At 40.6% G+C, this 57,671-nt stretch carries 57 protein-coding genes and 2 tRNA genes (2 of these 59 cut by a window edge); 29 read left to right on the top strand and 30 right to left on the bottom strand.

Annotation, left to right across the window (positions count from 1 at the left end):
• On the top strand, positions 1-45 hold the 3' end of the coding sequence (locus PSH54_RS13470; RefSeq protein WP_273606334.1) for an ABC transporter ATP-binding protein. The gene continues 1,803 nt to the left of window position 1, outside the view; the window shows 45 of its 1,848 coding nt (coding positions 1,804-1,848); the start codon falls outside the window, past its left edge; its stop codon occupies positions 43-45.
• A gap of 77 nt (positions 46-122) precedes the next feature.
• Here the strand turns inward: PSH54_RS13470 and PSH54_RS13465 are convergent, their stop codons facing one another.
• A complete protein-coding gene (locus PSH54_RS13465) occupies positions 123-542 on the bottom strand; it encodes an MAPEG family protein (protein WP_273606333.1) in 420 nt (139 codons plus the stop codon).
• Between the two features lie 144 nt (positions 543-686).
• Positions 687-1,778, bottom strand: a complete 1,092-nt coding sequence (locus PSH54_RS13460; RefSeq protein WP_273606346.1) for an endonuclease/exonuclease/phosphatase family protein — start codon at positions 1,776-1,778, stop codon at positions 687-689.
• 239 nt (positions 1,779-2,017) lie between these two features.
• Between PSH54_RS13460 and PSH54_RS13455 the strand changes: the two genes are divergently transcribed.
• Positions 2,018-3,280: a valine--pyruvate transaminase gene (locus PSH54_RS13455; protein ID WP_273606331.1), complete on the top strand. Its 1,263-nt coding sequence runs from the start codon at positions 2,018-2,020 to the stop codon at positions 3,278-3,280.
• A 93-nt stretch (positions 3,281-3,373) separates the two neighbouring features.
• Here the strand turns inward: PSH54_RS13455 and PSH54_RS13450 are convergent, their stop codons facing one another.
• Positions 3,374-3,820, bottom strand: coding sequence for a hypothetical protein (locus PSH54_RS13450; protein ID WP_273606330.1), 447 nt, complete (start codon positions 3,818-3,820; stop codon positions 3,374-3,376).
• 86 nt (positions 3,821-3,906) lie between these two features.
• Between PSH54_RS13450 and PSH54_RS13445 the strand changes: the two genes are divergently transcribed.
• The gene (locus PSH54_RS13445) at positions 3,907-4,992 is read left to right on the top strand and encodes a PQQ-dependent sugar dehydrogenase (RefSeq protein ID WP_273606344.1); all 1,086 of its coding nucleotides are present in this window, start codon (positions 3,907-3,909) and stop codon (positions 4,990-4,992) included.
• 58 nt (positions 4,993-5,050) lie between these two features.
• On the opposite strand, the gene PSH54_RS13440 is transcribed toward PSH54_RS13445, so the two are convergent.
• The 9 genes from PSH54_RS13440 to lrp all read right to left on the bottom strand — a co-directional run bounded on the left by PSH54_RS13440 (position 5,051) and on the right by lrp (position 14,080).
• Complete coding sequence (locus tag PSH54_RS13440) at positions 5,051-5,479, bottom strand: retropepsin-like aspartic protease (protein WP_273606329.1); 429 nt, start codon at positions 5,477-5,479, stop codon at positions 5,051-5,053.
• Positions 5,480-5,754: 275 nt separating this feature from the next.
• A complete protein-coding gene (locus tag PSH54_RS13435; RefSeq protein WP_273606328.1) occupies positions 5,755-6,489 on the bottom strand; it encodes an Abi-alpha family protein in 735 nt (244 codons plus the stop codon).
• A 118-nt stretch (positions 6,490-6,607) separates the two neighbouring features.
• Entirely contained in the window at positions 6,608-6,934 is a 327-nt protein-coding gene (locus tag PSH54_RS13430) for a hypothetical protein (RefSeq protein ID WP_273606327.1), read from the bottom strand.
• A 334-nt stretch (positions 6,935-7,268) separates the two neighbouring features.
• Positions 7,269-8,573, bottom strand: coding sequence for a serine--tRNA ligase (serS, locus tag PSH54_RS13425; RefSeq protein ID WP_273606326.1), 1,305 nt, complete (start codon positions 8,571-8,573; stop codon positions 7,269-7,271).
• 9 nt (positions 8,574-8,582) lie between these two features.
• Entirely contained in the window at positions 8,583-8,963 is a 381-nt protein-coding gene (gene crcB, locus PSH54_RS13420; RefSeq protein ID WP_004586743.1) for a fluoride efflux transporter CrcB, read from the bottom strand.
• On the bottom strand, positions 8,956-10,299 hold the full coding sequence (locus PSH54_RS13415) for a replication-associated recombination protein A (RefSeq protein WP_273606325.1): 1,344 nt from the start codon (positions 10,297-10,299) through the stop codon (positions 8,956-8,958). Before PSH54_RS13415 ends, crcB begins: the two co-directional genes overlap by 8 nt.
• On the bottom strand, positions 10,292-10,918 hold the full coding sequence (lolA, locus tag PSH54_RS13410) for an outer membrane lipoprotein chaperone LolA (RefSeq protein ID WP_273606324.1): 627 nt from the start codon (positions 10,916-10,918) through the stop codon (positions 10,292-10,294). Before lolA ends, PSH54_RS13415 begins: the two co-directional genes overlap by 8 nt.
• A complete protein-coding gene (locus PSH54_RS13405) occupies positions 10,918-13,446 on the bottom strand; it encodes a DNA translocase FtsK (protein ID WP_273602653.1) in 2,529 nt (842 codons plus the stop codon). Before PSH54_RS13405 ends, lolA begins: the two co-directional genes overlap by 1 nt.
• Before the next feature lie 154 nt (positions 13,447-13,600).
• Positions 13,601-14,080, bottom strand: a complete 480-nt coding sequence (gene lrp, locus PSH54_RS13400; RefSeq protein ID WP_004586747.1) for a leucine-responsive transcriptional regulator Lrp — start codon at positions 14,078-14,080, stop codon at positions 13,601-13,603.
• Positions 14,081-14,222: 142 nt separating this feature from the next.
• Here lrp and ald point away from each other — a divergent pair, with 142 nt between their 5' ends.
• Entirely contained in the window at positions 14,223-15,344 is a 1,122-nt protein-coding gene (gene ald, locus PSH54_RS13395; RefSeq protein WP_004586748.1) for an alanine dehydrogenase, read from the top strand.
• Positions 15,345-15,459: 115 nt separating this feature from the next.
• On the opposite strand, the gene pssA is transcribed toward ald, so the two are convergent.
• Entirely contained in the window at positions 15,460-16,785 is a 1,326-nt protein-coding gene (gene pssA / locus PSH54_RS13390; protein ID WP_024033490.1) for a CDP-diacylglycerol--serine O-phosphatidyltransferase, read from the bottom strand.
• A 287-nt stretch (positions 16,786-17,072) separates the two neighbouring features.
• On the opposite strand from pssA, the gene trxB reads away from it, so the two are divergent.
• The 4 genes from trxB (at position 17,073) to infA (ending at position 19,839) form a co-directional block, all read left to right on the top strand.
• On the top strand, positions 17,073-18,023 hold the full coding sequence (gene trxB, locus PSH54_RS13385) for a thioredoxin-disulfide reductase (protein WP_024033489.1): 951 nt from the start codon (positions 17,073-17,075) through the stop codon (positions 18,021-18,023).
• Positions 18,024-18,116: 93 nt separating this feature from the next.
• Positions 18,117-18,833, top strand: coding sequence for a leucyl/phenylalanyl-tRNA--protein transferase (gene aat / locus PSH54_RS13380; protein ID WP_273606323.1), 717 nt, complete (start codon positions 18,117-18,119; stop codon positions 18,831-18,833).
• Positions 18,826-19,530, top strand: coding sequence for an arginyltransferase (locus tag PSH54_RS13375; RefSeq protein WP_024033487.1), 705 nt, complete (start codon positions 18,826-18,828; stop codon positions 19,528-19,530). The genes aat and PSH54_RS13375 overlap by 8 nt, the downstream gene beginning before the upstream one ends.
• A gap of 90 nt (positions 19,531-19,620) precedes the next feature.
• Entirely contained in the window at positions 19,621-19,839 is a 219-nt protein-coding gene (infA, locus tag PSH54_RS13370; RefSeq protein WP_002962494.1) for a translation initiation factor IF-1, read from the top strand.
• Between the two features lie 231 nt (positions 19,840-20,070).
• On the opposite strand, the gene clpA is transcribed toward infA, so the two are convergent.
• Both clpA and clpS read right to left on the bottom strand, forming a co-directional pair.
• Positions 20,071-22,332, bottom strand: coding sequence for an ATP-dependent Clp protease ATP-binding subunit ClpA (gene clpA, locus PSH54_RS13365; RefSeq protein WP_273606322.1), 2,262 nt, complete (start codon positions 22,330-22,332; stop codon positions 20,071-20,073).
• Between the two features lie 68 nt (positions 22,333-22,400).
• Positions 22,401-22,709: an ATP-dependent Clp protease adapter ClpS gene (clpS, locus tag PSH54_RS13360; protein WP_004586754.1), complete on the bottom strand. Its 309-nt coding sequence runs from the start codon at positions 22,707-22,709 to the stop codon at positions 22,401-22,403.
• A gap of 209 nt (positions 22,710-22,918) precedes the next feature.
• Between clpS and cspD the strand changes: the two genes are divergently transcribed.
• Positions 22,919-23,137, top strand: coding sequence for a cold shock domain-containing protein CspD (cspD, locus tag PSH54_RS13355; protein ID WP_004586755.1), 219 nt, complete (start codon positions 22,919-22,921; stop codon positions 23,135-23,137).
• A 449-nt stretch (positions 23,138-23,586) separates the two neighbouring features.
• On the top strand, positions 23,587-25,809 hold the full coding sequence (locus PSH54_RS13350) for an NADP-dependent isocitrate dehydrogenase (protein ID WP_273606321.1): 2,223 nt from the start codon (positions 23,587-23,589) through the stop codon (positions 25,807-25,809).
• A 145-nt stretch (positions 25,810-25,954) separates the two neighbouring features.
• Here the strand turns inward: PSH54_RS13350 and PSH54_RS13345 are convergent, their stop codons facing one another.
• From PSH54_RS13345 to PSH54_RS13335, 3 genes are all read right to left on the bottom strand, one after another.
• On the bottom strand, positions 25,955-27,199 hold the full coding sequence (locus PSH54_RS13345; RefSeq protein WP_096739533.1) for an amidohydrolase family protein: 1,245 nt from the start codon (positions 27,197-27,199) through the stop codon (positions 25,955-25,957).
• Between the two features lie 10 nt (positions 27,200-27,209).
• Complete coding sequence (locus tag PSH54_RS13340; RefSeq protein WP_273606320.1) at positions 27,210-28,592, bottom strand: amidohydrolase; 1,383 nt, start codon at positions 28,590-28,592, stop codon at positions 27,210-27,212.
• A 100-nt stretch (positions 28,593-28,692) separates the two neighbouring features.
• On the bottom strand, positions 28,693-29,478 hold the full coding sequence (locus PSH54_RS13335) for a hypothetical protein (RefSeq protein ID WP_248442165.1): 786 nt from the start codon (positions 29,476-29,478) through the stop codon (positions 28,693-28,695).
• A 250-nt stretch (positions 29,479-29,728) separates the two neighbouring features.
• Between PSH54_RS13335 and PSH54_RS13330 the strand changes: the two genes are divergently transcribed.
• The gene (locus tag PSH54_RS13330; protein WP_054982616.1) at positions 29,729-30,094 is read left to right on the top strand and encodes a DUF3718 domain-containing protein; all 366 of its coding nucleotides are present in this window, start codon (positions 29,729-29,731) and stop codon (positions 30,092-30,094) included.
• A 48-nt stretch (positions 30,095-30,142) separates the two neighbouring features.
• Here PSH54_RS13330 and PSH54_RS13325 read toward each other — a convergent pair whose 3' ends face one another.
• Positions 30,143-30,835 (bottom strand): DUF445 domain-containing protein, encoded by a 693-nt coding sequence (locus tag PSH54_RS13325; RefSeq protein ID WP_273606319.1) that lies wholly within the window; start codon positions 30,833-30,835, stop codon positions 30,143-30,145.
• A gap of 109 nt (positions 30,836-30,944) precedes the next feature.
• On the opposite strand from PSH54_RS13325, the gene PSH54_RS13320 reads away from it, so the two are divergent.
• The gene (locus tag PSH54_RS13320) at positions 30,945-31,808 is read left to right on the top strand and encodes a fructosamine kinase family protein (protein ID WP_273586853.1); all 864 of its coding nucleotides are present in this window, start codon (positions 30,945-30,947) and stop codon (positions 31,806-31,808) included.
• 197 nt (positions 31,809-32,005) lie between these two features.
• Positions 32,006-32,209: a CPXCG motif-containing cysteine-rich protein gene (locus tag PSH54_RS13315; protein WP_273606318.1), complete on the top strand. Its 204-nt coding sequence runs from the start codon at positions 32,006-32,008 to the stop codon at positions 32,207-32,209.
• On the opposite strand, the gene PSH54_RS13310 is transcribed toward PSH54_RS13315, so the two are convergent.
• The gene (locus PSH54_RS13310; RefSeq protein ID WP_024033478.1) at positions 32,206-32,832 is read right to left on the bottom strand and encodes a riboflavin synthase; all 627 of its coding nucleotides are present in this window, start codon (positions 32,830-32,832) and stop codon (positions 32,206-32,208) included. The two genes, PSH54_RS13315 and PSH54_RS13310, sit on opposite strands and share 4 nt — an antisense overlap.
• A 128-nt stretch (positions 32,833-32,960) precedes the next feature.
• On the opposite strand from PSH54_RS13310, the gene PSH54_RS13305 reads away from it, so the two are divergent.
• The 10 genes from PSH54_RS13305 (at position 32,961) to PSH54_RS13260 (ending at position 44,367) form a co-directional block, all read left to right on the top strand.
• Positions 32,961-34,310, top strand: a complete 1,350-nt coding sequence (locus PSH54_RS13305; RefSeq protein ID WP_273606317.1) for an MATE family efflux transporter — start codon at positions 32,961-32,963, stop codon at positions 34,308-34,310.
• Positions 34,303-35,349: a DUF3080 family protein gene (locus PSH54_RS13300; protein WP_273606316.1), complete on the top strand. Its 1,047-nt coding sequence runs from the start codon at positions 34,303-34,305 to the stop codon at positions 35,347-35,349. Before PSH54_RS13305 ends, PSH54_RS13300 begins: the two co-directional genes overlap by 8 nt.
• A 113-nt stretch (positions 35,350-35,462) precedes the next feature.
• A tRNA-Val gene (locus PSH54_RS13295) sits at positions 35,463-35,539 on the top strand.
• 45 nt (positions 35,540-35,584) lie between these two features.
• A tRNA-Val gene (locus tag PSH54_RS13290) sits at positions 35,585-35,661 on the top strand.
• 414 nt (positions 35,662-36,075) lie between these two features.
• Entirely contained in the window at positions 36,076-37,722 is a 1,647-nt protein-coding gene (locus PSH54_RS13285) for a sensor domain-containing diguanylate cyclase (RefSeq protein WP_273606315.1), read from the top strand.
• Positions 37,723-37,970: 248 nt separating this feature from the next.
• On the top strand, positions 37,971-38,627 hold the full coding sequence (locus PSH54_RS13280) for a carbonic anhydrase (protein WP_055255729.1): 657 nt from the start codon (positions 37,971-37,973) through the stop codon (positions 38,625-38,627).
• A 422-nt stretch (positions 38,628-39,049) separates the two neighbouring features.
• A complete protein-coding gene (nirB, locus tag PSH54_RS13275; protein ID WP_273606314.1) occupies positions 39,050-41,626 on the top strand; it encodes a nitrite reductase large subunit NirB in 2,577 nt (858 codons plus the stop codon).
• Positions 41,613-41,966, top strand: coding sequence for a nitrite reductase small subunit NirD (gene nirD / locus PSH54_RS13270; RefSeq protein WP_024033472.1), 354 nt, complete (start codon positions 41,613-41,615; stop codon positions 41,964-41,966). The genes nirB and nirD overlap by 14 nt, the downstream gene beginning before the upstream one ends.
• 11 nt (positions 41,967-41,977) lie before the next feature.
• The gene (gene cobA, locus PSH54_RS13265; protein WP_273606313.1) at positions 41,978-42,844 is read left to right on the top strand and encodes a uroporphyrinogen-III C-methyltransferase; all 867 of its coding nucleotides are present in this window, start codon (positions 41,978-41,980) and stop codon (positions 42,842-42,844) included.
• Positions 42,845-43,113: 269 nt separating this feature from the next.
• A complete protein-coding gene (locus tag PSH54_RS13260) occupies positions 43,114-44,367 on the top strand; it encodes a nitrate regulatory protein (RefSeq protein WP_029771678.1) in 1,254 nt (417 codons plus the stop codon).
• Between the two features lie 32 nt (positions 44,368-44,399).
• Here the strand turns inward: PSH54_RS13260 and lepB are convergent, their stop codons facing one another.
• The 4 genes from lepB to aceK form a co-directional block, all read right to left on the bottom strand.
• Complete coding sequence (lepB, locus tag PSH54_RS13255) at positions 44,400-45,050, bottom strand: signal peptidase I (RefSeq protein WP_004586775.1); 651 nt, start codon at positions 45,048-45,050, stop codon at positions 44,400-44,402.
• Between the two features lie 138 nt (positions 45,051-45,188).
• The gene (locus tag PSH54_RS13250; RefSeq protein ID WP_273606312.1) at positions 45,189-45,443 is read right to left on the bottom strand and encodes a DUF2999 family protein; all 255 of its coding nucleotides are present in this window, start codon (positions 45,441-45,443) and stop codon (positions 45,189-45,191) included.
• 103 nt (positions 45,444-45,546) lie between these two features.
• Positions 45,547-46,509, bottom strand: a complete 963-nt coding sequence (locus tag PSH54_RS13245; RefSeq protein WP_273586848.1) for a zinc-binding dehydrogenase — start codon at positions 46,507-46,509, stop codon at positions 45,547-45,549.
• Between the two features lie 365 nt (positions 46,510-46,874).
• Positions 46,875-48,650 (bottom strand): bifunctional isocitrate dehydrogenase kinase/phosphatase, encoded by a 1,776-nt coding sequence (gene aceK, locus PSH54_RS13240; protein ID WP_273606311.1) that lies wholly within the window; start codon positions 48,648-48,650, stop codon positions 46,875-46,877.
• A gap of 117 nt (positions 48,651-48,767) precedes the next feature.
• Here aceK and PSH54_RS13235 point away from each other — a divergent pair, with 117 nt between their 5' ends.
• The 3 genes from PSH54_RS13235 (at position 48,768) to PSH54_RS13225 (ending at position 51,210) form a co-directional block, all read left to right on the top strand.
• Entirely contained in the window at positions 48,768-49,715 is a 948-nt protein-coding gene (locus PSH54_RS13235) for a LysR family transcriptional regulator (protein WP_055255714.1), read from the top strand.
• Between the two features lie 82 nt (positions 49,716-49,797).
• A complete protein-coding gene (locus PSH54_RS13230) occupies positions 49,798-50,247 on the top strand; it encodes a GNAT family N-acetyltransferase (RefSeq protein ID WP_248461624.1) in 450 nt (149 codons plus the stop codon).
• Positions 50,248-50,778: 531 nt separating this feature from the next.
• Positions 50,779-51,210 carry a hypothetical protein gene (locus PSH54_RS13225; protein ID WP_004586781.1) on the top strand — a complete coding sequence of 144 codons (432 nt, stop codon included), beginning with the start codon at positions 50,779-50,781 and terminating at the stop codon, positions 51,208-51,210.
• A gap of 12 nt (positions 51,211-51,222) precedes the next feature.
• Here PSH54_RS13225 and icd read toward each other — a convergent pair whose 3' ends face one another.
• Positions 51,223-52,473 carry an NADP-dependent isocitrate dehydrogenase gene (gene icd, locus PSH54_RS13220; protein ID WP_273606309.1) on the bottom strand — a complete coding sequence of 417 codons (1,251 nt, stop codon included), beginning with the start codon at positions 52,471-52,473 and terminating at the stop codon, positions 51,223-51,225.
• A gap of 167 nt (positions 52,474-52,640) precedes the next feature.
• Here icd and PSH54_RS13215 point away from each other — a divergent pair, with 167 nt between their 5' ends.
• The gene (locus PSH54_RS13215) at positions 52,641-53,444 is read left to right on the top strand and encodes a M61 family metallopeptidase (RefSeq protein ID WP_273606308.1); all 804 of its coding nucleotides are present in this window, start codon (positions 52,641-52,643) and stop codon (positions 53,442-53,444) included.
• Here the strand turns inward: PSH54_RS13215 and PSH54_RS13210 are convergent.
• Positions 53,441-53,986 (bottom strand): dienelactone hydrolase family protein, encoded by a 546-nt coding sequence (locus PSH54_RS13210; RefSeq protein ID WP_273606307.1) that lies wholly within the window; start codon positions 53,984-53,986, stop codon positions 53,441-53,443. The genes PSH54_RS13215 and PSH54_RS13210 overlap by 4 nt on opposite strands.
• Before the next feature lie 370 nt (positions 53,987-54,356).
• Here PSH54_RS13210 and PSH54_RS13205 point away from each other — a divergent pair, with 370 nt between their 5' ends.
• Positions 54,357-54,524 (top strand): hypothetical protein, encoded by a 168-nt coding sequence (locus PSH54_RS13205; RefSeq protein ID WP_024033460.1) that lies wholly within the window; start codon positions 54,357-54,359, stop codon positions 54,522-54,524.
• A gap of 131 nt (positions 54,525-54,655) precedes the next feature.
• Complete coding sequence (locus PSH54_RS13200) at positions 54,656-55,516, top strand: transporter substrate-binding domain-containing protein (protein WP_273606306.1); 861 nt, start codon at positions 54,656-54,658, stop codon at positions 55,514-55,516.
• Positions 55,517-55,545: 29 nt separating this feature from the next.
• Here PSH54_RS13200 and PSH54_RS13195 read toward each other — a convergent pair whose 3' ends face one another.
• The 4 genes from PSH54_RS13195 to PSH54_RS13180 form a co-directional block, all read right to left on the bottom strand.
• A complete protein-coding gene (locus PSH54_RS13195; protein ID WP_273606305.1) occupies positions 55,546-56,121 on the bottom strand; it encodes a YceI family protein in 576 nt (191 codons plus the stop codon).
• A gap of 1 nt (position 56,122) precedes the next feature.
• Positions 56,123-56,671 (bottom strand): cytochrome b, encoded by a 549-nt coding sequence (locus PSH54_RS13190; protein WP_273606304.1) that lies wholly within the window; start codon positions 56,669-56,671, stop codon positions 56,123-56,125.
• Positions 56,672-56,789: 118 nt separating this feature from the next.
• On the bottom strand, positions 56,790-57,629 hold the full coding sequence (locus PSH54_RS13185; RefSeq protein ID WP_273606303.1) for a segregation and condensation protein A: 840 nt from the start codon (positions 57,627-57,629) through the stop codon (positions 56,790-56,792).
• Positions 57,630-57,634: 5 nt separating this feature from the next.
• Positions 57,635-57,671: the end of an L-threonylcarbamoyladenylate synthase gene (locus PSH54_RS13180; protein WP_004586789.1), read on the bottom strand. Its footprint extends 584 nt past the window's final position; the window shows 37 of its 621 coding nt (coding positions 585-621); its start codon lies off the right edge, out of view; the stop codon is at positions 57,635-57,637.

Genomic DNA, 57,671 nt, shown 5'->3' with positions numbered 1-57,671 from the left:
GGCCTTTGGGCGCATCAAACCGGTGGGTTTATTGGTGTCAGCTAAAAACTAAAAAGCGAAAGGGCTAATTACAGCCCTTTCGCTTTTATACTATCGGCTTAATAGCCTTTAACCGCATGATATTAAGCCATTAATCTCAAGCCAATTAAAATTAGCATGACAATATTTGCTATAAAACTGATTAAAAAGAAGTACGTGCGTGGGCTTGGGTTTTTCTCTGTGGCTATAACGTAATACAGCGCCATATGAATTAATCGCGCTATTACATACACCCAAACGCACATGGCAAATATAGGGCTTTGGTAATTTATAACAAATGCAAACAACACAGTACCAATAAACAACGCGCTGTTTTCTAGTGAGTTATGAAAAGTACGGTGGGCTCTAAATATAAAACTGTCGTGCGATAAATCATCGCTAATTTTACCCGGTACAGCATTAGGTTGTTTAGCTTTGCTAAAGGTAGCTACCGACCACTGTACCACTAACATTATTAAATAAACGTAAAACGCCATATAGGCAGAAAGCGCAACTTCAGTCATTTTTATGTCCTTAAAATTGTTTTAACTCAGTAGTTACAGCAAGTTTTAAGCCTAAAATAAGTTCATTATAATTAATGACTTGCAATTTATAAGTTCAATAATAATGTAAAAGCTGCAAACCTATTTATAAATGTTACCCACGAATTAACTCCTTAACGTTAGGGTAATTGATACCACTGCGTGATCGGTTGTTAAATCGTCTCGTTCGTATTCTGGGTTTATTAAATGCCTGTCGTATGTATGATAATCACTCACTTCATAAAAGCTATCATCGTAACTTGGGTCAAATTCACACGAGAGTAAAATATAATCAAGTACCGTACTACTCGTTCCATAGTAATGGGTAGGGCTGCGATTTAATAATGGCGCAGAGGGGCCATTACTTTGTTGAACATCTGCATTCCCAGCGTTTTGCTGGGTGTTGTGCGCCGTAAATTGGCTCATTTTTAGTGTTTTAAATAATTGCCATGCGTCAATTAAACAATATTTAGCAAGGTACGTTTTAACATCAAACGCTGGGGCAAATCGCAATGTATTCGTTAGTAAATGGCTCAATACGCCATCGGCAAGGTCGTTATTAAAATCGCCCATTAACACCATAGGCTGTTGTGTAGCTTCGCGTCGGGCAATCATTTCTATCATTAGTAAAGTGGCTTCACTTCCGCGCTGAATGGTTGAGCCCCACGAGCCGGCCACATTTGCTTTGAGAGTGTCTATTATGTTTTTTTCGCTTGAGAGCGGCTCGATTTTGGGTGAGCTAGTAGTACTTTCATCACTTTCAATCATGGCTCGTTTTGACTTAAAATGCACTACATAACAGTCGGTATTACCTACATGGGGTAATTTAATGGTTGCTCTTAACACCTTACGGCTAAACGTAAAATTACTATTAAGGCCAAGCATTTCAACAAGCTCGGTATTGTGCTTAACCGCAGCAACATCAACAATCTCAAATTTAGACGCTATAGCCACGACCGGGCGTTTAAAAATAAAATCATCAATCACCTCTGGCGTATCAACCACAGCAAAATATGTATAGCCTTGCTGCGCCATTAACACCTTTAGCGATTCAATACTAAACACTTCTTGAAAACCTACTACATCAGGCGTGTACTCATTTAAATAATCCACAATCCAACGCTGTTTGCGTGCCCATTGCTCTGCGGTATAAATTTTTTCAAAATCGTAATACGCATTAGGCGGCTCAAGGTAGTTAAATAAATTAAACGTGGCTATTTTAAATTGCGTGTTTTTTACTACAGGCTCGTTTAAATCAGCGGCAGGTTCAGCCTCAAGCGTAGTGTGATGTAAAGTCGATTCAAAATTACTGATAACAATAGCCTAGCGAATAAAAGTGCATTAATTATACCCTAAAGGGTTTAAAGTTCTAAACCGTGAATTATTCTCAACATGCAAATAAAGCCCTTTATTTACGCTATACTGCCCTCCTCGTTATTAGCGCACACATAGGTATTATGAACTACTCAAATTTTGGTACTAAATTTACACAACCCAACGGAATAACGCAGCTTATGGAAGATTTAGGCAGCGCTAACGCAAGCAATAATCCAAATATTGTTATGCTAGGTGGCGGTAACCCTGCACACGTACCACAGGTTAATACTGTATTTTTAGATGAATTACAAAAGCTAGTAGCCAATAATAAAGTATCGCAAGTATTTGGTTTGTACGACGGGCCAACTGGCAATGACGAATTTAGAGCGGCTCTTGCTAAACACCTCAATAGCGAGTTTGACTGGGGCTTAACACCACAAAACATAGCACTGGGTAACGGCAGCCAAGCTAACTTTTTTGTATTGTTTAATATGCTTGCGGGCAAAATGAGCGATGGCACTAATAAGCGTATATTGTTTCCGCTTGCGCCTGAATACGTAGGTTACGCCGACCAAGGTTTATCTGATGATATGTTTGTGGCAATAAAACCCGACATCGAAATTTTAAATACCCCCAGTGGCTCTAAGCAGTTTAAATATGTCATTGATTTTGACGCGGTAGAAAACGTATTAGCCAACGATACCAGTATTAGTGCACTGTGCGTATCGCGCCCTACCAACCCAACTGGTAATGTCATTACCGATGAGGAAGTACGCCACCTAGATGCCCTAGCACACAAGTACAATATTCCCCTAATTATTGATAACGCCTACGGCGACCCTTTCCCAGGTTGTATTTACACCGATGCAAACCTTACGTGGAACTCAAACATTATATTGTGTATGTCGCTTTCAAAACTGGGCTTGCCTGGCCTGCGCACTGGTATTGTGGTTGCCAATAACGAAATAATTAAAGCCATTGGCCGTGTTAACGGCTCTATGGTGTTATCGCCTAACGCTATTGGCCCAAGCTTAGTAACCCGCTTAATTAACGAAGGCGAATTACTGCCTTTGTGTAAAAATACGGTATTGCCTTTTTATAAAAATAAAGCAGAGATAGCCATAAACCTGTTTGATGAAATTTTTGCAGACTTGCCTGTTTATTTACATAAACTAGAAGGCGCGTTTTTTATGTGGCTATGGTTTAAAGACTCAAAAATAACCAGCGAAATGCTTTATCAAAAACTCAAAGAGCAAGATGTATATATAATTCCTGGGCATAACTTTTTTATTGGCATTGAAGATAGCTGGGAGCACAAACACCAGTGCGTACGCATTAACTACGCTAACGATGAAGCTACTCTCAGAAAAGGCCTAGAGGCTATTAAGTCGCTTATTATGTAGCGCTTATTATATAGAGCTTTAATTAACGTTTTACATCGTATTTTAACGTGGTGGTTAACGCTTAGCGTTAGCCACTGAGTTTTTTTATTTAACCTACTGTTTAGGGGCTAACGCCTTGGTTAATAAGGCAAACAGCAAGCCACCTAAAGCACCTGCTAGTAACTGCAAATAAAATCCCCATCCACGAGCGCCCGCTATAATATGAATATTCATAATCGACTCAATCGCCACTAAGACCACGGCAAAAGCAGTGATACCCGATGCTACAAATAACGCCATGCTGTATTTTTTAAACTTTTTAACAAGTAACACAACAGCAAAAAAAGCGATAGCCAAAGCAATGGCAATAATAGCGCCATAGGTAGATAATAGCCCTAACCAATCATCTAGCGTTAAATTAATACGGTCGCTTAAGCTGACCACTACACCCACATCAACTAATTGATTGACAACGTATTGGCTATGAAACAAGCTAGCAAGCGTAAAGGTAAATAACCAAGAAACTAAAAATATAGGGAGTAAACGTGTTAAAAATGGCATGGTTATCTCAACTTAAAGTAAAGCTTTTTTCTTAGAGTAGCAAAGGCTTGCAATGTAAACAACGACTCTCTCAATTAGCGCTATGGCTGTTTGTAGGGCTTTTTTCGTCTACCGCCAGTGCAGCTACATTACCTAAAGAGCAGTACAGTATCCACACAGTTGCTACAAAATTAAATGCGCCGTGGAGCATGGTTAAACTGCCAAATGATACATGGCTAATTACAGAGCGCGACGGCCACGTTGTTATTGTAAAAAACAATCAGCAAACTAGAGTAAATTTAAACCTTGAAGGTTTATACGTTGCAGGCCAAGGCGGCTTACTCGATATAGTGCTCTCGCCTAATTTTAACACCAGCAAAGAAGTTATATTTACCTACGCACAAGGCACAGCTGAGGCTAATCGCCTAGTAATTGCAAAAGCTACCTTTAATGGCACCGGCTTTTCAACGCCTGTTATTATTTACACAGTAGCGACTGATAAAAATACCCCACAACACTACGCTGGCCGCGCCCTCTTTTTACCCGACAACACTCTACTGTTTTCAACTGGTGATGGCTTTGATTTTAGAGAGCAAGCACAAGTAATAACCAGCCAACTTGGCAAATTATTACGTATAAACCTAGATGGCACTATTCCAAAAGATAACCCATTTATTAATCACAAAAACCCCAATGCACACGCTGTTTACTCGCTCGGTCACCGAAACCCACAGGGCTTAGTGTATGATTACGATACCGATCAAATTATTAGCCACGAGCACGGCCCCGCAGGTGGCGACGAGCTAAATTACTTAACGCCAGCTACCAACTACGGCTGGCCGGTGATCACCTATGGTGACGATTACTCGCAAGCGCGCATATCTCCTTTTAGAGATTACCCCGGCATGCAAAAACCAAGCGTAGATTGGACGCCATCAATCGCCCCATCAGGTATGGCATATTACGGCTCTAAACACGCCGCATTCCCTTCACTTCAAAAGCATGTGCTCATTACCACCCTCGTTGATAAAAAGCTCTACAGCGTTAATCTGGCTAATGGCGAATTCACCCAGTCACACATATTTCCAGAAGCAACAGGAAGATTAAGGGATGTGTATGTAACCACTGAGGGTAATGTAGCAGTATTAATGGATGGGAAAGATGCTGAGCTGATGTTGGTAAAGCCAAAGTAGTTTACAAAGAGGATTAGAGGCGCTTTGCTATAATAGCGGCTTAAGGGAGCCGCTTTAATCACTCACAATCAGACAATGGTTCACTAATTGTCAGTGTATTAGTACCAAAATCTAATATAGCTTGGTATTTTCTAAAAAATGGAGAGCCTAATAATCCATGTATTGTATCGCCACCACCAGCGGCCTGTACATGGTCTAGGTTGAGTGATACAAACTGTGTACTTTCATACAATTGGCCTGCCAATTCAAATTTTAAAACGTTTATTAAGCCCATTTCGTGTTCGGCTGTACCTAAACCTGCGGCATTTTCTTCACTTACTTCTTCTTGTATTCCAAGCATTTTAATACATGTTCTATCCAAAACAGATGCACCCGCCGCTGTATCTAAAATTAAACGTACTGTATACCCGTTTATTTTAGCCTGAATAATTTGATGGCCTGTTTCTGTTACTTCAAATTGCAAGCTTGTGGTTTTAGCTAATTCCATAATGTTCCTTATTTAGGTTAATTGAAACACACTCTACTACAGTTACCTTCTAACACAACCTTATAAATATTAAGTCGCTAGCTTGCACTTACACCCTTTTGTAGTTAAAACATGGCTGATATTTCTGAAGCTAAAAATACAAAAACTAATTTTCTTAAAGCCAATTAATTCACAAAGAGGGCTACAGCCGCTTCGCTTTTAGAGAAATATAATAGCTTAAATAAAGGTGTTTTGAGCAAATTGCGACTTGATGTCTGAAGTCAAGAGTTGCCCCTTTATTTTTTGTTAGAGCTTTTTTCTTTAGCTTCATAGAATTCAATCGGAGACCCTACATAGCCTTGAGAACGAGCATACAATTGAAGACATAAAGCGTGTGGAGTTACATCAGCTTTAAGATTATCTACATTAAACCCAGAGTTAATTAACTCGAGCCCTCGAAGATGGTCTAATTCTCTATCCAATTGATGAATGTCGTCGATTCCTGATATTTCAAGTAATTGGTCTGCTTCTAGGTAGAAAAACTCACTTGTAATGAACCCAGCTTTCCCCATATAAGTATTCGCATTCTGACAAATGTGAGCAACAATTCGTGCCTGACTAGATGTTAGCTGTGAAAGTAGGTTTATTAAAATGATATTACTTTCATCTTTTCCTTCTGGCGTGCATGATGAGGCGAGTAACCCCGCCCATAAATTTTGCATAAAATCATCTTCGGCCCAAGAACCGTTTTCAAGTGTTGAATAAATTATGCGTGGGTGAGCGGATACAACTAATCCTTGAACTTGTTCCTCGAGAAGGGCTTGTGCTTTACTCGCAATCTCGACAGCATTTTTTGCTCTCCATGAACTAACCTTATCCTTTAGAAGTAAGCCAAACTCCTCAGCTGCGGGCAGACAGATTCTACTTAAAAATGCTGATGCACCATCAACAGTACCCTTAGTAACAGTATTTACTGAATTTGCTATAGGTTTTACCCCAAGAATATCTAAACTTTTATTTTCGTCACTCATTTATAAAAACTCTCCCTGTTGCTCTACGCTCGCTTAACCGGAGCAAAATAGCAGGCTAAATTTAGCGAAGTAGGAGCGCAAGCCTGCTGTTTTGCGTCCTTTTTGGTTCAAGCGTTTGTTATGTTTTAGGCATAGCCAGCCAAAATGTAAGTAATGAACCAACCACTGCACCAATAATACCCGAGAGAATTGGAACAATATACGTTGCAATAAAAGGCTTCTTAATTGATTCATGGTGTTGAATTCTTTGATTCAAACGATTGGCAGCTTCTTGAAAATGCTTAGGCATAACATGTTGAGGATTGTTACTTAAACAAGCATCGTGGTAACTTACTATGTATTGATTTATTTTTAAACATTGTTCGTACGTTAAAGAGTTATTTGTTTCGCTCAATACTTGTTTCCAATCAGAAAACTTATCAAAGTCCATGCTATCGTAATTCAAATCTGGCTCCTTTTTAAAAATAAAACATAACAACTTAGTATCCGACATTTATCGTTTTATAAATCAACAAATATCCAAATATTTAATCTAATGTAACCAGCGAATAAGCACCTGTAAACAATTAGTTAGATCTCACGTAAGTTTACTGGATGTTGAAAAGCATCAAAATGGTGGAGATGAGTAATATTGGACAAATAAATTACAAAACATAGTCTTTTCCCTTCGCTTTTAAACTGTAAGCTGCAAGTTTTAACTCAAAACAAAAAAGCCGCTGTTCGTTAAAACAGCGGCTTTTCTACTTAAAGCTGATAGCTAAAAACTGACAGCTCGTTTTTTAAGCTTTCCCAATCACTTCAAGTCCACCCATGTATGGGTGTAATACTTCTGGTACTATTACTGAACCATCGGCTTGTTGGTAGTTTTCTAGTATGGCTACGAGGGTACGGCCAACGGCTAAGCCTGAACCATTTAGTGTATGTAGTAACTCTGGCTTTTTAGCACCTTCACGGCGAAAACGTGCTTGCATACGGCGCGCTTGGAAATCGACCATATTTGAACAAGACGAAATTTCGCGGTAGGTATCTTGGGCCGGTAACCATACTTCTAAGTCGTATGTTTTAGCTGCGCCAAAGCCCATGTCGCCCATACATAAAATTACTTTACGGTATGGTAGTTCTAGTGCTTGTAAAATTTGCTCTGCGTGGCCTGTTAGCTCTTCAAGCGCTTGCATTGAATCTTCTGGTTTTACTAGTTGAACTAGTTCAACTTTATCAAACTGATGCTGGCGAATTAAGCCGCGTGTATCACGACCGTAGCTGCCCGCTTCACTTCTAAAACACGGCGTGTGCGCAGTTAAGCGAATCGGTAAATCGCTTTCTTCGTAAATCTCATCGCGTGCGCTATTAGTAAGCGGTACTTCTGCTGTTGGGATTAAGCTAAAGCCAGCTTGTTGTTCACCGTCGTCGTTTACTAGGCCTAATGTATGGAATAAATCGCCTGCAAACTTAGGTAATTGGCTTGTACCGTAAAGGCTTGCGCTATTTACTAAGTACGGTACATACATTTCTGTATAGCCGTTTTTATCTGTGTGGGTATCTAGCATGTATTGCGTAAGTGCACGGTGCATACGCGCTACTTGGCCGCGCATTACTGTAAAACGTGCGCCACTAATTTTAACGCCCATTTCAAAGTCTAGGCCGTTTAGGTCTTGGCCAACGTCTACGTGATCTTTTACTTCAAAGTCGTACTTTTTAGGCGTGCCCCAGGTAAGTATTTCAACGTTGTCGTCTTCATCAGCGCCTTCTGGTACTGATTCGTCTGGCAAGTTTGGTATTGCTAAAGCAATGTCGTTAATGGCGTTGAGTACTTCATCTTGCGCTTTTTTAGTTGCGTCTAATTCGCTTCCTAAATTTGCCACTGCGTCTAGTAGTGGTTGTGCGTCTTCGCCTTTTGCTTTTGCTTGGCCAATGGCTTTAGCACTGGCGTTACGTTGACTTTGAAGCTCTTGCGTTTTTACTTGTAATGTTTTGCGTTGTTCTTCAAGTTCTGTCACTTTTGCAACATCAAGCTCGTAGCCACGAGCCGCTAAGCGTGCTGCAGTTTGCTCAACGTCTTGTCGTAAATATTTAGAATCTAACATGTTAGTTTTTTAACCTTTTTGCATTACCAGCTGAAGGCCCAGCCAAGCCATAAAAATACAGATCATCACATTTAAGATGATATTGAGGGCCATTTTAATAAAGTGACCTTGTTGTAATAACAACAACGAGTCCATTGAGAATGTTGAAAAGGTGGTTAACGCACCTAAAAAGCCAATACCAATAAGGGTTTTAGCGGGGCTTGTGGCGATAATTTCTTTCTCTATCAAACCGTACAAAATGCCCATTAACAATGAACCCAGAATATTAACCGTCAACGTGCCAAAAGGGAATCCCCTACCAAGGAGTTTTAGCATGGTTTCGCTAATAAAAAAACGTAAACAGGCTCCTGAGGCGCCGCCAAGGGCGATCATCATATAAAGTTTAATCATTTTCGTATCGTTTAAGTGGGCTTTGCGCGTCGCGATCTTTTAAGTAATCAAGCTTTTGCTTAATTTTTTGCTCAAGGCCGCGATCGCTCGGTAAATAATAGTGTTTGTCTTGAATTTCTGGCGGTAAATATTTTTCACCAGCGGCAAAGGCACCCTCTTCGTTATGTGCGTAGCGATACTCGGCGCCATAGCCTAAATCTTTCATTAGGTTAGTAGGCGCATTTCGTAAATGCTCTGGCACTGGGTAGCTTGGCTCGTTTTTGGCATCAGCTTTTGCTTGGTTAAACGCCATATAAACGGCATTACTTTTAGGTGCGCTAGCTAAGTATAAAGTGGCTTGTGCAATGGCGCGTTCGCCCTCGCTTGGGCCTACACGCTGAAATATATCCCATGCGTTTAACGCCACTTCCATTGCCCGTGGGTCGGCGTTACCTATGTCTTCTGTGGCAATGGCAAGTAAACGCCTTGCTACATAAAGTGGGTCGCCGCCGCCGGCTAAAATACGGCAATACCAATACAGCGCGCCATCGGGTGAGCTGCCTCGTACTGATTTATGAAAAGCCGATATTAAATCGTAAAATTCATCGCCGCCTTTATCGTATTTAGCTAAATGGGTTGGCAGTACTTGGCTTAATACGTGCTCATCTACGTTGTATGTGCCGTTTTGCTCACTCGTTAAATCAACCGCTTGCTCAAGCAGGTTTAACACTTTACGGGCATCGCCGCCGCTTGCTTGGCAAAGCGCTTGTTTGGCGTTATCGGCAATAACAATGTTTTTTTGGTTTAGTTGCTCATCTTGCTTAAGTGCGCGCTCTATCACTGTGTATAGGTCGGTATCGGCTAGCGACTTTAAAACATACACGCGTGCACGCGACAAAATAGCGTTGTTAAGTGCAAATGAGGGGTTTTCGGTTGTCGCGCCTACAAATATAAAAGTGCCGTCTTCTATGTGAGGTAAAAATGCATCTTGCTGCGATTTATTAAAACGGTGTACTTCATCCACAAACATTAAGGTGCGTTGCCCGCGGCTTTGTAGGTTATCATGCGCTTGCGTTACGCTGTCGCGAATATCTTTTACGCCTGCGGTCACAGCCGACATTTGTATAAGTTCGGCATCGGCGTGGTTTGCAATAATTTGCGCAAGGGTGGTTTTACCTACCCCAGGCGGCCCCCACAAAATTAAGCTGTGGCAACGCCCTGCAACAATGGCTTGGTGCAAGGGCTTGTCGCTACTTAGTAAATGCTGCTGACCTATGTATTCGTCAAGCGTTGTTGGGCGCATGCGCGCCGCAAGTGGGCGTACATCGGGCCCAAAGTTAAAGCCTAAATTATTCACCGTTACTCTGATCGTCTATTTCTACACCCTCTGGTGGGGTAAATTCAAAGGTGCTTGTATCAAGCGAGGTATTTACTTGTGCATTGTTAAAACTAAACGACGAAAGCTGACCAGAATTATCCGTCACAACTAACTTAGCAAGGCCTTGCTCGTTACCTGCAAAGGTAATATCAAGTTGCTCTACTTGGCTTTCTACGCCTTTATTTGGCGTTACACTAAAGCCAGAGTCTGTGGCTTGAACACTGTATTTTTCCCATTGTGCGGGATCTTTTGAAGTAAGCAGTACAAACGGTGTTGAATCTATAAGGCTATGGGTATCCATAATAGTTACTTGCTCAGCAAAGCTGTCGAAGTAATAGGTTTTGTCACCATTGGATACAAATAAGGTATCGTCTGGGTTTGTTTGCTGCCAGCGGATCATCATAGGTTGTTTAAGGGCAATTGTGCCCTCGCCTTGCATAACCGCTTGGCCTTGCGGATCGGTTACGTTTTGAGAAAACTGCGCTTTAAAACTTTTAAGGGTTGCGAGTTTGTCTTGCAGTGCTTGGCTGTCATCAGCAAAGCTAGGCGTGGCAATTAAACTGCCAAGCACTAATAATAAAGTGTTTAATTTTTTCATTAATTTGCTCCATTAGGTACTAATACATCGCGAGCGCCGTTATGGCCTGGTGAACTCACGATACCCGATGTTTCCATTTGTTCTACTAGTCGTGCTGCGCGGTTATAGCCAACACGTAATTTACGTTGTACGGACGATACCGATACTTTGCCGGTTTCGATTACAAACGCAACGGCTTCGTCGTATAGCGGATCTGACTCTTCATCTGCGTTTTCACTGGTTTCACCTGGTAATAAAACATCTTCTGTGGCATCACCATTTAAAATTTCATCAATGTAATTAGGTTTACCGCGTGCTTTCCAATCGTTTACTACCGCATGTACTTCATGGTCGTCTACAAATGCGCCATGCACACGCTCTGGTACGCTTGTGCCTGGCGGTAAGTAAAGCATATCACCCATACCTAATAGGTTTTCGGCACCTTGTTGATCCAATATGGTACGTGAGTCTATTTTGCTCGACACCTGAAACGCCATACGCGTAGGTATATTGGCTTTAATTAAGCCGGTAATTACATCTACCGATGGGCGCTGTGTTGCAAGTACTAAATGTATACCTGCGGCACGCGCTTTTTGCGCAATACGGGCAATTAGCTCTTCAACTTTTTTACCTACAATCATCATCATGTCGGCAAATTCGTCTATTACTACCACTATGCTCGGTAGTTTATCTAACTCGTCTGGGCCTTCTTTCATGCCGTCGGTGTCTTTAAATAATGGGTCAAGAATTGGGTAACCCGCTTCTTTGGCCTCAAGTACTTTTTGGTTGTAACCTTTTAAGTTACGTACACCCAACGCCGACATTAATTTATAACGGCGTTCCATTTCGCCTACACACCAACGTAGTGCGTTAGCCGCTTCTTTCATGTCGGTAACAACTTCACACAATAGGTGCGGAATACCTTCGTAAACCGAAAGCTCAAGCATTTTCGGGTCAATCATGATCATACGAACATCATCAGGGCCCGATTTGTACAGTAAGCTTAATATCATTACATTAACGCCCACTGACTTACCCGAACCCGTGGTACCGGCTACCAGTAAATGGGGCATTTTACCTAAATCGGCACACACAGGTTGCCCTGCAATATCTTTACCTAACACCATGGTGAGTGGCGATGGATTTTGCTCAAATTTAGGGGCGTTAATTACCTCAGATAAACGTACAATTTCGCGGTACTTGTTAGGCAGCTCTATCCCTATGTAAGTTTTACCTGGGATCACCTCAACCACACGTACACTAATTGCCGATAACGAACGGGCTAAATCTTTTGATAAACCAGTAATTTTAGACACCTTTATACCCGGTGCTAAATCAAGCTCAAAACGTGTTACAACTGGGCCTGGGTATACGCCAACCACTTTTGCTTGTACGTTAAAGTCGAGTAATTTTGTTTCAACAAGACGCGACACGCTTTCAAGCTCTTCTTCCGATATCGGGTTTTTTGCTTTATCCGGTCTGTCGAGTAAATCAAGCGACGGTAATGGCCCTGGCGGTGGCTCTTTATCAAGTAGCTCTTCAAACTTTTCTTTTGCTGTTGGCGGTGGCTGATATGCAGGTTTTGGCTTAGGCATAGGCCTTGCTGGCGATACCACCGTGGTAACCGGTTTTTCAGGCTCAACAACTTGGCTTTGATCAAGCGCATTAAGTGCAGCCGCTGTATCCATTGGCTCATCGTCTATGGCGCTAAAGCCAATTTCCTGGTCGAGTATATCGTCTAGCTCATCAAATGGGCTGTAGTCATCACTAATTTGCGGTTCGCTAAAGGTAGGCTGCTCTTTAGTAATGGCTTTTTGCTTAGCTGGTTTTTTACTTTTTGCAGGCTCTTGTTCAAATTCTGATGATTGCTCGAGTGTGGTATCGCTTTGCTCATAATCGTCAGGGTCATCATTAAATTGCGCATCGGCTTGCACCGGATTTGCCGCAATACGCTCTCGTTGCATCCAACCTTGGGCGTAATTAGCAATGTAACGGTAGCCTCTAACCACTAAATCGCCGAGGTAGTCTACAAATTCAACCCACGACACACCGGTTAATAAAGTAAGTCCAGCAAAAAAGAAGCACAATAATAGTATAGAGGTACCGGTAAAGTTAAATGCCGGCATCATGGCCGATGCAATCACATCGCCCACTACCCCACCGGATGAAAAGTTATAAATATCATCAAAGTTAATGCTGCTGATTGCCGTAGCTGAGGTAATAAATAAAGCAAAGCCAATAACACGCAAAGCAAGTGTGGTGTAGTCGAGCTGTAAAATACGATGAGGTTGTTTAAACAGTAAATAGCCAAATAGTTGAATAGCGGCCGGCACTAAATAAGCAAGCCAACCAAATGACAGTAATAATATATCGGCTACCCAAGCACCGGCAGTGCCTGTAATATTTTTTACGTTTCTAAATTCACCCGTTTGCGACCACGCAGGGTCAGCGGGATCAAAGCTGATTAAAGCACATAAAATGAATATTGCCGCAAAGGTACTGATGATCAGCCCTGTTTCTAATAGTCTTTGCACACCGTTTAGGCGCATAACTTCCTATCCCTCTTTATTGTTCTATTGGCACTTGCTTGCAATCAAATACCTTAGCAGGAAATGCAATTTGATGCACTTTATCTTAATGTGTATGGCCTGATTATGAACAAGTTTTTATAAATTAGAGTGTGTTTATCTTTTGCGGTTAAATTTACGCAATGTAAGGGCGAATAATTACGCCGTCTTCACCTTTTACTTCTTCCATTACTACATAGGTGCGGCTTTCACTCACGTTTGGCAGCTTTAAAAGAATGTCGCCTAGTACACCGCGGTATTCTGACATATCGTTTACGCGTGTTTTTAATAAAAAATCAAAATTGCCCGATACCAAGTGACACTCTATTATCTCTTCGTGCTGTTTAACCGCCGCACTAAACTCATCAAATACGTCGGGCGATGTTTTGGTAATGGTTACCTCAACATACACAGATAAGCCTTGGCCAAGCTTTGCTGGATCAACCACCGCTTTGTAGCCAAGTATATAACCTTCACGTTCTAACTTTTTTACGCGCTCTAGACAGGGCGTGGCGCTCAGGCCAACTCGTCGGGCCAGTTCTACATTAGAAAGGCGTCCATCGTGCTGTAATTCCATTAAAATTTTACGGTCAATTCTATCTAATAACTGATGCATACACCCAACTAGTTTAATATTCTGTTTATTTTTATTATTTAGATGATAACACTGCCTAGCCTTTTAAAAAAGGTGAGACACACTGCCTTATGATGAATATAATAGTGAAAAATGTTAATCCGTTCTTAATAAGGCAAATTTTATGATTATTGGTGTACCTAAAGAAATTAAAAACCATGAATACCGTGTAGGTATGGTTCCTGCGAGTGTTCGTGAATTAGTAAATCACGGCCACCAAGTGATTGTTGAAACAGATGCAGGTATGGGCATTGGTTTTACTAACGAAGATTACACACAAGCTGGCGCTGAAATTTTAGCAACTGCAGCTGATGTTTTTGCAAAAGCAGACATGATCGTAAAAGTAAAAGAGCCACAAGCTGTTGAGCGTGCAATGCTACGCGAAGATCAAATTTTATTTACTTACCTTCACCTTGCACCTGATCTTCCACAAACTGAAGACCTTGTTAAAAGCAAAGCGATTTGTATTGCTTACGAAACAGTGACTGATGCACGTGGCGGCTTGCCGCTTCTTGCACCAATGAGTGAAGTAGCAGGTCGTATGTCTATTCAGGCCGGTGCACAAGCGCTTGAAAAATCTAACCACGGCCGTGGCATGTTACTTGGTGGCGTACCAGGCGTTGAAGCAGCTAAAGTAGTTGTTATTGGCGGCGGCATGGTGGGTCGTAGCGCAGCGCAAATGGCTGTTGGCATGGGCGCAGACGTTGTAGTACTTGACCGCAACATTGATGTACTTCGTGCACTAGACGCGCAATTTGGTAACAAAGTTAAAGCGATTTACTCAACGGCTGACGCACTAGAAAAACACGTACTAGAAGCTGACTTAGTAATTGGTGGCGTACTAATTCCAGGTGCTGCAGCACCTAAACTAGTAACAGCCGATCACATTAAAGCAATGAAGCCAGGCTCTGCAATTGTTGATGTTGCTATTGACCAAGGTGGTTGTATTGCAACTTCTAAAGCAACAACACACGCTGATCCTACATACATTGTTGATGAAGTTGTTCACTACTGTGTTGCTAACATGCCAGGTGCAGTACCACGTACTTCTACCTTTGCACTTAACAATGCAACATTGCCGTTTATTATTAACCTGGCAAACAAAGGTTACAAAAAGGCACTATTAGATGACGCGCACTTCTTAAAAGGCTTAAACGTAATTAAAGGCCAAGTAACTTACAAAGAAGTAGCTGAAGCGTTCAATATGGAATATGTTGACCCTCGTACTGCAGTAGAAAACGCGTAATTTTGCGTTTAGTCGTTAGGTGTTATTAAATAAAATAGTTACCTAACTACAAACAATAAAAAAGCAGCTAAATAGCTGCTTTTTTTGTATCTAAATTTCGACTATATAAATTAATTTATATAAAACGCTTAATTATAAAATCAACTTTTACGCGTTTAGCCTGACCAAGCAGCTTTTTAACCGGTTGCGGGTAATTTTCTACTGTTTCTAAATCATTTGGCCCAGTTAAACGGCGGCAGTGTTTTAAAATTTCCTGCTTTTCGTTATCTATGGCTTGCATAATACTTTGCTGTGGGTCTTCAATTAAAATACCGTTTTCGATATCAAGGCCCCATGCTCGCGGATTAAGGTTATGGCCGCTTAATAAGTGGCGTTGTCGGTCGGCGCAAATACCTTTTAAGTGAAACGAGTTACTCTCGTGCTTCCACAAATACACGTTTAAATTGCCGTTATCTATATGGCGCTTTTGCGATTTTACAAATTTATGCAAAATAGTTTCGTATAAATACGGGAGTGCACCAATTTTACTAAACGGCTCACTTGGCGGCAGATAAAAATCGTTCGCGGTTTTATCACCTACTACAATGGTTACTTGCTTACCTTGTTTTAATAATCGACGTAGTGAGCGCATAAGCGGCGCCGGAAAATTAAAATACGGTGTGTAAAGTACAAGCTCTTGCTCTGTGGTATCAAACAAGTTTTTAATTAATCGGTTAAGGCTATTATTACGACGCCCTAAACCTAAAAACAAACGCACACCGAGTGGGTCGGTATTGGGCGTAGTTGGGTTTGCATAACTGGCCGACTTTAGCTCGCGCATTAATTGCTTTTGTTCAAATTTAAAGTCTATTAAGCGCTTAAGCGGGCGTGTATCAATACGTGGCACGGCTTGCGAGCCTATTAGCTTAGACTCAATAAAATCAACCACAGAGTCGCACAGTGCTGCTTGGTCAACTAAAAAGTAACGGTCGAGCCTGTAGCGTTCGTTGTATTGTAAGTACACGTTATTTAAGCTGGCGCCGCTGTATAATAAAGTATCATCTACAACAAAACCTTTAAGGTGTAACACACCAAACAACTCTTTGGCTTTAACCGGTACACCGTAAACTTGTACGTTTGATTTAAATTTTTCTAAATAGTCACAATATAAACTTGCGTTACCGTCTGATTTTTTTGCACCAATAAGACCACGTTGAGCACGATGAAAATCAACCAACACTTTTATTTCAAGGTTGGGGTTTGCCAACGACACACAATGCAGCGCTTCAAGTATTTCGCGCCCTGCTTCGTCATCTTGTAAATAAAGTGCCGTAATGTAGATTCTTTTTTTTGCATTGCTAATTAAACGTAGCAATTGCGTACGGTACTCTTGTGCGTTGGTTAAGACGTTAACGTCTTTTGAAGTCAACCCAAATGCGGGTTTTTCCTGCCAAAATAACATAGTTGCCTATTCACTAAGGTCACATAATCTATCAGTGACAAATAAAATTAGGTAAAACATATCAAAAAAATACTAACGGGTCATGAATTAACGAAGCTTTGTTGCTCATCTGTTTGTTTTTTAGCCTTTACGCGGGCTTTTTTATCGTTCAAGACAAAGTCAGTACATAATATTGCACAGCTTTTAATTTTGTCAGAAAAAAATATTCACATAATTTGTTTACTTGTGCCTTGTTTTTCTTAGAATCGAAGCCATTAAGTTCAGTATTAAACGTTTAGGAAAAGATCATGACTGAAGCAAAACACTCTAAGTTACTAATTTTAGGCTCTGGCCCTGCGGGTTACACTGCCGCAGTATACGCAGCACGTGCAAATTTAAACCCCGTTTTAATTACCGGCATTCAACAAGGTGGCCAATTAACGACCACGACTGAAGTTGAAAACTGGCCAGGCGATGCGCACGGTTTAACAGGCCCTGCATTAATGGACCGTATGAAAGAGCACGCTGAGCGCTTTGAAACGGAAATTGTGTTTGACCACATTAATAAAGTAGATGTGTCTAAGCGCCCGTTCACGCTTACTGGCGACCAAGGTACTTACACATGTGATGCATTAATTATTGCCACTGGTGCATCGGCTAAATACTTAGGCTTAGAGTCTGAAACTAATTTTCAAGGTCGTGGTGTATCTGCATGTGCTACATGTGATGGTTTTTTCTATAAAGGGCGTAAAGTTGCCGTTGTAGGTGGTGGTAACACTGCTGTAGAAGAAGCACTTTACTTATCTAACATTGCGGATGAAGTACACGTTATTCACCGTCGTGATAGCTTCCGCAGTGAAAAAATTCTTGCTGATCGCCTTAACGAAAAAGCGCAAAATGGTAACGTAGTAATGCACTACAACCGTACGCTAGACGAAGTACTTGGTGATGACATGGGTGTAACTGGTGTACGCATTAAAGATACACAATCTGATGCTACCGAAGAGCTTGATTTAGCGGGTGTGTTTATTGCTATCGGCCATAAGCCAAACACCGACATGTTTGAAGGCCAACTAGAAATGAAAGATGGCTATTTAGTGGTTGAGTCTGGTCTTAACGGTAACGCTACACAAACAAGCGTACCTGGCGTATTTGCCGCAGGTGATGTGTCTGATCACATTTACCGTCAAGCAATTACGTCTGCAGGTACAGGCTGTATGGCAGCCCTAGATGCAGAGCGTTTCTTAGATAACCTATAAACGCTACAAAATTAATAAAGGCTGTTAGTTCAGCCTTTTTTTATGCCTAAAATATAGTTACACTTTTATGATAATTAATAAGTTAAGCCCTCTATGAGAAACCAGCTATACCAACTAAGTGAAACCGATATAGCATTTCCAAATCCCGAATATGCACTTACCTCCCCCGATGGACTGCTTGCCATAGGCGGCGATTTATCTGTAAAGCGCTTAAGTAATGCCTATAAAATGGGTATTTTCCCATGGTTTAGCGAAGGTGAGCCCATTATGTGGTGGTCGCCAAGTGAACGCGGCATTGTAGAGCTAAATGACTTTCATATAAGTAAAAGCTTACGTAAACATTTAAAAAAACACCCTGTTAAAGTAACTGTTAACAATGCCTTTGCTGAGGTGATAGAAGCGTGCTGTGAGCAACGTATAGACACCGAAGGCACATGGATAACAAACGATATGTTAAGCGCTTATATTGCTGCACATGACGCTAATATTGCGCATAGTGTTGAGGTATGGCAAGACGGCGAACTTGCCGGTGGGCTATATGGCATTATGCAAAATGGCGTTTTTTGTGGCGAGTCGATGTTTCATCATCAAACTAATTGCTCAAAACTGGCCATGTGGGCGTTAGTTAATTGGTTAAAACGCCATAACGCACATTTTATTGACTGCCAACTAGAAAACCCATATTTAACCTCTTTAGGCGCAAAAGTGATCCCTCGCTCAGAATTTTTGACTAAACTTAAACAAGCAAATGCTTACACCCTCAACTCAACCATGTGGCAACCACAGGAGTTAACAGCAATTTATGAGTGAACATATTCCTGCACGCGTTGGTCTTAGCCAAGAGTTTGCTTGTAGCTATTTACCTGACAGGCAAGAGCAATTATTGGTAATACTTGACCCAACCTGTTACAGCACGCATAAATTTGAGATGCTTCTATCGCTCGGTTTTAGGCGCAGTGGTAACCAAATTTACCGACCGCACTGCCCTTCGTGTAGCGCCTGTAACTCGGTGCGCGTGTTAGCCCAAGAGTTTACCCCTTCAAAGTCACAAAAAAGAAAACTAAATAAAGTAAAAGCAAACTTTGAAGTAAGATACACACACGCTAAGCGCGAAGAATATTATCCACTTTATAGTAAATACATTTCAATGCGCCACAGCGATGGCACTATGTTTCCGCCTAATTTAGAACAGTTTCAAAGCTTTTTATTTTGTAGCTGGTTAGAAATAACGTTTATTGAGCTTTGGCACCAAGACACTTTAGTTGCAGTGGCCGTAACAGATTGCATGGATAACGCTGTTTCGGCTATTTATACGTTTTTCGATCCCGACTTTGAACACTACAGTTTAGGGACTGTGATGATTTTACAGCAGCTCGAATTTGCTAAACAGCAAAATAAAGAATTTGTGTATTTGGGCTACCAAATCGATGAATGCACCAAAATGAAATACAAAACTCAGTTTTTACCCGCGCAAAAACACGTTAATGACCAGTGGTTGGCTATTTAATTTGCAAAAATGCCCGCTGCGCCTTTACTTATTGGCGTATTTTGGGCAAAATCTGCAGCGTTTAACTATTAAAGAGGTGTTACGCTAAACATGGCGAAAGAAGACGTAATCGAAATGCAAGGGACAGTCCTTGATACTTTACCAAATACAATGTTCCGAGTTGAGCTAGAAAATGGTCACGTAGTTGTGGCTCATATTTCAGGTAAAATGCGCAAAAACTATATCCGTATTTTAACCGGCGATAAAGTAACGGTAGAAATGACTCCTTACGATTTATCGAAAGGACGTATCGTATTCCGTGCTCGCTAAGTGCGTAAACGAGATTTAGTTTTTGGCTAGTGAATAACTAGCTTAAAGCGTTTATTAAATGTAATTGATGGTACTGACTAGCAATTACATTTAATAAACAAAAAACCCAGCTTTTGCTGGGTTTTTTGTTGCCTATAAAAAAGCACAAAAAAGCCCACGCGTATCGCGCAGGCTAGTTTATATACCCATTCGCATAATTTGCGCATTGGTATGATAAGTGAATACACTTGTTTAAGCGGGTGTTAAATTACTTTCATAGTCAAAGTTAATTTTCTTATCTTTAACTGATACTTTAACAGTACCGCCATCAACCAGTTCACCAAAGAGTATTTCGTTAGCCAATGGCTTTTTAAGCTCATCTTGAATAACACGTGCCATTGGACGTGCACCCATTGCTTTATCGTAGCCTTTATCTGCTAACCACTCTCGGGCCTTAGAGGTCAGCTCAAGGTTAACTGACTTCTTATCTAATTGTGCTTGCAACTCAACTACAAATTTATCGACCACTTGCAAGATAACGTCTTTTTCAAGGTGGTTAAACCAAATGATATTATCTAAGCGGTTTCTAAATTCAGGTGAAAATACCTTGTTAATTTCACTCATTGCATCGTGCGTATGATCTTGCTCGGTAAAGCCAATCGATTTACGTGTGGTTTCTTGCACGCCGGCATTGGTTGTCATAACCACCACCACGTTTCTAAAGTCAGCTTTACGACCATTGTTATCGGTTAACGTACCGTGATCCATTACTTGCAGTAATATGTTGTAAATATCTGGGTGGGCTTTTTCAATTTCATCCAATAATACAACTGCATGCGGGTTTTTAATAACGGCTTCGGTAAGTAAACCACCTTGTTCAAAACCAACATACCCAGGAGGCGCACCAATTAAACGGCTTACTGCATGGCGCTCAACGTACTCTGACATATCAAAGCGGATAAACTCAACGCCCATACATTTAGCGAGCTGTTTAGTAACCTCGGTTTTACCTACACCCGTTGGCCCCGCAAATAAGAACGAGCCCACTGGCTTATCTTCGTTTGCAAGCCCAGATCGAGATAAACGAATCGCAGATGTTAGCGCGTCGATTGACTGATCTTGCCCAAACACCAACATTTTAAGATTACGATCAAGATTTTTAAGCGTTTCTTTATCGGTCGATGACACGCTTTGAGCTGGGATACGTGCCATTTTAGCAATAATCGATTCAATATCTGATACACCAATGGTTTTTTTGCGCTTAGAGCTTGGCTGCAAACGTTGGTTGGCACCGGCTTCATCTATTACATCAATGGCTTTATCAGGTAAATGACGCTCATTAATGTATTTAGCACTTAGTTCAGCAGCTGCTTTTAATGCTTTTTGCGTGTAACGAATACCATGGTGTTCTTCATAACGCTCTTTTAAACCATTTAAAATTTTAGTGGTATCGGCCACACTTGGTTCAAGTACATCAATTTTTTGGAAACGACGCACTAACGCACGGTCTTTTTCAAATATATTTTTGTACTCATTGTAAGTGGTTGAGCCCATACAACGTAACTGCCCGCTTGAAAGCAGCGGTTTAAGTAAGTTAGAGGCATCCATAACACCACCCGATGCAGCACCTGCGCCAATAATAGTGTGTATTTCATCAATAAATAAAATTGAGTTAGGTTTTGCTTGTAACTCTTTTAATAAGCTCTTAAAGCGTTTTTCAAAGTCGCCGCGGTACTTAGTACCGGCAAGCAATGCGCCCATATCAAGCGAGTAAACAACAGCATCGGCAATTACTTCAGGCACTTGTTCATTAACAATGCGGTACGCAAGGCCCTCTGCAATAGCTGTTTTACCTACCCCTGCTTCACCAACAAGTAGTGGGTTATTCTTTTTACGGCGACATAAAACCTGCACGGTGCGCTCTACTTCGCTGTCGCGCCCTACTAATGGGTCAATGTTACCGTCTTTGGCTTGGGCATTTAAATTAGTGGTAAAGCTATCTAACTTACTTGCCTCTTCGTTTTGAACCTCTTGTACTTCTTCATGAATATCGTCAGTGTCATCTCCTAACTCATCATCCGTTTTAGAAATACCATGAGAAATAAAATTCACTATATCTAAGCGAGAAATATCGCTTTTCTTAAGTAAATAAACCGCTTGGCTTTCTTGTTCAGAAAAAATAGCAACGAGCACGTTAACGCCTGTAACTTCGTTTTTACCAGATGATTGAACATGAAAAACCGCACGTTGAAGCACGCGCTGAAAGCCCAGTGTTGGTTGGGTTTCGCGTTCTTCTTCTAAATCGGGAATAACCGGTGTGGTTTCGTCTATGAATTCTAATAGTTCGGTTTTTAAACCAGAAATATTAACACCGCAGGCGTTTAGCGCTTCGCCTGCTGAAGGGTTATCTAAAAGCGCAAGTAAAAGGTGTTCTACCGTCATAAACTCATGGCGGCGTGTACGCGCTTCACGAAACGCGGCATTTAACGTTAGTTCTAAGTCTTTGTTTAGCATTGGCAACCCCTTACTGAGATAATTATTTTATACCACAACAATGAGATGATTGATCACCTAATTGGTATTTATTCCTGCTCACAACTACAAAGCAGTGGATGCTCGTTATCCCGTGCATAACGGTTAACTTGTTCCGCTTTGGTATGGGCTACATCGGCGCTAAATACACCGCATATCCCTTTACCTTTTTCGTGAACTTGTAGCATCACATCAGTTGCTCTATCGCTATCCATATTGAAAAACGTCATTAGAACTTCTATTACAAAGTCCATTGGCGTGTAGTCGTCGTTATTTAAAACAACTTTGTATTTTCGCGGTGGCTGCAGCTTTTGCTTTTCACTATCGCGAACTGTGTCGATGACACCTGAATCTTTCATACCACTCATAATTAAATATAGTCTTGTCTTTAGAACTCAAGCAAACTTGAATAAAAAATAAATTAAATGTTAAAAAAATACCACAAAACACTTGACTGACTGGCCAAATAAACTACAGTCAGAAGTAGATTGATTAATCCTTAGTCAGTCTAGCAAATTATACGGTTTAGAATAACTAAATTAGTCAACTTATAGAAGGATGTAGAAGTATGGCTTGTGGTAAAGTCAAATGGTTCAACAACGCCAAAGGTTTTGGTTTCATCGTAGAAGACGGCTGCGAGAATGATATTTTCGCTCATTACTCAACGATTGTAATGGACGGTTATAAGACACTTAAAGCTGGTCAGGATGTAACATTCGAGCTAGAACAAGGCCCTAAGGGCTTACACGCTAAAAACATTGCGCCTAACGGCGACATTTTAGAGTGATCAAAAATTTGTTCGACTAAAGCGAGCGACCTAATTTAGATCCTCGCTTAATTCCCCACTTACCATTCAACTCTCTTCTTATTACTAAATTGCTCCTGTACACGCTAAATTCAACCCTTTTCCTTGATTTTATTTTATATACCCCAATGTTCTAACAGTTACCTGCTAATTAAGGCTGTTCAAAAGCGCAAGCGCTAGCCCTTTTTAAACAAGCTTGTTACACTCTTGTTGCTAAATTACGCGGTTACATTTTAGCTTATGCTTTTACGCGGCTAAAATACGTGTACTTTGCAACCTATAAAAATCAGTTAGTCAGGTGTGACTATTCTGCCTTTTGGCATATTAAGAGTACCGACACCTAACAAACTGCTTGTTAACGCAACCATGCGCTAATGAGTTTCTTTGCATTGTTGAATACGGCCACTGCGGCCTACTATCTAGGAATGATGATGACATCAAAAATTATCTACACTAAAACGGACGAAGCTCCGGCGCTAGCAACCTACTCGTTGCTACCAATTATCCAAGCCTATACAAATGCGGCAGGTGTTGAAGTTGAAACTCGCGATATCTCATTAGCAGGTCGTGTAATTGCAAACTTCGCTGATTACCTTACTGAAGAGCAACGCATCGGCGATGCGCTTGCAGAGCTTGGCGAACTTGCAAAAACACCAGAAGCAAACATCATCAAATTACCAAACATCAGTGCGTCTGTACCGCAATTACGCGCTGTCATTAAAGAGCTTCAAGAAAAAGGCTACGCACTACCAGAGTACCCTGCTGAGCCTAAAAATGATGAAGAAGCTAAAATTAAAGCCACTTACGACAAAATTAAAGGCAGTGCTGTAAACCCAGTATTGCGTGAAGGTAATTCAGATCGTCGTGCACCAGGTTCCGTTAAAGAATATGCACGCAATAACCCTCATTCAATGGGTGCGTGGAGCAAAGACTCACAATCATACGTTGCGAGCATGAGCGAAGGTGACTTCTTTGGTTCTGAGCAATCTGTCACTGTTGATGCAGCAACTGATGTACGTATTGAGCACGTAGCGACTAATGGCGATGTAACTGTACTTAAACAAAGCACGCCGCTAATTGCTGGCGAAGTAATTGATGCATCGCGCATTAGCGCAGCTAAACTACAAGCGTTTTTAGCAGCAGAAATTGATGCAGCTAAAGAAAAAGGCGTATTATTTTCGCTTCACATGAAAGCGACAATGATGAAAGTATCTGACCCTATTATTTTTGGTCACGCGGTAAAAGTTTTCTACAAAGACGTATTTGCTAAACACGGCGAGCTTTTTGAAGAGTTAGGTGTTGATGTAAATAACGGTTTAGGCGACGTTTATTCTAAAATTCAAACATTAGATGATGCTAAGCGCGAAGAAATTGAAGCAGACATTCAAGCGGTTTACGCTGAGCGTCCTGCTATTGCAATGGTTGATTCTGACCGTGGCATTACTAACTTACACGTTCCAAGCGATGTGATCATTGATGCGTCTATGCCTGCTGCTATTCGTTCAAGCGGTCAAATGTGGAACAACGACGGTAAACTACAAGACACTAGCTTTGTGATCCCAGATCGTAGCTACTCAAGCGTTTACCAAGCTACAATTGATTTTTGTAAAGAAAACGGCGCGTTCGATCCTACCACTATGGGTAGCGTACCAAACGTAGGCCTAATGGCTCAAAAAGCAGAAGAATACGGTTCTCACGATAAAACGTTTGAAGCAAAAGCGGATGGTTCTATTCGTGTTGTTGATGCAAATGGCACAACATTACTTGAGCACACTGTTGAGCAAGGCGATATTTGGAGAATGTGTCAGGTTAAAGACGCACCAATCCAAGATTGGGTTAAGCTTGCTGTAAACCGCGCACGTGCGACGGGCGTACCTGCTATTTTCTGGTTAGATGAAAACCGTGCTCACGATGCAGAGCTAATTAAAAAGGTAAACAAATACTTACCAGATCACGATACTGATGGCCTAGACATTCAAATTTTAGCACCGCTTGAAGCAACTTTGTTCTCATTAGCGCGTATTAAAGAAGGTAAAGACACTATCTCTGTAACGGGTAACGTATTACGTGACTACCTAACAGATTTATTCCCAATTTTAGAGCTGGGTACCAGTGCTAAAATGCTTTCTATTGTGCCACTAATGAACGGTGGTGGCTTATTTGAAACTGGCGCAGGTGGTTCAGCACCTAAGCATGTTCAACAGTTCGAAAAAGAAAACCACTTACGTTGGGATTCGTTAGGCGAGTTTTTAGCACTAGCGGCTTCGCTTGAGCACCTAAGCGTGAATGCAGGCAACAAAAAAGCACAAGTACTTGCTGACACACTAGATAAAGCAACAGGTACGTTCTTAGCTGAAAACAAGTCGCCTTCACGTAAAGTAAAAGAAATTGATAACCGTGGTTCTCACTTCTTCTTATCTTTATTCTGGGCACAAGAGCTGGCAAAGCAAGACGAAGACAGCGAGCTTAAAGCGCAATTTACACAAATTGCGAGCGATTTAGAAACGCAAAAAGAGCAAATCGTAAGCGAGCTTAACGATGCACAAGGTCCTTCAATGGATATTGGTGGTTACTTCCAACCAAATGATGATGCAGCGTTTAAAGCAATGCGCCCAAGTGCAACATTTAACGAAATTTTATCTAAATTAGTATAATTTTAGATTAAATTAGAAAACCGCTTACGTTTAAAGTAAGCGGTTTTTTTGTGTCTTTATTTTATATAAAAAGGCCGCTACTTTAACTTTAAAGTAGCGGCCTTTAATAATTAACCTGAATTTTGGATAATTAAAGCTATATTAATTATTTTGTATATGCACGCGGCATTGTTGAATCTGTAGTGTAACGCTCACGCAGTTTATCTTGGCGCGACTGCGTAGATACTTCTTCACCGTTAATAATCATTTTACTTACATGGCTACTTAGCTCAAATGGGTCGTTACTCCATACAACCACATCGGCAGCTTTACCTACTTCAAGGCTACCTGCATTTATGCCAAATACGTCGGCTACATTGGATGTAACAGCATTAAGTGCACCTTGCTGGCTCATGCCGTACGAAACTGCATTACCGGCATCAAAACGAAGCTGGTAAATATTATGGCTGGCATCGCCGCCCACAGTTAAAATAACTTTTACCCCAGCTTTTTCAAGCGCGGCTGCGTTATCTAAACTGGCATGTAAAGAGTCAAAGCTTGAAGGTAAGCTATCCATAGCACTCATAATTACTGGTACTTGCGCTTTAGCAATCTGCTCTTTAACAACAACAGCATCTTGTGCACCATTGAGCACTAAATTAATACCAAATTGCTCTTTAACTTTAAGTAGCTCAATAATATCAGCCGCACGAGATACACCCACTACAAGTGGCATATCGCCGCTAAGTACTTTAACCATTACTTTATCTTCAGTACTTGGGGTGCTGTCGTCGTCTTTTTTAGGCTTTTTAGCTGCTTTTGTTTGGTGCTCTTCAAGCTTATTAATTAGCGTTTGCAATGTAAATGCGCGCGAGCCCTTACTGCGCTCACCTAAATAAACCACTAATGCAGCTTGTTTTTGTATGTCGCCTTGTAAATCACCGCTTAAATCAACAACGCTTGCTAAGCCCGAAAAAATACTATCGCCACCATGCGGGGTAATTACATCGCGGGTTACACCGCCTTTACGTGCATACGGGATAAGGCTTGAGTGAGCGTTATAAGCAAGGCTTACATCAAAATCAATGCCTGCTTTTTCTTCGCCTGCATCGCGTGAGCCTGCAACTGCACTTACTTCCACTAAGCCAAGTTGATTAATGCTAGCAATAAAACCTGGGGTTACAATTTGCCCATTTGCATCAATAACTTTATCTGCTTGTACTTGCTGTGGATTAATAGCGGTAATTTTACCGTTATCCATAACAATGCTGGCGTTTTCTAAAACGCCTTGCTCGGTTGCCGTATGCAGCGTGGCATTAATAATAGCAAGCGATTGTGCATTGGCTGCACCTGAGGCTAATAGTCCGGCAGCAACCAGAGATAGCGAAAACGAACGTGATAAATTTTTCATTCTGGGCTCCTTATTGTTGGCCTAACATAAAATCACTTTGTGCTTGAAATGCGCTATCGTTTCTATCGTAAACTTTTGCGCCATCAATAAATACTTGTTCAGCTTTTGCGTAAACGCTAAATGGGTTTTGGTTCCAAATAACCACATCGCCTTGTTTACCTGCTTCAAGCGAACCAGTTTTATCTTCAATACCTAATGATTTAGCCGCGTTTGAGGTGATCCACTTAATCGCGTGCTGCTCCGAAATATCAAACCCATTTTCGTTTGCACGGTACATTACTTTACCCGCTTCTTGGTTTAAGCGCTGAATAGTGGTGTCTGAGTCAGAATGCACAATGGCACACGAATTTTTTACCGCATCAACAATAGCTACGTTTTCTTGAACCATGTCGTAGGCTTCCATTTTAAAGCCCCACCAATCTGGCCAAAGTGCAGCACACGAACCATTTTCAGCTAATAAACCTGCAATTTTATAAGCTTCTACACCGTGATGGAACGTACCTGCGTGATAGCCAAATTCTTTTGAAAGGTCGATCATCATCGCCATTTCTTCAGCTTTATAACAGTGATTATGAATTAACACTTCACCTTCAATTACCGCGCGAAGAGTATCGTGCTTAATATCGCGAACTGGTGCTTCTGGGTTTAAACCTGCTTCGTAATCGGCGTCGTACTTATCCCATGCACGTTTGTACTCTTGTGCTTCTGCCCATGCCATACGGTAACCGGCCATGTTACCCATACGGGTTGAAGGCAAAGTACCTTGGCGACCATATACGCGTTTTGGGTTTTCACCACAGGCCATTTTTAAACCATTAGGCGCATCAGGGAATTTCATTGCTTGCATGGTATGCGCAGGAATGTTTTTAAGTGTTACGCCACGGCCACCAAATAAGTTAGCTGAGCCTGGTAAAATTTGTAGTGAAGTAATACCGCCTTCGCGCGCGCGGTTAAAGCCAGGATCTTGAGGCCATACAGAATGCTCTACCCACACCTCAGCAGTATTTGGGCTGGTCATTTCGTTTCCGTCTTGATGAGACTCAACTGATGGGCTTGGGTAAGCACCTAAATGAGAATGTACGTCAATAATACCTGGGGTAACCCATTTTCCCTGTGCATCAATGGTTGCATCTGCATTAGCCGATAAGTCTTTACCTACTTGTTGTACTTTACCATCAACAAGTAACACATCGGCGTCATCTAAGCGCTCGCCAGTGCCAGTAAGTACTGTTGCATTGGTAATTAATGTGCTTTTACTTGCAAGCGGTGTGTAGGTGCTTGGGTATGGGTTTTTATTGATGGTGATTTTTGCATCTTGTGGGCCGTTTTCTTGGCAGCCAACAAGGGCAGCAGCTAAACCAACTGCTAACAATGAGGGAGCAAATTTTTGCATGTTGTTAGGTTCTCCTGTTTTTTTGCTACTTTAGCTAAAGCGGCGTAATAAAGCTAAAAAAACAGGTAAAAAAGCGATTAAATGAGTTAAACGGCTGTAATTATTTTTTTATATAATTGTTATACAGTTTTTCAAGCGCGCCTTCGGTTGTAAGCGATGGGTCTTTGTTTATAAAGTGTTTTACGGTGCGAGTTACAAAGTCTGAGTTTTGCTTATGTTGCTTAGCAAAATCCTTAATTAATGTATTGCCATCGCTTGCTGCTGTTACTTTATCATGGCGATGACGATACTGGCTAAGTGCTCTATTAAAGTCGCCGTTATAATCCTCTACCAATATTTTATAAAAGTCACTTTTATGAACTTTAAGTACGTTAATACAGTAATTTAATGCCTCTTTAAAGTCGGTAAAAACGCTCCCTTCTACATCAAACTCTTTGGTTTTTTCGCGTACGGTCACGCGGGCTTCTTCGGTGGCATATGTAAAGCCTGTAAACGCTAAACGCTCAGATGCCTCTTTACCTAATTTCATACCCGCTTGAATGCTGTGCGCAAATTCGTCACTCATTTCGCTTAATTCGTTTTCTTCCCACATGTTATAAACACGCAGCGCCTTAGCGTACTTATTAGAGAGCTTTTTTTTAAGTTTTGTAAAACGCTCATCTATCGTCATTAGCCTTTCATTATGTAATAAGGCATGGCACTCATAACACGCGGCAATAGAGACAAAGTCGGCCTCTTCGCCTAAATCAATAATGCTCTGTAGCATATGTAACGGCGGGCAATGATCGCGCTCTGTGGCTTCGCATCCACAATAAAAACATTGGTTAAAATGCTTGTGCTCGCAGGCATACGCTTGCTGGTAATAGCTGGCTAACGTTTTGCTCACTGGTTCTCCTAAAAATTAAGCGCGTAAATAATGGGGGCGATAATAGCAGGCTGAGAAAATATGTCAGTAGCTATAAAATAATTTTGCCTAAGTGTGTCAAAAAACACATTTATTAGGGCTTAAATTCAGTCACCTAGCTTAAGTGTGTATTTTTAAACATACCTGCTTACACCTTGTTGCGTTTGGTTAACAGCTTTTTAGTTTAAATCGCTCAATAATAAAGCTGAACCACAAACAATGAGGACTAATTATGAACACGTTAAAAGCTACTTTATGCACAACTATGGTACTAGGCGCAACTTTACTAATTGCAAAACCAGCATTAGCCACCCAATTTGTCGCGGCCGATTCATCGCCAGGTACACAGGCTTGTATGGCTGTTGCAGCTAATAAATCGTACGTAGTACGTAAAGCGTCACGGGATTTAAATATAAGCAAAGCGGTAATGAGCAAAAAGCTGCACTGTAATAACTTATCAATGGGCGACTTTGTTACTTTGTATAATCTTGATAAAAGCGCAAATTATTTAAATATTGATACCAGTACTCGCACTTCAATTAAAGACTTAGCTAAATCGTACAACCCAGAAAAAGTAATCATCACAGGGCCAAAATAGTATGGCGTTAACACAAAATTAAGCCTGCTTTGTAAGCAGGCTTAGTTATTAAATAATGGCCGCAATTAAGCCAAATAAACCGCCAAACACACCGCCCCATACTACTAGCCAACCTAAATGCTCACGTATCATAGTTTGAATAATGTCTTTAACCATTTTTGGAGTGAGTTCATTTAAACGCTCATCAACTAATTTAAGTACCGTAGCATGTAAGCTTTGTGCGCTATTCCCTTGCGATAACGTATCGTTTACTAGCGCTTTAAAATCGTCTGTTTGGCTAATTTGCGCAAGTGATAGCTGCATTTTTTCAATAAACTTTTCTCGCATTGGCTCTATAGCCGCTGTGCCACCAAACATACCTAACATACTGCCAAACTGTGATTGCTCTATTACTTGAAGTAGGTTGTCGAATGCAGGGTTTAAATCAACCTTAGTAATAATGCCCTCAAAGGCGATATTAGGTTGTGCTTTGCTAAGTAGGTTATTAATTTTTTGCTCAGAGAAAAACTCAGTCAAAATTAAATTACGAATGGCCACTTTAAAACTTTCAAATTTTAGAGCAATAACACCCGAGCCATATAACAAAGGTACTTTTTCAAATAACATATGAACAGCCAATAAGTTTGTGACAGCACCAGATAGCGCAAATAACCCCACCGATAACACAATAGCGTGGTTAAAAAAGTAGCCTATAACTACACACAAGACAGCAAGCAAATTGGTGATAAAACTTTTGTTCATTGTTACTCCATTAGCATTTTTTATATCGTTAATTTTACAACGATTAGTTTGTTAAATTAATACTTTTTTGCCATAGTTTAAGTATCTGTTTAAAAGGCGAGCAATTGATATGTGGAAAACAGTAAACGAGCACATTAGCCAAGCCATTCATTATGACTTTAAACATACTTACAAACGTCAGCTGCAAAGTACAAATACCGATAAACTCTATCAACTCACCGATGGAAAACACAATTACCTGGTTAAAATTGCCCTTAAAAGCGAACTAGATCGCCTAGAAAGCGAAGCGATAGGACTTAAGCAGCTCACCCAAAATAGTGTTTTTATGGTGCCCGACTGTATTGTAACAGGTGCTAATATTGAATTTTCGTTTATTGTACTTGAATGGTTAGTACTTGATAAACAGCCCCATACGCATTGGCACGATATGGGTAAACAACTGGCTATGCTGCACCAAAAGCACGACCAAGCAATGTTTGGCTTTGATGTAGATAATTACCTAGCCACCACCGTGCAACCAAACCAGTGGCATAAAAAATGGGACTTATTTTACGCAGAAGAGCGCATAGGCTGGCAACTGCAACTATTAGCCGAAAAAGGCATTCAACTTGTAGAGCATGAGCTATTAATTAATTTGGTAAAAGAGCAATTGCACAGCCATATTGTGGAGCCCTCTTTAGTACATGGCGACTTTTGGCGAGGAAATATGGGCTTTATTAAAAATGTACCGACCTTATTTAACCCCGCATGTTATTACGGAGACCGCGAGGTAGATATTGCAATGAGCGAGCTATTTGCCCCCTTACCTGATGATTTTTATAACGCCTATAACGCGCAATACCCATTAAGCGAAAACTATAAAAAGCGCAAAGCTATATACCAACTTTACCCTATTTTAAATCACGCAAATATATTTGCAGGGCACTACCTTACTCAGGCTAAGCAGCATATTGATGAGCTGCTATCGCTTTAAATAATAACGCCTCATAAGGCGTAAAATAACTGTCATAATCGTTGCTTCAGCACTATATTTAAAAAGGATGTTATTTAGGCTCAATACCTTGTTGTTTAGTTCAGTTTTGAGCCATCAAGTTGTTGCTAGTATAACTGCACAACTTAATTAATGTGTATCAATAAGTTAATTCTTACCTTGGTACTATTGGAGTGATTATGAAAGATTTTTTATCACAACGTATCACGTGCCCACACTGTGGCAACCACATACACCTAGACATTGACGCAAGTATGGGGGATCAAGACTACGTAGAAGAATGCAGTGCCTGTTGTAACCCTATTCATTTAAACATGCACATAGACCATGCTTATAAAAAATTAGAGTTACACATAGACAGCGACGATGAACAAATTTTTTAGCCTTGGTGGCGTAAGTAATTTTCTACCGTGTTAATAATGGTATAAGTTTGCTGATCAACTTCTATATTTAGTTCATCACCCACTTGAGCGTTACCTAAATTTGTAATGGCCAGTGTTTCGGGGATCAGGTGTAACCAAAACCCCTGCTCGTCAATTTCGCCCACGGTTAAACTTGCGCCATTTATTGCTACAAAGCCTTTGTACAAAACATACTTTTGCCATTTAGTAGGTAAGCTTAACTGAATTTTACAGTTATTTTGTTGCTTAACTATTTGCCCGATTTGGGCAGTGCAGTGTATGTGCCCCGACACAATATGCCCACCTAATTCAGTACCAAAGGTTACTGAGCGCTCATAATTAACTAAGCTACCTAGTGCAAGCTTGCCTAAATTCGTTAGTAATAGTGTTTCATCAATTACATCAAAATGTACTTGTGCCACTACATCGTGGTTACTTAATTCAACTTTAACCACTGTTAAACAACAGCCATTAATTGCAATGCTCGCGCCTAAATCTAAATGTTTAACGTATTCATCACCTACCGATACAACCAAACGTAAAACCCCTTCGGTATGCGTGGTAGATACAACAGTAGCTTGAGTTTGAACGATTCCTGTAAACATAAAATCACTTAAAATTATTACAAAGTGCTAGTTTAACGTATCAACTCGTAAAATCATTCACTACAGTGATTTTTATTTGAAACACAATCGATTACAATTGCGCCCTGTTTTATCAAATAGCTGTTTTTATGACCTTTAGTAGCTGGGAAGCCAAACGTTTAATCACCCTTGCCGTACCTGTATTTTTAGCACAAGTAACACTCGTTTTAATGTCGGTAGTCGACACCATTATGGCAGGCCAAGTAAGCCCAACAGATTTAGCTGCGCTGTCGATTGCAACCGGTATATGGAACCCGTTATTACTGGCGCTGCAAGGTATTTTGCTCGCGTTAACCGGTATTATTGCCCAATTTGCGGGCGCTAATGATAAAAAAGGTATTAGCCATTATTTTCAGCAAGCTCTGTATTTAACCGCTATTTTAAGCGCAATTGGTTTTGGTATAGCCAACATAGCCGATATAGTGATTTTAAAACTCGATACAACCCCCGCTATCGCAAGCCTTGCTTATGACTATATCCATTTTGTGAAATGGGGAGCCTTTGGTTTTTTAATTTTTACCGTTTATCGAAATATGACCGAAGGTATGGGGATGACAAAACCCGCTTTTTATATCAGCTTGCTGGGCCTTGGCGTTAATATTCCGGCTAACTATATTTTTATAAATGGTTTATTTGGCTTACCAGCCTACGGCGGCGCTGGTTGTGGCATTGCTACGGCATTGGTACTAACTGTAATGGCTGTTGCACAAGTGACATATTGCCAGTTTAGTAAAAAAATTGATGCAAAAGCCCTGCTGGCAAATTTTGAAAAGCCCAATATTAAAACCATTGGGATTATTACGAAATTAGGTATACCCATTTCATTGGCCACTTTTTTTGAAATTACGCTATTTGCGTGTATACCTTTATTTATTGCACACTTAGGTGCTGTTGCTGTGTCGGGCCATCAAATTGCGGGAAGCGTGACCGCGTTATTATTTATGATGCCACTGAGCTTATCTATCGCCATTAGTATTCGTATTGGTAATTTATTTGGTCAAAACCATTTAAGCCAATTAAAAACTGCTATATCAACCAGCTACATATTAGCCATTGCTATTGCGTTATTTTTAGCTTTTATAACCTTTATTGGCCGCGATTTAATAAGCCAACTATACACCGACAGCCCAGCCGTTATTGCATTAGCGACCTCAATTATGATTTTGGCATGTATTTATCAAATACCTGATGCACTTCAAGTCGCTGCGAACGGCATTTTAAGAGGTTTAAAACATACGCAGCCTATATCGTATATAACGTTTATATCTTACTGGTTAATCGGTTTTGCTTTAGGCTACGTATTGGGAAGAACAGATTTAATTGTGCCCGCCATGGGGCCGCACGGTTTTTGGATAGGTATTATTTTTGGTTTAACCGTTGCTGCTGTATGGCTTATGTTCACCGTTAATAAGCGATTAAAGCAGGCGCCATTTGTATAAAAAAGCACTAACATTAATACCAAGCAAAACATGGTTAAGTTGTTTATTAGCTGTGTGTTGCGCTGTGCTTGCTGGGTGTTCAAAAGCGCCCAGCCACAGTTATCAAACATACATAGTACGCTTAAGTAATACCCTTGAAACCCAAGCCCCCGGTTTAAGTAAACCTGAAGCTATTAGCCCGCTTTTACCCCCTAACACGCTTTCAAACAGCACTACCATTAGCTTGATTGAACTTGCAAGCTTAAGCCATTGTAAGCTCAGCTTACTTATTAGTGAGCACAACAATCAGCTTGGTAAAACGGCCGGACATGCCGGTGTTTTAAAGTATCAAATAGAGTTTGTGCAAAATGCACAGCAGTGCTTAAGCACGCTTGAGCCTGACTCAGCAGTTTATAAAACCTTGTTAAAAGCAAAAACACATAAAGAGCAAACACTAAACCACTACTTTAATTTAATGTTGTATAACGAATTTGAGCTAAAAAACACGTGGCAAGCTAGCAGCGCAGAGCTTTCTGCTTCCCCTGCAGGGTTTAGCGACACGGTAGCGGCCATGCAGCAGCTTGCACTCATAAAACAACACATACTCAATAAACACTACTTAAAAATTAACTCCGCAGACATTTTTAACGCGTTAGAGCAGCTGAATAAGTACCGTTTTAACCAATTACTCATTTATTCTGCACGGCTGCAAATAGCGTTTAATAATTCAGCCACGCAATTTATTGAATCGCAATCCATTGATGAAATATGCCCAGCAGGAAAAAATAAAAAAGTAGCCACTATCGTCAGTAACGTGTTTCAAAAGTATTTCCTTAAAGAAATACAGCCTTATCAGGCTAATTTAGCAGGCTACCTTGAAACACTTTTACCTTTGTATAACCAACTGTGGTTTGACCAAGCCATTACAAATAAGCAAATAAATACTTTGATAGCGCTGGATTCACAAAACAATCTACTAAACCAGCTTAAAGGCTCAGCCAAAAAACACGTTACCTGGTGGCAAAACTTTTATAAAACGTGTGAAATCAGCCCAATATGAATAAAAAAACGGCAAATAAACGTAAAAGCAACAAACTTGCTTGATTCACCACTCACCACGCTATATATTAGCGGCCGCTGATAATTAAATTTATCGCATCTTAATTAGGTAATACGACCGTAGCTCAGTTGGTTAGAGCGCTACCTTGACATGGTAGAGGTCGGTGGTTCGAATCCACTCGGTCGTACCAAATTTATTCTTCCCTCTGAATAAATATAATTAAGATACTCTTTGTACGACTGTAGCTCAGTTGGTTAGAGCGCTACCTTGACATGGTAGAGGTCGGTGGTTCGAATCCACTCAGTCGTACCAAAACTATTCTCCCCCTCTTAATAAATATAATTAACCTATTCCTATTAATCGTTAAGCCATAACTCAATTGGTTAGCGCGCTACCCACTCTCTATGCCCATGCAGAAATCGGTTGTTCGAATCCACTCTGTCGTATCAAATTTATTCATTCCACTGAATCAATTTAATTAAGCAATTAATAGTTCAATCATAGCTCAGTTGGTTAGAGCACTATCTACTTTAAATCCTAACTAATACTGCAAACACCCGCAGTGTTTATAAATTCGTTTAAACAAAAACGCCCTCGTATTACTTATTTATTAATGCAGTTTGTTATTTAAAGCCAAATTAAGCCATTACTTAAAGGCGATAATTTTGTTTGATTTATATACTATTTGTTTACAATTTGATTATAATCGCTTAGTGGGTTTTTAAAGTGAGTTTAGGTATGGTGCGGGTTGGTATATTAACAGTATTCTTTTTCTGTGCTTTGTTTAGCCCGCTAACATATGCTTATACACTTAATAACAACATCACCCTAGAGGATGATAACCTGTGGCGCCCTGTCACAGCATCCAATGCGCCTCCTTCTGCACAGCAAGTAATTACATCTTATAAAAACGCTAGTGAAACGAGTAACCTGCTCGGTAAAAGTGGCGCTGTAATAACAAAAATTGCGTTAAATAACCCCACCACTGGAGCTTGGTATGTGCTGCCGCAAGCCAATTTTATCGACGTTGGTTTAGCCTATTGGCAAACCGAACAGGGGGATATAGTTAAGCTTGCTGATTTTTCGCAGTCTCACGTTAATCAACCGGCAATTTTAATGCATGGACAAGCATTTAAACTGCCCTTCTATGCGCCAAGCAGTGGCTATTTATGGATATATTTAGAAGCCAAACACTATCCAACGCCGGTTGATTTAAGTATTTTAAGCGAAGGTGTATTTTTGCATCATCAGTTTTATATAAACTCATTAAGCCTTATTACTATTTCTGTCATGCTCACTTTAGCAATGATGGCCTTTGTAATGTTTTTAAGAGTAAAGCAAAAAGTGGCCTTGTTTTGTGCTGGGTATGTCGGTTTGCACGGTCTTGGCTGGGCGTTTGCTTCGGGCGCTGTAAATACAATTTATGCCAGCCCCTCTTTTAATAAACATTACTTAGGGATTTATTTATTTGCCTTTGCTGTGAGTTGCGCAGCAGCATTTACCTACTACCTGTTTAATTTCGATAAAGAAAAAGCCAATAAGCTTGGGAGTGCTTTAAAATACTTTACCGTTAGTGCATTTGTATGCGGTATCTGCAGCCTATTTATGCCCTTTTATTTAGTGTTTTATATCGCGCACTTTTTAGCAGCCGTATGGGTTATGCTTAGCTTAACCACTGGGTTTGCCATGCTTAGCCTGAACGATTTTAGAGCCAAGTATTTTTTATTTGGAAATATGCTCTATAGCCTGTCATTAGTAGTATACGTTGCATTTCATTTTGATTTAATAAATGCGACCTCATCAGAAATACTTGTGCTGTTAGCCTTAGCAATAGATTGTGTGTGTATTGTGCTGTCTTTGTCTGAGTGGCTAAAGTTAAAACAGCATGAATTTAGTACCTTGTTACATGAATCTCGCTTTGATCCTCTAACCCAAGTTGGCAACCGACTACTATTAAATGATGAGCTGATTAAACTTGCACACAGTGCTTACATCATTGTGTTTATAGATTGTGATGGAATAAAAAAAATAAACGATGCGCTTGGTCACGCCAAAGGTGATGCGTTTTTAATTAATGCAGCAAAATTAATGACACAGCATCTAGCGCAAGACGGCACCGTATTTAGAACCGGGGGCGATGAATTTATTTGGTTATGTAAAGTCAAAAACAAATCACACCTCCCCCAACTAAAAGCCACACTTACCCAAAAGCTCACCGCATTACATCGCACTATTCAACAGCAATGGCCGCAATCTGGTATTAGTTATGGCATAGCATCTAGCGATGAGTGCCAAAGCCATACCGAGTGTTTAACCTTAGCGGATCAGCGCATGTATAACTTAAAATCAGCCCATAAACTTAAAGCAAGTTAAGCTAATAACCTTCTCAACCACCTTTTTCGCCACTTACCGCCTTTTATTTTACTCGAAGCCTCTGCTAGGTACGCTCATGTATTCGCCAATAACTTCATGCACGTGTGTCGCCCTTTGTTCGCGAGTATGAAATTTATTAAACAGTGTAATAGTACAAAACAAACAAGAACAAAGTTATAATGGCGCTAATTTGTCAGGCGAATAAAGCTATAAATAACACGATTAAATTACACCAATAGGAGTTGTACATGGAACATATTATTTCGGGCGTGGCTAAGTTTCAAAAAGAAGTTTACCCATCAAAAAAAGCAGCGTTTCAAAAACTAGCCAATGGTCAAAACCCAGAAGTGTTATTTATCACCTGTGCCGACTCGCGTATTGATCCAAACTTAGTGACTCAAACTGAACCCGGTGAATTATTTATTTGTCGTAACGCGGGCAATATTATCCCGCCACATAGTAATCAAACCGGCGGTATGACAGCCTCAATTGAATTTGCGGTGGCTGCACTGGGCGTATCACACATTATCATTTGTGGGCACTCGGATTGTGGCGCAATGAAAGGCGCTATAAATACTGAAGGTTTATCAAGCTTACCGCACGTTAAAGAGTGGCTTGGCCACAGCCGCGTAGCAACTGAAGTTGTAAAAGAAAAATGCGGTTGCGCAGAGCTAAACAATAACGACCACCTAGGCTTAGTAATTGAAGAAAACGTAGTACAACAACTACAGCATATAAAAACACACCCTGCTGTGGCTGCAAAAATTGCAACCGGTCAAGTTAAGCTACACGGCTGGGTATATGATATAGAATCTGCAGAAATTAAAACCTACGATGAAGCAACGGGGAGCTTTAAACCTGTTGAAGATACCGATGTAGAAACCCTAGCAAAACAAAGCAAGTAAAACCGCTTTACAGTATTAATGCACTTAGTGTTATTTTCACCTCAAATTAACACTAAGTGCATTTTTTATTTATAGCCTAAACGCTTACTCCTCGTTATTAGTTAACGGCACAAATGCACTTTTATTGGCTAAGCATCACATTGTAGCCTCATTTTGTGCACTCCCATAGTGCTGGCACCGCACCAAAACAACTCAAATATGCGTAAGTAAAACCATTTAAAAGTAATGTAGCTATTAAAAAACAAACACTTATAAAAATGGCCGTGTTTTTGCTTATATGATAACCATACCGTTCGTTATTAAAACGACACACATTTAGGTTGTTATGACCACAGGCAAAGAAGCCCGCTCGCAGTTGCATTAATTTGTAACTGTGGCGGGCTTTTTTGTTTTTAAATTAAACCGTCATTGAGGGGATACCAATGCAAACACCAACAAAAATACTCATTATTGGGAATGGGATGGTTGGGCACCATTTTGTAGAGCAAATGCGCCATAGCGACGCTAACGCGCACATTACCGTACTGTGTGGAGAAGCAAATTTAGCTTATGACCGTGTTTACTTATCCAGCGTGTTTGATGGTAAAACAGCCGCCGATTTAGCCCTAACCACCTTTGATAATTATCAGCAGTTAAATATAAATGTGCATACTAACCAGTGGGTTAATGAAATAGATAAAACAAACAAGGTAGTTAGCACTCAAACCGGTGATAAATTTAATTACGATAAACTTATTTTAGCAACAGGCTCGTACCCGTTTGTGCCGCCAATTAAAGGAAATGACCAACCCCATTGCTTGGTTTACCGTACCCTAGAAGATTTAGAGCAAATAAAAGCAAGCGCTGCACAAAGTAAAAGTGGCGTAGTGATAGGTGGCGGCTTATTAGGGCTTGAAGCAGCCAATGCAATTAAGCAACTTGGGCTTGATACTCATGTAGTTGAGTTTGCACCCCAACTTATGGCGGTACAACTTGATGAACAAGGTGGCACGCTGTTAAAAAACAAAATTGAAAAATTGGGCGTAAGCGTGCATACCGCTAAAGCCACCAGCGAGATAGTAAAAGGCGAAACGAGCCGTTACAGATTAAATTTTTCAGATGACACGTTTTTAGAAACCGACTTAATTTTGTTTTCGGCCGGTATTCGCCCATACGATGAGCTTGGCAAAGTGGCCGAACTTGAATTAGGGCAACGTGGCGGTATTGTAATAAATAACCAATGCCAAACATCAAACCCTGATATATATGCTATTGGCGAATGTGCCTTGTGGGACAAAAAGCTTTTTGGCCTAGTCGCTCCGGGTTATAACATGGCTCGCGTGGTTGCAAGCCAACTTACAGGCGGCGAACTTGAGTTTTTAGGCGCCGATATGAGCACAAAATTAAAACTACTCGGGGTAGAGGTAGGCTCAATTGGCGATGCCCACGCTAAAACCCCCGATTGCAAAGAGTTAATTTATCAAGATCCTATTCGTGATTGTTATAAAAAAATTATTTTAAATGAGGCAGGCAACAAGTTATTAGGCGCAGTACTTGTTGGCGATACTAGCGATTACGACACACTGTTGCAGTACATGTTAAACGACATGGAATTACCCGCACACCCTGAGTGCCTCATTTTACCTGATAGCGAAGGAGCACCTGTTTTAGCGGGAAATGCCCTGCCCGATACCGCCACTATTTGTTCGTGCCACAATGTAAGCAAGGGCGACATTGTGGGTGCAATTGATGGCGGCTCATGCGATTTATCTGCAGTTAAAGCTTGTACCAAAGCCGCCAGCGGCTGTGGTGGTTGTGCCGCATTATTAAAATCGGTAGTCGACAGTGAACTTCAAAGCCGTGGGGTTGAAGTTAACAACCATGTGTGTGAACACTTTGCTTTTTCGCGCCAAGAGTTACTGCATTTAGTAAAAGTAGAAAGCATTAAAACTTTTGATGATTTGCTCTCTAAACATGGCAGCGGTCATCACGGCTGCGAAATATGCAAACCTGCCGTGGCCTCTATTTTAGCTTCAACGTGGAATGAGTTTATTTTAGAACCCGCTCATGTTGGCCTGCAAGACACCAACGACACTTACCTTGCAAATATGCAAAAAGATGGCTCTTACTCTGTCGTTCCCCGTATAGCGGGTGGCGAAATTACCCCCGACAAACTTATTGTTATTGGCCAAGTTGCCAAAGACTTTAACCTGTACTGTAAAGTAACCGGTGGGCAGCGTATCGACTTATTTGGCGCACGCCTTGAAGAGCTCCCTATTATTTGGGAAAGACTTATTGCAGCCGGTTTTGAAACCGGTCACGCTTATGGTAAATCGCTCAGAACCGTTAAATCGTGTGTTGGCAGTACGTGGTGTCGCTATGGCGTTCAAGACAGTGTTGGCCACGCGATTGCGATTGAAAACCGCTACAAAGGTTTACGCGCCCCGCATAAATTTAAAATGGCCGTATCGGGTTGTACTCGCGAATGCGCTGAGGCACAAAGCAAAGATATAGGCGTAATAGCAACCGAAAATGGCTGGAACTTATACGTATGTGGAAATGGCGGTATGCGCCCGCGCCATGCTGATTTATTTGCTACCGATTTAGATACCGAAACACTCATTAAATACATTGACCGCGTGATCATGTTTTACATTAAAACCGCCGATAAACTGCAGCGCACCTCAGTGTGGATAGAAAATTTAGAAGGCGGTTTAGATTATTTAAAAAGCGTAGTAATAGAAGACAGCCTAGGTATTTGCCATGAGCTTGAAACGCAAATGGCGCTTATAACTAAAACTTATGCCTGCGAATGGAAAAAAGCAGTTGAAAGTCCAGAGGCCTCAAAACGGTTCCGCCAATTTATTAATAGCCCAGATGCCGATAGCAATATTTTATTTGTACAAGAGCGCAACCAAATTCGCCCCGCAACAGAGTCTGAAAAACGTAACCAGCAAAATTCGACAAACCGTATCCCCGTAATGGAAATTGAGCAGGAGCAAGCTGATGTATTGGCATAAAATTGGAACAACCGACGACCTAGTTGCTAATAGTGGCGTATGCGCATTAGTAAACAACCAGCAAGTGGCCATATTTTATGTTCCACAAAATAGTGAGCCTGTGTTAGCCATTAGCAACTACGACCCGATAGGCAAAGCCAATGTACTATCGCGCGGCATTATTGGCTCTATTGATGGAAAATTAGTAGTGGCCTCCCCTTTGTATAAGCAACATTTTTGTTTAAATACTGGCGAATGCCTAGAAGCAGAGGCAATACAGCTCCCCGTATTTGAAGCCAAAATAGACAATGGCAATGTCTTTGTTAGCGCTGAGCCAAAAGCCATTACAGCGTTAGCATAAGGAGCAATAAAATGAGTGTTCTTTCGTATTTTTCGGGTATTGAAAGCCCATGGCTAAACAAGTTTGTTAATAAACTCACTCAAGATGCAAAGCACAAAGCTAAACATCAAAAAAACGGCCACGTGTATTTAATAGGGGCAGGCCCGGGCGATGCTGAGCTTATAACTGTAAAAGCGCAGCGCCTGATTGCAGCAGCCGACGTGGTATTGTACGACAGCCTAGTTAGTGAAGCGCTTTTAAATACACTGCCTAAACATGCGCAGCGAGTGTATGTAGGTAAACGCGCAGGCAAGCACTCTATGCCACAAGCTGCCATTAGTGCCTTATTAGTAAAATACGCACAACAAGGGTTTAAAGTTGTTCGTTTAAAAGGTGGCGATCCCAGTATTTTTGCGCGCATTAATGAAGAAGCCAACGCCCTATCACAGCACAATATTAATTTTGCTATTGTCCCGGGCGTTACTACCGCGTGTGCAGCCTCGGCTTATACTGGTATACCGCTTACTGCTCGCGATGTGGCCCGAAGTGTTACATTTTTAACGGCGCAATTTGCCGATCCTAATAAACTCCCTAATTGGCACAACTACACCTATGTACAAGGCTCTAACAACCCCACGCTAGTCGTCTATATGGGCTTAGGACGTTTAAACGCATTAAGTACTGGTTTGCAATCGGTTGGCTGGCCTAAAACAACCCCTGTCGCATTGATAGAAAATGCCACCACCAACCAGCAAAAAATAATAACCAGCACGCTTGAGAAAATTACTAGCGAGAGTACGGTGCACACATTAACGGGCCCTACGCTAATTATGGTTGGCGAGGTAATAAATCATCAAATGGCTATCAGCCCAGCGTTGCTGCAATGTAGTAACGCATAAATTCCCCCTCTGGTGTTTGCTCTGTGCAGTTTACAGAGTAAACACTTTTTTCCCCTAATTCATGAAGGGCGCAATCGAGTGCAAAAACAACTATTTTTGCACCAAAAAGGTTTATTCCTGTAATAAGGACAGATAAGTTAAAATGGGAACAAATAACAAGTATGGCTTTAAGCAGCTGTTTTAATTTAATTTTAAATTCAATCGAAAAATTTTTAAATGATTGGAACAGTGGTTGCACTTTATATACAAAAAAGTGTGGAACAAGTCCTATGTTATCGAGTAATCCTCTCACAAAACAGTTTTTATTAGCAGCAAAATACCAAGAAATTCATGCCTTAAAACAGCTTCAAAAAAGCTGTGCATCGCTTACTAAACTGGGCGATTTTATACATCAGTTACAAAAAGAGCGCGGCATGAGCAATATTTATTTAGCCTCTAACCGCAAACGTTTTGCCTCGCAGCTAAAACAACAAATTAGCTTAACAGAGCAAACACAAACGCAGTTTTACCACTCAATTAAAACGACCTTTATTACCGATAACGCCGACACGGGCCACACCCGTTTGTACAATTTAATTACCCATAGTTTGCAATCGTTAGAGGCGCTGCCAGAGCTGCGACAACAAATAGCAAATCAAAAAATTACCCCAGTGCATGCAACTCAATCGTATACGCAGCTTATTTCGTGTTTGCTAAATATAATTTTAGAAGCCGCCGATGGCGCAAGCGACCCGCGCGTTACACGATTGCTAGTGGCTTATTTTAATTTTATGCAAGGTAAAGAATACGCCGGACAAGAACGTGCCTGTGGCGCGCAAGCGTTTGCATCAAGTAAGTTTACCGTGGAGCAAAAACAACAGCTTGCTCATTTTGTTCAACAACAGCACCACAGCTTTACGTTTTTTAACGAATACGCCGACGAACACGTATTAAAATGCTATCGCTCGTTAACTGATCATCCCGTAAATAAGCAAGTGGATCAGCTACGCGGGCTTTTACAAAATTTAGATGACGAAAATGCGCAGCCGCTTTCTCAGCTTAGTGAGGTGTGGTACGAGGTAACAACAACGCGTATCGATATTATGCACAAAATTGAGCAAAACCTCAGTGACTACCTTATTGACTCTGCAGCAATGCAAATTGCTCAGGCTCAGCGCACTTTAAATTCAAATAAACAGGTTATAAGCAGCCTTGAAGAACAATACATGCCAATGACCGACGGGCAACTCGCGTTTAAACAAAATACCCCCCAAAATACCGCTGCTAATAAACTCAATAGTAATAAAAGCATGTACGACTTAATCATGGAGCAAAGCCAACATATTAAGCAAATAAATCAGGCTTTAGTTGATGCTAAACGGGTAATAACAGAACAAAAAATAATACATCAGGCAAAGTATATTTTAATAGAGCAGCTAAGCCTTAGCGAAGAGCAAGCTCATAAAAAGCTGCAAAAGCAAGCAATGGACTCGCACTGCTCGCTTTATAATATTGCGCAAAAAATTGTAGAGCTAAGCGATTAAAATCGGGCGTATGGTTAGCGCCCAAAACCGCCTTAAAGTAAGGGTTTTAAAAAGCGGTTTTTACGAGGTAAGTAATAATCGTCGTAATCAAGCGACACAATAATGCGCTCTGCTTTGCCAAGTAGTTCGCTGCGGGGGATTAAACCAATAACACGCGAGTCAGCACTGTGGTCGCGGTTATCACCCATTGCTAAATAATAATCTTCAGGAATAGTTATTTTATTAAAACCCGATAGCTGTGAAGGCGTATGCGCAACACGAATCGTATGTTTGTGGCCATTTAAATCTTCTATTTTATCTAAAGAATCAATATTGCTTTGCAAGTTATTGTATTTAAGTTTAACGCCATTAATTTCTAGCTCGTTGTTATAAAGCGCTACCGTATCGCCTGGCACACCAATTACGCGTTTAATTAACCGGTTATCAGCAGCTTGTGAGTCAAATACAATAATATCGCCTGTTTGTGGGTCGGCTAATTTAACTAAAGGAATATGTGTAAAAGGGATGCGTATATCATAAGCCATTTTATCGGTTAAGATTCTGTCGCCTTCTAATATGGTGGGTTTCATCGAGCCTGTCGGTACTTCATACCAATCGGCAACTGCGCTTCTAAACACGCTCATCAGCGCAATAAATAAAATTAACGAACGGTTATTTTTCCAAAATTTATAAAGTGGCTTCATACCTAGTCCCTACCTATCATAAGTAATAGTATGACTAGCTTAATACCAAGCAGTTCAATGAATAATGTAACAAAAAGTGTGGTGATTTTAGGTAGAATTACCAAGGCTTATGCCTTGGTAAGGAGTAATTCGTGAAGCTTATTGCTGGTTTAGCTTGTCTTTCGCTTCTTTTACTTTTTCAAAGTCTAGGCCGAGTTCGTCTGTGGCTTCTTTAATTAAGTGCGGCTGAGTCATCACCACGGCCATTAACTGCTGTAGTTTTTCAGGCGGAATACCAAGCTCTTGTACTAATGCCATTGCCATCATTGGGTTTTGTGTAAAGGCCTCGAACAATGCTTTTACTTTTTCGTCGCTTACACTGTGCTCTTTAAGTATTGCTAGTATTGGGTTCATTTTTAACCTTGTGTGTTTTGTACGTATTTTATATTTACTAAATTATATTAGCTGAGCCATGCATTAACAACGCCAACACACGCCTCAGTGTTACATTGGGTGGTTATTCTACAAGTAATACCACTTTACCGGCATTTTCATTACGCTCTAAAATAGCATGCGCTTCGTTTGCATCGCTCCACGGTAGTGTTTTATACACGTTAAAGTCGTACTTTTTAGTAGCAATATCATTGTAAAAACGCGCAACTAAGTCATCGCGTAATTGGCGTTTAAACTCAATGCTACGGTTTCTAAGTGTTGATGCATGAAACGAAATACGTTTGCGTAGTAGCGCTGCAAAATCAACCTCAGCAAAACGCCCATCTAAAAAAGCGAGCATAATAATTTGGCAATCCATGGCAGCAATAGCCGCATTTTTATTTAAATAACTGCCCGAAACAGGATCTACAATTGCATTTGCTAAAAGCTCATTTGCTTGCATATATTCTACAAAGTCAGTTGTTTTATAGTTAATGGCATGATCGGCGCCAAGGGCTTTTGCATGCTCGCATTTTTCATCTGAGCCGGCAGTAATAACCACCGTTGCACCTGCACTTTTAGCCATTTGAATAGCCGCACCGCCTACACCACTTGCCCCTGCATGAATAAGCGCTGTTTGGCCTTGTTGTAATTTACCCAGTTCAAAAAGCGCACCAAATGCTGTTAGGTACACTTCGCTAATAGCTGCACCTTCAACCATGGTTAAATCATCTGGCAATACCATTAATTGTTTAGCATCTATGGCAACGTATTCGCTGTAAGCCCCGCCTGCGCACAAGCTAAAAATACGTTTATTAAGCCAGCTTTTATCAACATCAAAACCAAGCTCAACCACTGTGCCTGCGCACTCTAAACCTAAAATGGGGCTATCCCCAGCTGGCGCTGGGTATTTACCTTGGCGCTGCATGCAATCAGCGCGATTTACACCTATGGCAGACACTTTTACTAGCACTTCGTGGCTTTTTAAAACCGGTTTATCGGTTTCACTAAATGCAAGGGTGCCACCCTCATGAGAAATATATTTCATTAATGCTCCGTATTTAGCCTTTTAATTAGGGCCTGTTAACCTTTCAGGATTAAAATTTGTTCAATCTAGGGGCCATTTAATCGCGGCGCGAGGTTTGTAACCTAGTGGGCTAAGTAAAAACCGAGCAAAGCTTCCGCGTCCTGCTCACGCCCCTTACCTACATCCATGTAGGCAACAAAGAGTAAATGGCCCCTAGGTAGAAACCCTTCGGGCAGCGCCTGTTTGGCATTTATGCTACGTTATCGCCTATTTATGGGGAACAACCACACTACATAGGCTCTGCCTTGCCTAATTACCAAACAGACGGCTGCAAATTTAACCTCGAAAGATAAACAGGCCCTAGCTAGACATGGGGTTAGTTATTTTTATTTAAACCGCCAGCTTTGTTTATACGGGTATACGTCAGGTAAAAAGCCTGATTTAATTTGTTGTTGGCAAGCTTGCCAAAAATCGGCTAAAAACAGATCGTTATGTTCGCAGTTAAAATAGTTAAATGCCGTTTCGTTTGCGCTAAAAAACACCTTAAACTGACTGGGGAAAATATCGTTTTCTGCTATATCAAAATAACTGTTGGCGCTTAGCTCCTCTAGGTCGTTTTGTGCGCTAGGTACATCTCTAAAGTGGCAATCAGTCAATGGGCAAATTTCATCAAAGTCGTAAAAAACAACGCGCCCCCAACGGGTTACGCCAAAGTTTTTCATTAGCATATCGCCTGGGAATATATTTGCGCCGGCTAAGTCTTTAATCGCTTTACCGTAATCGGTCATAACCTGTTGTAATGCTTTGTTAGAGCAGTGATTAATGTATAAATTAAGCGGCGTCATTTTTCGCTCAACATACACATGCTTTAAAATAAGCGCCTTACCCGATATAACCATGCTGCTGCCAATTTGTGCCTTCATTTGCTTAAGTAACTCGTCGCTAAAGCGGCTGAGGTCGAACGCTAAATACCTAAATTCGTGTGTATCTACTAAGCGCCCTACTCGGTCGGCTTGCTTTACAAAGTTGTACTTGGCTTTTACTTGCGCTTTGGTGGCTGTTTTTGGTGCACTAAATTTATCTTTTATTACTTTATAAACGTAGTCTAGCCCTTCAATGGTAAATACCAGCATAACCATGCCGGGAGTACCTGGTGCTGTCACGTATTTAAAATTAGTAGGGCTATTTTTAGTGGTATCAACTTTGTAACGATAAAACTCTGTTTTAGCGTGCTTAATAAAGCCAATGGCGTTAAATAACTCAAAGCGTTTTTTATGTGGCATCAGCACGCTTAAGTAATCTACATAACGTGCGGGTTGGTCGGTATCAACCATAAAATAGGTACGAGCAAAACCAAACAGTAAACTTAACTGATCGGCGCCCATCATTACGGCATCAAGCTTTAACCCTTTATTAGTATTTAATATGGCGATAGCAAAAGGCATATTATCGCCATTTTTAGCAATACAGCGCCCTATTAAGTAGCAGGCTTTGTTTCTAAAAAATAATGAATTTGCGTATTCTATAAACCCGTCGTTTAAATTTATAAGCTCATACACTTGTTTACATTGCTGCTTTGCACCGGCCATTAACGTTGTTTGCAATGCGTTTAAATCGGCGTCTAAATGACTAAAAGGTACTCTAAAAGCTTGGCGGGTAATGAGCGTTTTTACAGCATGGTTAAACCCATCTTTAAACGATATTCGCCTTACTAAATTTTCATACGAGCGCGGCTCGCTTCTGTATTTTGCTTTTAATACAAACAAATGTACTGTACGAATTTTTTTATCGTCCCAAATTGCACCAAAGGTAGAATTAAAAAAGGTATGCGCTATGGGTTTGTTTTCATGATTTTGCACCATATCGCCGTATATATTTTTAGCTAGCTGCCATGTTTGCGGGCAAGACAGTTCAGCGTAAGCAATAACTCTCACAGCTTCACTGACATTTTTTACTTCACGTTCGTACACTTGTAAGCGTTCGCGCATGGCAGTTTGCACATCGTGATATTTTTGTTGTTCAAACCGGCTTTGCGCACCTAGGGTAATATTTAAAAACTGCGCAAACATTGCTTCAAAGCCTGCAAAAACAGCGCGGGCCAACTTAGTAGCAATAACTTGCTGAAGCGCATTATTGGTCTGATTAGTTAACGATTTTGACATGGTTACAACACTTTTATTTTTACCACTTATAGCGGTTATTTTTTATTAATTATTTACACCTTAGCAAGCAGGCTTTAATTTAGGTAATTAATAAAGCATATAAATAAAATTGATCATATGAATATACGTAACGTCGATCTCAACTTATTAGTGTACTTAAATGTGCTCATTGATGAAAAAAGTGTTTCAAAAGCGGCTAATAAACTCGCACTAACACAACCTGCGATGAGTAACGCACTTAAACGATTACGTGATTTATTTGACGACCCACTACTTGTGCGTGCCGCAGGCTCTATGACCCCCACCAGCAAAGCACTTAGCTTAAAGCCTGAAATAGAGTCTCTTTTAAAAATGGCAGAGGCGATTACTCAGCCCAGTGAGCAATTTAACCCAGCAACGGCAGAGGTGACTTTTAGAATAATGGCAAACGACTACATGGAGTCGACCTTAATTGCCCCCTTTATTACTGAGCAGTTAACTAAAAACCCGGGGGTTAATTTTGATGTACTGAGTCCAAGCGATGTAAACCTACAAGATATGGAAAAAGGGACTATTGATTTAGCCATAAACCGTTTTAATGGCTTGCCTCGCTCGTTTCATCAAGCCAGTGTTTGGCGCGATAATTACTGCTGTTTAACCCACCCTAAAAATACCTTTTTACAGCATTCAAGCCTTGAAGATTATCTGCAAAAAGAACATGTTTGGGTAAACCGTGCAGGCTGGGGGCCAGAAGCCGCCGTTACCAATAAGTCAGGCAAGCAAAAACTAGGCTGGGTAGATGAAGCACTTTGGCAGCTAGAACAAACGCGTAAAATACGGGTGTTTACACGCCACTACATGATTGCAAGTTTGCTATGCCAATCAGAGCAACTTATTGCCACCTTACCGCGCAGGCAGGCTAAATTATTAACCACGCATACCGATTTAGTCATTAGCCCAGTACCGTTTCAAATAGTCCCTATTGAGGTAAAAATGATATGGAGCCCACTACTTCACCATGCTCCCGCACACCAGTGGTTACGCCGTGAGTTGCTTGAGTTTGCTAAAACAATTGCTGATAGGTAGTTTGTTATTCCCAGCTCATCAGGCGCTAGCGTTTTCAAAAATTGGCATGATGTTTTCGCTCAACTTTTTGCAGAAGAATACAATGATCAACAAACTTAATAATAAGAATACCGAGATAGCAAATATAATTTTTACTGTCTTTCAAAAGTCCTATGCTATCGAAGCTAGTTTGATAGAGGCACTTAACTTTCCTCCTTTGGCACGTAATACTGAAGATATTAAAAAGTCAGAAACAACCTTTTATGGCTTCATCGAAAATCAATGTTTAGCAGCGGTTATTGAAGTAGATACAAACAGCCAGTGTTTAGATATATGCAGCTTAACTGTTGACCCTAGTTATTTTAAAAAAGGTATCGCAAGTAAGCTAATAAATTATGTTTTAAAAATGAGTGATTTATCTTATGCAAGAGTTGAGACTGCGGTTGCTAATACTCCTGCAATAAATTTATATAAAAAGCATGGCTTTGTAGAGTTTAAAAGATGGACACCGTCACATGGTATAGAAAAGCTAGCTATGTCGGTTGCCACTTAAAGCATTATTAAAGAAACAGATTTATACAAATGGATAGTGCATCGATAATTGCGAGGAGTGTTATGTTTGGCGGTATAGGTATTTGCAGCTTATTGTCAGCGCTATTTTGAGAACCATTCTCTACTTTATTAAAGTTTAATATTACTGCAGTTAAATAAAATGAATGCTCAAATAAAAAAGCGCCAGGGTATTCAACTTTGGGAAAATACCATGGCGCTTTTGAAATCGTAGAAATAGGAGTGAACCCTACCCTTTATATTTAGCAACCTTGATGCCAACCCACCACAAAAATAAAAAACAATTAAAATCAAATACTTAATTAAACTATGCTTTTGATTATTATTTAGTGTGTCCCAGTTTTGTGCATTTTTATAGGTTTTTGCACCACTTTAAATAAGCATGCTAGGTGGTTTTTGGTTAGTTGTTATTTACTATTGATAAAATCAATGTCAGTTATTGAAAACAACAATTTCATTAATAATACACTTAGCGCTAAAGTGAAGTTAAGCCAACAAACTAAGAGTAATGATTATGACAACATCAAGCTTCACACAACAAGACGGGTTATTTATTGACGCTAATTTACATCAGTTTATTACCCAACAGTTATGCACTAAAACCAATGCCGCTGAGACATACCAAGCACTTGCTACCTTGGTTGATGAGTTTGGTTGTAAATGCCGTAAAACAAAGCACCAACCCGATGATATTTTAGAAGTAGATACACTACTGCATGCGTACCAGCGTAAAAACCACCCGCTTTGCCATGTAGATGCACAAACAACCGAGGCAGTACTTGATGAATACTGCTGCCAAGTACCGGCTATTATTGTAGTTGCATTAATGGATACGCTTAGTGGTACTCAGTGCGATGAACCTAATGCACACGATATTTACCACCGCGCTGCACAGCTTACTAATCGCCCATGTGTACACAAGGCAAAAACAGCCACAGCGGCCTAATAATGGAGTTGCTTAAAAATACTCGATAACCTTTTGTGCAAAGTCACTGCAGCTTAGGGTTGTCGAGTTATTAATATTTTGCGCTAAATCAAAGGTTACATTACTGCTTTTGAGTGCTTGTTCGAGCGCTTGTTCAATCAGCGTTGCTGCCTCATCCCAGCCCATAAACTTAAGCATTAAAACGGCACTTAAAATACTGCTACTTGGGTTTGCTTTGTTTTGCCCTGCTATTCTCTCAAACGTGCCATGGGTTGGCTCAAAAAATGCCACATCGTTATTTAAATTAGCAGCCGGCATAATGCCCACTCCCCCAACTTGTGCGCTGAGCATATCTGCTAAAAAATCGCCATTTTGGTTTGTGGTTGCCACCACATCAAATTGCTCTGGGTTCATTAAACATTGTTGCAGCATGTTATCGGCTATCACTTCTTTAATAATTAAAGGCGATTTATTAGCGCGTGCTATTTCAAGCCAGCGCCCATTTTCGTGTGGGGTAGCGTTAAACTCATTTTGGGCTAAGGCAAACCCCCAACGTTTAAAGGCACCATCGGTAAATTTAAGTACATTTCCTTTATGCACAAGTGTTAACGATTCGCTGTTATTTTTAAGGGCATAATTAATTGCATAGCGTACTAGGCGCTCGGAGCCTTCTTTAGATATATTTTTTATACCTATGCCACACTCTTGAGAAAACCTTAGGCGCGTTACTCCCATTTCTTCACATAAAAAGTCGAGCATTTTCTCGCTCTCTACGCTGCCAGCTTGCCACTCTATTCCTGAATATACATCTTCGCTGCTATCACGCAGCACTGTTATGTTAGTTAAAAATGGATTTTTTAACGGCGATGGCAACGCACTTAGCCCTTTAACAGTGCGCATATTTACAAATAAATCCATTTCGTGCCTTAGCGCCACATTTAATGAGCGAAAACCGCCGCCAAGAGGTGTAGTTAGCGGCCCTTTAATTGCTATTTTACACGCACGTACTGCGTTAATAGTCTCCTCTGGGAACCAATCGCCATCATATAACTTTGCTGCTTGCTCGCCGTTATATACTTGCATCCAGTGAATTTTTCGCTCCTTTGCATAACAGTGTGTAATGGCATTATTCACCACATGCTGCATGGCAGGTGTGACCTCTTGCCCAACCCCGTCACCATTAATATAAGCAATAATAGGATTTACAGGCACATGCCATTGGCCTTTAGGATCAATAGTAATATTTTGTCCGTGCTCAGGGATTTTAATATGCTGATAAGCCATGGTTAATACCTATACTAAAAATAGTGTTACCTGATTAAATCATGCTTGATTGAGCATGTATGCAATTTGCTTTTTATAATTGATATTAGTTAAAAAAATAACGAATTACGTGTGCTTAATTACGTAAATAGTGGGTCTAGTATTAAGCGCGTATTTAGGAGGTATAAATGAAGTTATTTTGGCTGTTATTGCTATTAATGTGCTCTTTAAATGCCTCAGCTGTTGATGTAGTTATTCATAATTTAGACGCACTCACTACTAAGGGTCAAAAAACGGTAGCTACTTGGGTAAATCAAAGCCTTAAAAAAACACAAAATACTTTAGGGCCATTACAACAAAGCACCCTCCCTATTTATTTAAAGCCACAATATTTTGCTTTTGAACCCGTGCCATGGGCTAGCGTAAAACGAAATAATCCCGATGGATTAGAGCTGCATATTGACCGCTACGCAAGTTTAAATGCATTTACAAAAGATTGGACACTTTACCATGAGCTTTCACATTTATATTTACCACTACTGCCTTACTCTGGCTTTTGGTTAAGCGAGGGGTTTGCCAGTTACATGCAAAACGTAATAATGCGCAACAGCGGTGTCATTAGCCAAGCGCAATTTGTTCAGCGCCTAAACGCAGGGTTTGAGCGAGCACGCTTACAAACTAAAACAAAGCAACAGCCACTTAATCAACTTTCAAGTGATATGTGGCAGCAACGTGCACAACAGCGGGTTTATTGGACAGGGGCAGCATTTTTTGTAGAAGCCGATTTAGCCCTTCACAAACAAGGTAAAAGCGTTGCCGCTATAATAAAACAATACCAACTATGCTGCAGAGCTGCGCGCACAAGTGCCAAAACGCTCATAAAAGAGCTAGATAAGCTCTCACGCAGTAGTATTTTTACTACCTTGTACGCGCAATATAATACGCGTACCGACTTTCCTGTTATTACTAAAACGCAGTTAAATACACTTTAAGTGCTTTTAATAAGTGCGCAATACTCATCATATGCTTTTACATTGTAATTAGTTGAGTAAGCATTCATAAAACCATGCAAAAACGGTGTTTTGTTACACGTAACTTGGCTTTTACTGGCTAAAGCACTTATCACTTCATCTACATTAAACTGCATTTCGGTATGTGGAAAAATAAACGTACAAGGTACTTTTGCCGCAATATCTAAATGATTTCTAATTTGTGAAGGGTAAAAGCCAATCAGCTTTTTTAGGTGTGGATTGCCTGTTAATAACTGCGCGCGCCACGCGGCACTTGCGCCTGCACTAAACCCTATACAGGCTGTTGGCTCTGTAAGGTTATTAAATACATTTAAGAGCTTAGCTACGTAATTGTCATGGCCACAGTCATTTATAAATTTATTATAATAATACTTTTCACTATCAATGGGTTGCAGTTCTCCTTTGTAGGGGTCTATAACCTCTGTATTGGCTTGCATAATATCTAACAACCTCATTAAAGGTGCTGTTAAACCATAAATATCGCTGACTATTATGTAATTCATACTTACCTTTTTAAGGTTAAAATCCATGCGTTTAAGCAGTTGATAAAATTAAGTATAAATAATTTTTAAATAAATAGCTTGCACACATTTTTTATTTAGGTTACCTTTCCCCTCTGGTCTTAAAAAACCACCGCGGTTAACCTTTTTACCCTGATCCAGTAAGCCCCGCAAAACGTATATTTTAAAGCTAAGTTATTGTACGGCGAGAACCCCTATTAATACCTTGATGATTTTTTTAATATCATCGCAAAAGTGTCATAAAGATCGTCAACACTGTAATGAAGCTAAACACAACATCGTTAATTTATTAACTGCATTTGGCTATAAAAAATAGCGCAGAGTAAATAACAAGAATAAAGTGAGTTTTATTATGTCTTATAAATACAATGGATCTATGATCCAAATTGCCCATCCGGTGCAATCAATTTCTGTAAACAAACAACGTGTTATTTTTAGTGATACACAAGGTTTGAAAAACGCAATGTTTCAAAAAGCAAGCGAAGCGCGCGAATTTGTAAAATGGTTAAAAGCCAACTAATCATTGCGAGCAATTAACTGCTTAAGCAGTTAATGTTAATAAAATGTGCCAGCTTTGTAGCTGGCATTTTACTTTGTTGCACTTAATTGACTACAATAGCGATACTTTCATTGTTTTAGGTAGTTGTAGTAATGCTCCGTGCATTTTTGTGTATCACCTTATATTTAAGCATTTCTTCAGTCAGTTACGCCCACACGATTAACTGGCTAACGCACGACTTTGCGCCCTATTACATTTTAAATGGAAAATACCAACACCAGGGGCGTGATGAAAGCGTTATAACCTTACTCGAGCAACAACTTGAGCACATCACGTTTAATCGCCTTGTTATCCCCTCTGGCAAAGTTACGCAAGAACTAGCCAATAAATCAGCCACACATTGTGCCCTATCACTTTATAAAAATGCATTTAGAGAAAAGTTTATTCACTTTAGCGAGCAAAGCTCAACCACGGGCCTTTCACCTTCCATTGCTATGCATAAAGGTTTGGCGCATTCGCTTGAAGTGCCTAACTCAGAGGCGGTGTCGTTGCAGGATTTACTAGCAGAAAAAAAGCTCACATTAGGTGTATCTATGAACCGCTCATACGGCGAGCAACTCGACAGCGTAATAAATAACACCCCCGATGTTGATATTGTTATTCGCCCAACGCGAAATAGTTTAGCCAGCCTTACCTATATGCTTAATTTAAAGCGCTTAGATATTTTATTAGGTTACCCAAGTGAGCACCATTACTTAGCTAAATCTATGTACTTTGAAGAAAACCTAACTCAGCGAGCGATTGTTGAAGCGCCACCGTTAAGTTATGGCTATATTGGCTGCACTAAAAATGAACAAGGTGCTAAAAATATTCAACTATTAGATGAGCAATTAAAAAAAATTAAGCAAACCGAGAAATACCACCAAGTAATGTTACGCTGGTTGCCCCCACATTTAAAACCCTTATTAGAATCAAGAATTCACGCTACAAAAAACAAAAACGCCACTAACTAAAGTGGCGTTTTAATTTAATCTACGCTTTATTATTTACGCACACCTTCAATAGACAGCCCAATATCAACATGGGTAGACGCCGGGCCTAAATTATAATCAATACCGTAATCGGTGAGTTTTAAACTGGTTTCGCCCTCAAAACCAGCACGGTAGCCACCCCAAGGGTCTTGCCCTTCACCTACTTTATCCATTTCAAACGTAATGCGTTTAGTTACGCCATGTAAAGTAAAGTCGCCCGTTACTGTGGCTGTATCATCATCGGTAAATTCCACATTGGTGCTTTTAAATGTTGCTGTTGGGTATTTATCCACATTTAAAAAGTCTTTACCGCGTAAGTGTTTATCACGCTCAGCATGGTTAGAGTCTAAACTTGCTGTATCTATATTTACTAAAATATTAGACCCTGTTTGCGCTTTAGCGTCGTAACTGAAGCTGCCATCAAAACGGTTAAATCGCCCGTGCAGCCAGCTGTAGCCTAAATGCTTAATTTTAAAGGTAACAAATGCATGCGCCCCTTGCGTATCAATTACATAATCTGCTGCATTTGCAGTGGCCGATAACATCATTACACCCGATAGAGCTGCACTTACTAGTCGTTTTTTCATGTTAGTATTCCTTTGGTTTGATCATTCTTGTTAAGGTTTTATCTTTATCAATAAAGTGGTGCTTTAATGTCCCCAGTGCATGCAAAACAGCCAAGCCAATTAATGTACACGCACCGTAGTAATGAATTTTTCCGGCAATATCGGCTTGTCCATCAAAGCTATAATCCAAAGAAGGTACATTAAATATCGAAAAAACGGCGATTGCTCTGCCATCGGCGGTAGAAATCAAATAACCCGCCACTACAATGACTGCTAAAATTAGGTGCATAACAATATGCGCGGTATGTGCAATGTGGTTTACTGTTTTATTTTGACTAAGGGGGCGAGGTTTGGGGCTGAATACGCGCCACAAAATTCTAAAAATAAGCACTGCGGCAAGCGTTATACCTATACTTTTATGTAAATCCAGTGAGCCTTTATACCAGCTGTCGTAATAGGTTAGCTCAACCATGTATAAGCCCAAGCCAAATAAACCAAACACGGTAAGAGCCATCAACCAGTGTAAAATAATGGCAATAAGGCCATAAGATGTGGGCGTATTTTTAAACATGTGGGTTCCTCTAAATTCAATAATTTAAGAATATAGAGGGTGAAGAAAAACTAAAATAGCGTATACAAACAGCATCTGTGCATATACGCACATACAACTTGAGCTACAGTTTTACTAATTAGCTATTTGGCGTGTCGGTAAGGTTTATGTAAATTAGGCTATCAGGTGAGACTTGCAAACAGCTAATTAAGCCTTCTTTTATAAGCTCAAGCATAGCAATAAAGCTAACCACTACACCGCTTCGCCCTTCGCTAAGGGTGAATAAATCGTTAAACGGCAGCGCTTTTTTTGCGTTACTCAGCTGGGCTAAAATTTGGCTCATCCGCTCACGGGTAGAGAGGGCTTCTGCTGTCACTTGGTGATGCTCAAATGTTTTGGCGCGCGCCATCACGTCGCTCAGAGCTAACATTAAATCTTTTAACTCAAGCTCTGGCAGGTTTTGAGCGGTATTTTCAATAACCGGCATAGTTGCATGTGCGACAAAAATATCACGGCCTACACGGAGGATGGCATCTATATTTTCGGCTGCTTTTTTAAACTGCTCGTACTCTTGTAAACGCTTGATCAGTTCTGCGCGGGGGTCTTCCTCTTCTTCGAGCTCCTCGTGCACAGGCAATAACAGACGCGATTTTATTTGCGCCAATAACGCTGCCATTACTAAGTACTCACCGGCAAGTTCTAACTGAAACTCACTCATCATTTCTACATAACTGACATATTGTTCAGTAATGCTAAAAATAGAGAGTTCGAGCACATCTAACTTGTGCTTTTTTATTAAATACAGCAGTAAATCAAGCGGGCCTTCAAAGGTTTCCAAAATAATTTCAAGTGCATCGGGCGGAATGTATAAATCTTCAGGCTTATCTACAACGGCTTTGCCATGCAAAAAAGCCAGTGGCAGCTTTTGCTGCACTGGCTCACTTTGAGTATTTTTTTCGCCCTGTGTTGTATCACTCACAAAGGTTACTCAAACGGGCTGGTATCGCCACACCCTACACGT

The sequence above is a fragment of the Pseudoalteromonas sp. Angola-30 genome, from assembly GCF_028599215.1.
Classification (GTDB): Bacteria; Pseudomonadota; Gammaproteobacteria; order Enterobacterales; family Alteromonadaceae; genus Pseudoalteromonas; species Pseudoalteromonas atlantica.
The sequence above is the reverse complement of the archived record's forward strand: the minus strand, read 5'-3'. Positions and strand labels throughout refer to the sequence as shown.

Excerpts from the sequence above, each read along its gene's own strand:
- PSH54_RS13465 (WP_273606333.1), bottom strand. The coding sequence starts at position 542 with ATGACTGAAGTTGCGCTTTCTGCCTATATGGCGTTTTACGTTTATTTA.
- PSH54_RS13455 (WP_273606331.1), top strand. The coding sequence starts at position 2,018 with ATGAACTACTCAAATTTTGGTACTAAATTTACACAACCCAACGGAATA.
- PSH54_RS13450 (WP_273606330.1), bottom strand. The coding sequence starts at position 3,820 with ATGCCATTTTTAACACGTTTACTCCCTATATTTTTAGTTTCTTGGTTA.
- PSH54_RS13440 (WP_273606329.1), bottom strand. The coding sequence starts at position 5,479 with ATGGAATTAGCTAAAACCACAAGCTTGCAATTTGAAGTAACAGAAACA.
- PSH54_RS13435 (WP_273606328.1), bottom strand. The coding sequence starts at position 6,489 with ATGAGTGACGAAAATAAAAGTTTAGATATTCTTGGGGTAAAACCTATA.
- serS (WP_273606326.1), bottom strand. The coding sequence starts at position 8,573 with ATGTTAGATTCTAAATATTTACGACAAGACGTTGAGCAAACTGCAGCA.
- crcB (WP_004586743.1), bottom strand. The coding sequence starts at position 8,963 with ATGATTAAACTTTATATGATGATCGCCCTTGGCGGCGCCTCAGGAGCC.
- lolA (WP_273606324.1), bottom strand. The coding sequence starts at position 10,918 with ATGAAAAAATTAAACACTTTATTATTAGTGCTTGGCAGTTTAATTGCC.
- PSH54_RS13405 (WP_273602653.1), bottom strand. The coding sequence starts at position 13,446 with ATGCGCCTAAACGGTGTGCAAAGACTATTAGAAACAGGGCTGATCATC.
- lrp (WP_004586747.1), bottom strand. The coding sequence starts at position 14,080 with ATGCATCAGTTATTAGATAGAATTGACCGTAAAATTTTAATGGAATTA.
- ald (WP_004586748.1), top strand. The coding sequence starts at position 14,223 with ATGATTATTGGTGTACCTAAAGAAATTAAAAACCATGAATACCGTGTA.
- pssA (WP_024033490.1), bottom strand. The coding sequence starts at position 16,785 with ATGTTATTTTGGCAGGAAAAACCCGCATTTGGGTTGACTTCAAAAGAC.
- trxB (WP_024033489.1), top strand. The coding sequence starts at position 17,073 with ATGACTGAAGCAAAACACTCTAAGTTACTAATTTTAGGCTCTGGCCCT.
- aat (WP_273606323.1), top strand. The coding sequence starts at position 18,117 with ATGAGAAACCAGCTATACCAACTAAGTGAAACCGATATAGCATTTCCA.
- PSH54_RS13375 (WP_024033487.1), top strand. The coding sequence starts at position 18,826 with ATGAGTGAACATATTCCTGCACGCGTTGGTCTTAGCCAAGAGTTTGCT.
- infA (WP_002962494.1), top strand. The coding sequence starts at position 19,621 with ATGGCGAAAGAAGACGTAATCGAAATGCAAGGGACAGTCCTTGATACT.
- clpA (WP_273606322.1), bottom strand. The coding sequence starts at position 22,332 with ATGCTAAACAAAGACTTAGAACTAACGTTAAATGCCGCGTTTCGTGAA.
- clpS (WP_004586754.1), bottom strand. The coding sequence starts at position 22,709 with ATGAAAGATTCAGGTGTCATCGACACAGTTCGCGATAGTGAAAAGCAA.
- cspD (WP_004586755.1), top strand. The coding sequence starts at position 22,919 with ATGGCTTGTGGTAAAGTCAAATGGTTCAACAACGCCAAAGGTTTTGGT.
- PSH54_RS13350 (WP_273606321.1), top strand. The coding sequence starts at position 23,587 with ATGACATCAAAAATTATCTACACTAAAACGGACGAAGCTCCGGCGCTA.
- PSH54_RS13345 (WP_096739533.1), bottom strand. The coding sequence starts at position 27,199 with ATGAAAAATTTATCACGTTCGTTTTCGCTATCTCTGGTTGCTGCCGGA.
- PSH54_RS13340 (WP_273606320.1), bottom strand. The coding sequence starts at position 28,592 with ATGCAAAAATTTGCTCCCTCATTGTTAGCAGTTGGTTTAGCTGCTGCC.
- PSH54_RS13330 (WP_054982616.1), top strand. The coding sequence starts at position 29,729 with ATGAACACGTTAAAAGCTACTTTATGCACAACTATGGTACTAGGCGCA.
- PSH54_RS13325 (WP_273606319.1), bottom strand. The coding sequence starts at position 30,835 with ATGAACAAAAGTTTTATCACCAATTTGCTTGCTGTCTTGTGTGTAGTT.
- PSH54_RS13320 (WP_273586853.1), top strand. The coding sequence starts at position 30,945 with ATGTGGAAAACAGTAAACGAGCACATTAGCCAAGCCATTCATTATGAC.
- PSH54_RS13315 (WP_273606318.1), top strand. The coding sequence starts at position 32,006 with ATGAAAGATTTTTTATCACAACGTATCACGTGCCCACACTGTGGCAAC.
- PSH54_RS13310 (WP_024033478.1), bottom strand. The coding sequence starts at position 32,832 with ATGTTTACAGGAATCGTTCAAACTCAAGCTACTGTTGTATCTACCACG.
- PSH54_RS13305 (WP_273606317.1), top strand. The coding sequence starts at position 32,961 with ATGACCTTTAGTAGCTGGGAAGCCAAACGTTTAATCACCCTTGCCGTA.
- PSH54_RS13280 (WP_055255729.1), top strand. The coding sequence starts at position 37,971 with ATGGAACATATTATTTCGGGCGTGGCTAAGTTTCAAAAAGAAGTTTAC.
- nirB (WP_273606314.1), top strand. The coding sequence starts at position 39,050 with ATGCAAACACCAACAAAAATACTCATTATTGGGAATGGGATGGTTGGG.
- nirD (WP_024033472.1), top strand. The coding sequence starts at position 41,613 with ATGTATTGGCATAAAATTGGAACAACCGACGACCTAGTTGCTAATAGT.
- cobA (WP_273606313.1), top strand. The coding sequence starts at position 41,978 with ATGAGTGTTCTTTCGTATTTTTCGGGTATTGAAAGCCCATGGCTAAAC.
- PSH54_RS13260 (WP_029771678.1), top strand. The coding sequence starts at position 43,114 with ATGTTATCGAGTAATCCTCTCACAAAACAGTTTTTATTAGCAGCAAAA.
- lepB (WP_004586775.1), bottom strand. The coding sequence starts at position 45,050 with ATGAAGCCACTTTATAAATTTTGGAAAAATAACCGTTCGTTAATTTTA.
- PSH54_RS13250 (WP_273606312.1), bottom strand. The coding sequence starts at position 45,443 with ATGAACCCAATACTAGCAATACTTAAAGAGCACAGTGTAAGCGACGAA.
- PSH54_RS13245 (WP_273586848.1), bottom strand. The coding sequence starts at position 46,509 with ATGAAATATATTTCTCATGAGGGTGGCACCCTTGCATTTAGTGAAACC.
- aceK (WP_273606311.1), bottom strand. The coding sequence starts at position 48,650 with ATGTCAAAATCGTTAACTAATCAGACCAATAATGCGCTTCAGCAAGTT.
- PSH54_RS13235 (WP_055255714.1), top strand. The coding sequence starts at position 48,768 with ATGAATATACGTAACGTCGATCTCAACTTATTAGTGTACTTAAATGTG.
- PSH54_RS13230 (WP_248461624.1), top strand. The coding sequence starts at position 49,798 with ATGATCAACAAACTTAATAATAAGAATACCGAGATAGCAAATATAATT.
- PSH54_RS13225 (WP_004586781.1), top strand. The coding sequence starts at position 50,779 with ATGACAACATCAAGCTTCACACAACAAGACGGGTTATTTATTGACGCT.
- icd (WP_273606309.1), bottom strand. The coding sequence starts at position 52,473 with ATGGCTTATCAGCATATTAAAATCCCTGAGCACGGACAAAATATTACT.
- PSH54_RS13215 (WP_273606308.1), top strand. The coding sequence starts at position 52,641 with ATGAAGTTATTTTGGCTGTTATTGCTATTAATGTGCTCTTTAAATGCC.
- PSH54_RS13210 (WP_273606307.1), bottom strand. The coding sequence starts at position 53,986 with ATGAATTACATAATAGTCAGCGATATTTATGGTTTAACAGCACCTTTA.
- PSH54_RS13205 (WP_024033460.1), top strand. The coding sequence starts at position 54,357 with ATGTCTTATAAATACAATGGATCTATGATCCAAATTGCCCATCCGGTG.
- PSH54_RS13200 (WP_273606306.1), top strand. The coding sequence starts at position 54,656 with ATGCTCCGTGCATTTTTGTGTATCACCTTATATTTAAGCATTTCTTCA.
- PSH54_RS13195 (WP_273606305.1), bottom strand. The coding sequence starts at position 56,121 with ATGAAAAAACGACTAGTAAGTGCAGCTCTATCGGGTGTAATGATGTTA.
- PSH54_RS13190 (WP_273606304.1), bottom strand. The coding sequence starts at position 56,671 with ATGTTTAAAAATACGCCCACATCTTATGGCCTTATTGCCATTATTTTA.